This is a genomic window from Aminobacter sp. J41, from assembly GCF_000526635.1.
Lineage (GTDB): Bacteria > Pseudomonadota > Alphaproteobacteria > Rhizobiales > Rhizobiaceae > Aerobium.
Map to the genome: position 1 here is coordinate 1 of NZ_JAGL01000028.1, position 42,177 is coordinate 42,177.

38 protein-coding genes are annotated in these 42,177 nt (G+C 63.3%); 25 read left to right on the forward strand and 13 right to left on the reverse strand.

What is annotated here, in order from left to right:
* The 3 genes from L630_RS22535 to L630_RS0116015 form a co-directional block, all read left to right on the forward strand.
* On the forward strand, positions 1 to 557 hold a 557-nt coding region (locus tag L630_RS22535), incomplete at its 5' end, for a putative peptidoglycan-binding domain-containing protein (protein ID WP_024849249.1).
* Positions 558 to 731: 174 nt separating this feature from the next.
* Positions 732 to 989 (forward strand): hypothetical protein, encoded by a 258-nt coding sequence (locus tag L630_RS0116010; RefSeq protein ID WP_024849250.1) that lies wholly within the window; start codon positions 732 to 734, stop codon positions 987 to 989.
* Complete coding sequence (locus L630_RS0116015; RefSeq protein ID WP_034330593.1) at positions 986 to 1,327, forward strand: hypothetical protein; 342 nt, start codon at positions 986 to 988, stop codon at positions 1,325 to 1,327. Before L630_RS0116010 ends, L630_RS0116015 begins: the two co-directional genes overlap by 4 nt.
* 599 nt (positions 1,328 to 1,926) lie before the next feature.
* Here the strand turns inward: L630_RS0116015 and L630_RS0116025 are convergent.
* Complete coding sequence (locus L630_RS0116025; RefSeq protein WP_024849252.1) at positions 1,927 to 2,109, reverse strand: hypothetical protein; 183 nt, start codon at positions 2,107 to 2,109, stop codon at positions 1,927 to 1,929.
* 11 nt (positions 2,110 to 2,120) lie between these two features.
* Positions 2,121 to 2,633, reverse strand: a complete 513-nt coding sequence (locus L630_RS0116030; RefSeq protein ID WP_144708765.1) for a hypothetical protein — start codon at positions 2,631 to 2,633, stop codon at positions 2,121 to 2,123.
* 151 nt (positions 2,634 to 2,784) lie between these two features.
* Here L630_RS0116030 and L630_RS0116035 point away from each other — a divergent pair, with 151 nt between their 5' ends.
* Positions 2,785 to 3,180, forward strand: coding sequence for a hypothetical protein (locus L630_RS0116035; RefSeq protein WP_144708764.1), 396 nt, complete (start codon positions 2,785 to 2,787; stop codon positions 3,178 to 3,180).
* 102 nt (positions 3,181 to 3,282) lie between these two features.
* Here L630_RS0116035 and L630_RS0116040 read toward each other — a convergent pair whose 3' ends face one another.
* From L630_RS0116040 to L630_RS0116060, 5 genes are all read right to left on the reverse strand, one after another.
* Positions 3,283 to 3,795: a hypothetical protein gene (locus tag L630_RS0116040; protein ID WP_144708763.1), complete on the reverse strand. Its 513-nt coding sequence runs from the start codon at positions 3,793 to 3,795 to the stop codon at positions 3,283 to 3,285.
* Between the two features lie 506 nt (positions 3,796 to 4,301).
* Entirely contained in the window at positions 4,302 to 5,363 is a 1,062-nt protein-coding gene (locus L630_RS21625; protein ID WP_024849256.1) for a porin, read from the reverse strand.
* Positions 5,364 to 6,088: 725 nt separating this feature from the next.
* A complete protein-coding gene (locus L630_RS0116050; protein ID WP_024849257.1) occupies positions 6,089 to 7,129 on the reverse strand; it encodes a histidine kinase dimerization/phosphoacceptor domain -containing protein in 1,041 nt (346 codons plus the stop codon).
* A 1-nt stretch (position 7,130) separates the two neighbouring features.
* Positions 7,131 to 7,574, reverse strand: a complete 444-nt coding sequence (locus L630_RS0116055; protein WP_024849258.1) for a response regulator — start codon at positions 7,572 to 7,574, stop codon at positions 7,131 to 7,133.
* On the reverse strand, positions 7,571 to 9,061 hold the full coding sequence (locus L630_RS0116060) for a CHASE3 domain-containing protein (RefSeq protein ID WP_024849259.1): 1,491 nt from the start codon (positions 9,059 to 9,061) through the stop codon (positions 7,571 to 7,573). Before L630_RS0116060 ends, L630_RS0116055 begins: the two co-directional genes overlap by 4 nt.
* Before the next feature lie 179 nt (positions 9,062 to 9,240).
* On the opposite strand from L630_RS0116060, the gene L630_RS0116065 reads away from it, so the two are divergent.
* Positions 9,241 to 10,881 carry an acyl-CoA synthetase gene (locus L630_RS0116065; RefSeq protein ID WP_024849260.1) on the forward strand — a complete coding sequence of 547 codons (1,641 nt, stop codon included), beginning with the start codon at positions 9,241 to 9,243 and terminating at the stop codon, positions 10,879 to 10,881.
* Here the strand turns inward: L630_RS0116065 and L630_RS0116070 are convergent.
* The 3 genes from L630_RS0116070 to secA form a co-directional block, all read right to left on the reverse strand.
* Positions 10,878 to 12,158 carry a GNAT family N-acetyltransferase gene (locus tag L630_RS0116070; protein ID WP_024849261.1) on the reverse strand — a complete coding sequence of 427 codons (1,281 nt, stop codon included), beginning with the start codon at positions 12,156 to 12,158 and terminating at the stop codon, positions 10,878 to 10,880. The two genes, L630_RS0116065 and L630_RS0116070, sit on opposite strands and share 4 nt — an antisense overlap.
* Positions 12,158 to 13,570 (reverse strand): lipopolysaccharide biosynthesis protein, encoded by a 1,413-nt coding sequence (locus tag L630_RS0116075; RefSeq protein ID WP_024849262.1) that lies wholly within the window; start codon positions 13,568 to 13,570, stop codon positions 12,158 to 12,160. Before L630_RS0116075 ends, L630_RS0116070 begins: the two co-directional genes overlap by 1 nt.
* A gap of 172 nt (positions 13,571 to 13,742) precedes the next feature.
* On the reverse strand, positions 13,743 to 16,469 hold the full coding sequence (secA, locus tag L630_RS0116080; RefSeq protein ID WP_024849263.1) for a preprotein translocase subunit SecA: 2,727 nt from the start codon (positions 16,467 to 16,469) through the stop codon (positions 13,743 to 13,745).
* A gap of 252 nt (positions 16,470 to 16,721) precedes the next feature.
* Between secA and L630_RS0116085 the strand changes: the two genes are divergently transcribed.
* The 6 genes from L630_RS0116085 (at position 16,722) to L630_RS22540 (ending at position 20,831) form a co-directional block, all read left to right on the forward strand.
* Positions 16,722 to 17,624: a peptidylprolyl isomerase gene (locus L630_RS0116085; protein WP_024849264.1), complete on the forward strand. Its 903-nt coding sequence runs from the start codon at positions 16,722 to 16,724 to the stop codon at positions 17,622 to 17,624.
* A 29-nt stretch (positions 17,625 to 17,653) separates the two neighbouring features.
* On the forward strand, positions 17,654 to 18,895 hold the full coding sequence (argJ, locus tag L630_RS0116090; RefSeq protein WP_024849265.1) for a bifunctional glutamate N-acetyltransferase/amino-acid acetyltransferase ArgJ: 1,242 nt from the start codon (positions 17,654 to 17,656) through the stop codon (positions 18,893 to 18,895).
* Positions 18,896 to 18,913: 18 nt separating this feature from the next.
* Positions 18,914 to 19,693, forward strand: a complete 780-nt coding sequence (locus L630_RS0116095) for a GNAT family N-acetyltransferase (RefSeq protein WP_024849266.1) — start codon at positions 18,914 to 18,916, stop codon at positions 19,691 to 19,693.
* Between the two features lie 5 nt (positions 19,694 to 19,698).
* Positions 19,699 to 20,112, forward strand: a complete 414-nt coding sequence (locus L630_RS0116100; RefSeq protein ID WP_024849267.1) for a (deoxy)nucleoside triphosphate pyrophosphohydrolase — start codon at positions 19,699 to 19,701, stop codon at positions 20,110 to 20,112.
* 75 nt (positions 20,113 to 20,187) lie between these two features.
* Positions 20,188 to 20,517, forward strand: a complete 330-nt coding sequence (locus L630_RS0116105) for a hypothetical protein (RefSeq protein ID WP_024849268.1) — start codon at positions 20,188 to 20,190, stop codon at positions 20,515 to 20,517.
* Positions 20,518 to 20,657: 140 nt separating this feature from the next.
* Positions 20,658 to 20,831 (forward strand): Flp family type IVb pilin, encoded by a 174-nt coding sequence (locus L630_RS22540; protein ID WP_084466122.1) that lies wholly within the window; start codon positions 20,658 to 20,660, stop codon positions 20,829 to 20,831.
* Between the two features lie 18 nt (positions 20,832 to 20,849).
* On the opposite strand, the gene L630_RS0116115 is transcribed toward L630_RS22540, so the two are convergent.
* Positions 20,850 to 21,722, reverse strand: a complete 873-nt coding sequence (locus L630_RS0116115; RefSeq protein WP_024849269.1) for a methyltransferase domain-containing protein — start codon at positions 21,720 to 21,722, stop codon at positions 20,850 to 20,852.
* Positions 21,723 to 21,773: 51 nt separating this feature from the next.
* On the opposite strand from L630_RS0116115, the gene L630_RS0116120 reads away from it, so the two are divergent.
* Genes L630_RS0116120 through L630_RS0116140 form a run of 5 tightly spaced genes read left to right on the forward strand, consistent with a single transcriptional unit; the run spans position 21,774 to position 25,030 of the window.
* Positions 21,774 to 22,559 (forward strand): ComF family protein, encoded by a 786-nt coding sequence (locus L630_RS0116120; protein WP_024849270.1) that lies wholly within the window; start codon positions 21,774 to 21,776, stop codon positions 22,557 to 22,559.
* A 24-nt stretch (positions 22,560 to 22,583) separates the two neighbouring features.
* The gene (gene grxC / locus L630_RS0116125) at positions 22,584 to 22,847 is read left to right on the forward strand and encodes a glutaredoxin 3 (protein WP_024849271.1); all 264 of its coding nucleotides are present in this window, start codon (positions 22,584 to 22,586) and stop codon (positions 22,845 to 22,847) included.
* 9 nt (positions 22,848 to 22,856) lie between these two features.
* Positions 22,857 to 23,693, forward strand: coding sequence for a carbon-nitrogen hydrolase family protein (locus L630_RS21630; RefSeq protein WP_034330596.1), 837 nt, complete (start codon positions 22,857 to 22,859; stop codon positions 23,691 to 23,693).
* A gap of 17 nt (positions 23,694 to 23,710) precedes the next feature.
* On the forward strand, positions 23,711 to 24,136 hold the full coding sequence (locus L630_RS0116135; RefSeq protein WP_024849272.1) for a DUF1178 family protein: 426 nt from the start codon (positions 23,711 to 23,713) through the stop codon (positions 24,134 to 24,136).
* Positions 24,137 to 24,142: 6 nt separating this feature from the next.
* A complete protein-coding gene (locus L630_RS0116140; protein ID WP_024849273.1) occupies positions 24,143 to 25,030 on the forward strand; it encodes a DMT family transporter in 888 nt (295 codons plus the stop codon).
* A 282-nt stretch (positions 25,031 to 25,312) separates the two neighbouring features.
* Here the strand turns inward: L630_RS0116140 and ubiG are convergent, their stop codons facing one another.
* Positions 25,313 to 26,062: a bifunctional 2-polyprenyl-6-hydroxyphenol methylase/3-demethylubiquinol 3-O-methyltransferase UbiG gene (ubiG, locus tag L630_RS0116145; protein ID WP_024849274.1), complete on the reverse strand. Its 750-nt coding sequence runs from the start codon at positions 26,060 to 26,062 to the stop codon at positions 25,313 to 25,315.
* A gap of 193 nt (positions 26,063 to 26,255) precedes the next feature.
* On the opposite strand from ubiG, the gene L630_RS0116150 reads away from it, so the two are divergent.
* From L630_RS0116150 to L630_RS0116190, 9 genes are all read left to right on the forward strand, one after another.
* Positions 26,256 to 27,530, forward strand: coding sequence for an aspartate kinase (locus tag L630_RS0116150; protein WP_024849275.1), 1,275 nt, complete (start codon positions 26,256 to 26,258; stop codon positions 27,528 to 27,530).
* Between the two features lie 81 nt (positions 27,531 to 27,611).
* Positions 27,612 to 29,882, forward strand: coding sequence for a phosphoenolpyruvate--protein phosphotransferase (gene ptsP, locus L630_RS0116155; RefSeq protein ID WP_024849276.1), 2,271 nt, complete (start codon positions 27,612 to 27,614; stop codon positions 29,880 to 29,882).
* Positions 29,883 to 29,911: 29 nt separating this feature from the next.
* Complete coding sequence (prfA, locus tag L630_RS0116160) at positions 29,912 to 30,991, forward strand: peptide chain release factor 1 (RefSeq protein WP_024849277.1); 1,080 nt, start codon at positions 29,912 to 29,914, stop codon at positions 30,989 to 30,991.
* A 4-nt stretch (positions 30,992 to 30,995) separates the two neighbouring features.
* Positions 30,996 to 31,862 (forward strand): peptide chain release factor N(5)-glutamine methyltransferase, encoded by an 867-nt coding sequence (gene prmC, locus L630_RS0116165; protein WP_024849278.1) that lies wholly within the window; start codon positions 30,996 to 30,998, stop codon positions 31,860 to 31,862.
* A 309-nt stretch (positions 31,863 to 32,171) separates the two neighbouring features.
* A complete protein-coding gene (locus tag L630_RS0116170) occupies positions 32,172 to 32,975 on the forward strand; it encodes a DUF4167 domain-containing protein (RefSeq protein WP_024849279.1) in 804 nt (267 codons plus the stop codon).
* Positions 32,976 to 33,274: 299 nt separating this feature from the next.
* Positions 33,275 to 35,884 (forward strand): ATP-dependent chaperone ClpB, encoded by a 2,610-nt coding sequence (clpB, locus tag L630_RS0116175; RefSeq protein WP_024849280.1) that lies wholly within the window; start codon positions 33,275 to 33,277, stop codon positions 35,882 to 35,884.
* A 67-nt stretch (positions 35,885 to 35,951) separates the two neighbouring features.
* Entirely contained in the window at positions 35,952 to 36,518 is a 567-nt protein-coding gene (locus tag L630_RS0116180) for a putative glycolipid-binding domain-containing protein (protein WP_024849281.1), read from the forward strand.
* 164 nt (positions 36,519 to 36,682) lie between these two features.
* Positions 36,683 to 37,972: a flavin-dependent oxidoreductase gene (locus tag L630_RS0116185; protein WP_024849282.1), complete on the forward strand. Its 1,290-nt coding sequence runs from the start codon at positions 36,683 to 36,685 to the stop codon at positions 37,970 to 37,972.
* An 89-nt stretch (positions 37,973 to 38,061) separates the two neighbouring features.
* Positions 38,062 to 39,477, forward strand: a complete 1,416-nt coding sequence (locus L630_RS0116190; protein ID WP_024849283.1) for a L,D-transpeptidase — start codon at positions 38,062 to 38,064, stop codon at positions 39,475 to 39,477.
* Positions 39,478 to 39,547: 70 nt separating this feature from the next.
* On the opposite strand, the gene L630_RS0116195 is transcribed toward L630_RS0116190, so the two are convergent.
* Positions 39,548 to 41,515 (reverse strand): M23 family metallopeptidase, encoded by a 1,968-nt coding sequence (locus L630_RS0116195; protein WP_024849284.1) that lies wholly within the window; start codon positions 41,513 to 41,515, stop codon positions 39,548 to 39,550.
* Between the last annotated feature and the right edge of the window lie 662 nt (positions 41,516 to 42,177).

Genomic DNA, 42,177 nt, shown 5'->3' on the forward strand with positions numbered 1-42,177 from the left:
TCTTTGACTTTGCGGTGAACAGCGGACCGGCTCGCGCGGCCAAATATCTGCAGGCGGTGCTCGGTGTAGCGCAGGACGGCCGGGTCGGGCCTCAGACGATTGCAGCGGCCGAGAAGGCGAATGCGCGTGATGTGATCGATGCGCTTTGTGACAACCGGCTGGCCTTCCTCAAGCGCATCAAAAACAACGGCAAGCTGATGTGGGAGACCTTCGGCAAGGGCTGGTCGCGCCGAGTTGAGGATGTGCGCAAGACCGCTCAGCTGATGGTGGGCCATCCAGCCGACGTCAAAGAGGTGGTGCGGGAAGTTTCGGTTCCGGTCGACAAGCCCACGGTCCCGATGTCGGTCGAGAACGAGGTCAAGCAGAAGACCGGGCTGTGGTCCTGGATCACTGGTCTCTTCTCGTCCGGCGCCCTTGGCCTTGGCTGGCTCGCTGGCATGGACTGGCAGGCGATTGTCGCGATCGGTGGGGTCGTCCTCGTCTTTCTTGCCGTCATCTTACTGATGCGCCGGCAGATCATCGCCGGGGTGAAGGAGATCCGCGAGGGGCTGGTCTGATGCTTTTCTTGCTCGACGATGCGCTGAAAGTTGGTGCCGGAGCGCTTGTCGGCGCTGCGCTTACCCTTTTCTGGGCCGTGTTCTCCTACGGCCCCGACCAGTACCACGCGGGCGGAATATCCAAAGCAGCAGAACTCGATGCAGCCACCAACATAGCCATACAGGAGCTTGCCAATGAAGCCGATCGTGCTCGCGTTCTTCGTCGCCAGTGCCTTGAGCGTGACGGGGTGTACTCCTTCGCAGCAGGTCGCTGCGTCGAGTGAGCGGCTGACGCGCACAACACGCAGCATTGTCGGCACGTCGCTAATCGGGGCACGCGGCGCAACCGCCGCCGACCAGGACAAGATCGATGACACGATTGCGGGCCTATGCGGTGCCCGCGCCTGGACGCAGAGCGAGTGCGCCCGCCATCAGGCCGAGGTGGCGAAATGAGCCTGCATGAGATCCTGTCTTCGATCGGCATTGACCCAGCGGTGCTATATGCCGGCGCCGGCGGCGGGCTGCTGCGTGCCATCTCGAGACGGCGGCTACGGATCCGCGAGGTTGTGCTGTCGCCGGTCTGCGGCGCACTGGCCTCCGCCTACCTGACGCTGCCGGTTGTCCAGTACGTCACGCTGATCGGGGCGCCGGTGCCGGACGATCCGGCGAAGGTAGTGCTCGCCATGGCCTTCCTGATCGGCACTTCGGCCATGTGGCTCAGTGACCTCTTCCTATCGGCGCTGGCGCGGAAGCTGGGTCTCTCACCCCGCGATGTCACCACGACACCATGAATTGCGGCGGGCGGCGTGATCCGCGCCAGGCGGACGCCGGTTTCTCCGTCGTTACTCTCCAGCGGTGTGCTGATCAGGACTTGCCGTCACCAAGCGGTGGCGGGCTTTTATGTTCCGGCGCCTAGTTCATCGAACTGCCTGGGGATTCGCTGGTTTCTATTTGACACCAGCCCGAACGGCGATATTCCGCTGCGAAGCCATTGCAACGACCTCGCCTGGGCTTTCACCTGCTTCAAGTTCGTACTTGATGTCGTTGAGGAGAGACTGCACGCCCCTCGAGTCCGGGGGGAGCCGTGCATTGGCGTGACTTTCTGTTGCGCGCCGGCATCTGCCTCGTCAACCTTCGTCGGCTGGGCCTTCGGCGTCTACACATGGCTGACCGGGCGGCCGCCGCCCTGATGACGAATTGCGACCTGGTCGCGATCCGTGCCGGCCGGTTGCCGGCGGGCCTCGTTGTTCTTCCTTCCGGCGAGGCTCTTCTCCAAGGCTGTCGACTTGCCCGCCATCTCGCGATGGCGGGCTTTTTTGTTTTCGTTTCCGGGCGGCCTAAAAAAAGCGCCCCGCACATTGGGCGGGGCGCGGAAGTCAGTGCGGAGTTATCAAGCGGCCTTCTTGACGGTCTCGGATGCGCGTTGGTTACTGAGGAAAAGCGAAGTCTGCTTGAACCTATCCAACCCGAACGTTTCGATGGCCTCAACGATCACGTCCTTGATGGCAGCCCTAAGTTGCGGTTCCATCGTAAACCCTTCCACAAACATTCCTCCCACAATCTGCAGAACCATCTAAGGTTCCGTTACTTTCGCGAGATGTATAACCACATTCCCCGAGTGTGGATAGACGCAAAGATGTCGCGTTCGCGAAAGCCTTGCTCGATGGTCGTGAAGAAAGCAATGTCCTGAGGACTGCGGAGGTGGAATTTGATGTGCCGCGACGCCAACTCAGGGTCCAGATAAGCCAGTCCCAGTACTTCTGTAAACACCCCGGTGAGTACACTACCATACTCCAGCGGCGACTTATCGGTGAGATCGTACTCCGGCGAAAGCGTTATGAACCTTGTGCGAAGGACGGGACCCACGAACTTTGGAAGGTCCGCCTTGTTCACCTGGCACATGGCGGCGAAGGTGTTGTCCTCGGCCTGAAGGCCGAAGACGCCCGCCCTTTTGTCTTCGGACGCCACCAGATCGGACACGACGGCAAAGGTTGATCCTGCGTATGCCTCAAAGTCTTCGCCAAGTTCAGCGCACTGCCTGCGCCAGTCGTCTTCAAAAGCATCCCACGTTCCGTCGCTGGCGAGCAGGCGGATCAAGTTGAAATCTCGCAAATTGCTTCCCCCTATCATCGTAACCCCGGATAATCGTCTTGCGGAGAGACGCCAAAATGTCAACGGTCATCGCAAAACTTCTCTGAAGCTCGTCGGGGGGCGCCATTTGACTGTCAGCCGTTGGCGGCGGGCATGCATGGGTCTGCTCGCTGCTGTTGATGGGCGCCGCAGGTTGGCGGGGAACCGCAAGTTCTCGTTGACCAGAAGTGGAATTTGTTCCTATTCCGTTCTTATGTCGAACAAGCGCAAGGGCGTGCCGCCCGTCATGCTGTCGGAAGCCGTACGGGCCGGTGCACTTCTGCGGATTCGCTGCATCTGCTCCCGAGTGTGCTGGTATCACCCGGCCGACATGATCAGGCTTTACGGAGATATCCCGGCGCTCAATCTCGAGCGCCGGATGCGGTGCGAAGCCTGCCGCGCCAATCCTTACGTCGAGATCTCGAACCCAACGGCTGAAGAGATGCAGACGATCAAGCTCCGACGCCTTGACCGCGTGTGGTGGGAGCGGCGGGTCACCTGGCGAGAGGGCTAAGATCTGGCCGAAGTCCTATCGGGGGTAAAGCCATGGTGCACCCGAGCAGTATCATTTGTGGCAAAAGAAAACGAGGCTGAAACTGAGGAAATCCGGTTCTTGTTAAGCAAGGACAGGAGCCCCTTCTACATAGGGCGCGATGCCATCTGGGCGATATTGAACCATTCGCTCCATGTGTTTCCTGACGTTTTCATCGTCGGCATGCTTGGCGTACCACTTGCGAACATCCGCCATAAAATTCCGGCAGAAGTCACTTACGCTGTAGAAATACGCGTCATTGAACAAGCAGTTCACGAAGACGCCTGTGCCTGGAAGCGAAAAGATCACTCGACCGACGTTATGGTCCAAACCACCGAACCGCCCACTGTGGCTTGCTCCGCACCGCAGACTCCATAAATCGTTGCCGGTCACATATGCAAAGTTGTCCCCGAGGTTCTTGTCGCACCACTTTGCGTATCTTTCCCCACGCTTTTTCCGTCGGTCTCCATCAACCAAGGATACGCAAATGTCAGGGAGGGTGAGTGTTGCGGCCACCGCCAAGTAGTAGAACCCACTGTCTAATGCGCGATCAATTTCATCTATAATCGTCTCAAGAGGAGAGTTCGCCTTTTCCATGTCCAGCAACGCCCCCAAACGCCGAAGACTTAAGATCAAGAGAGTTCATAATGATCGCCGTTAAGCTATTGTCAAGCTTCGCTGCTGACTCAACGTCCGCATAGACAGTCTCTGTTACCAGCCCGCCTGTATCGCGGTATCGATAAACATGCGAAGGGGCAGGTCGAGCGCCTCGAGGTCGAGCTGATAATCGGGGTGATCGGGTTGCCAACGAGCGGGGCAATCGGCATGGGTTCCGCCACCTCAAAAAGGTGCGGGGCGGGGAAGAAAAACCTCAATCAAAACAATGGGTCAGGTGCGGGGTGAGCTTGGACAAAATCCGTTGATTTCATTGAGAAATTACACAACGGCCAGGGGCACCAATCCGAATTCTTTTTCCCGAGAATTAGTTGGTCAAATTGGTGCACGGCTGCGCGCGTCAAGGTGTGGAACGCGGTGTTAGCGGCCAGAAAAAGGAAAACCCGGCGGTTGCCCGCCGGGTCCCTCAGATCAACTCAGAGAGCTGATTAGAAGTTGCGCTGGAAGCGCAGGGTTGCACCCCAGTTGTCGTCGACGTCGCGGTTGTTCACGTAGGTGATTTCCGGACGAATCTGCAGGCTGTTGTTGCCGAACGGCTGCCAGTTCAGGCCGACCGAAGCTTCCCACTCGCGCTGAACGAGGCCGCTCGGGCCGTCGTCGTACCATGCGCCAACGAGGTTAACAGCAACGGTGTCGGTAGCCTTGATGTCAACAGCGGCGAGGACCGACCACTCCGAACCGCCGAGAGCGGCGCGGTAGTAGCCCGGCTCGTCGTTCACGTACTGGACTGCGACGCGGCCGGTAGCGATGCTGCCGAGAGCGACGTCGACGCCACCGCGAACCATGAACGAACCCTCGTCGGTGTCATAGCCAACGGCCAGGCGGGCGAAGTTGGTCGACGGACGCGGGCCCCAACCGTAGCCGATACCGGCTTCGATCGACGGATGGAAGTCACGGCCGTCGGACTCGATCACCGACACGAAGCCGCTGAAGCCGATGCCGCCGCCAATGCCGGCGCCGTTGGTGGCGTTGAAGGCATAGGTGATCTGGCCGAGGTTGTAGACACCAGCCGAGAGCTGCTGGTCGTTGATGTTGTTGCCGGTCGGTACCCACGAACGGAGCGGGTTCCAGGCCTTACCGATACGCAGGAAGTTCTGGTCACCGATGTCGATGAAGGCGTGACGCAGGGTCATGCCGTTTTCGTAGCCGGTGCGCGTGCTGTTGAGGGTCCAGTTGAACTCGACCTCAGCGTACGAACGGAGCGTGCCCCACTCGGTGCTGTTGCGAGCGTCGAAAGACGGAGCAAAGCGGGCCAGCTTCCAGACGTCGTCGTCGGAGTCACGGTAGTCGATCTGGTAACGGAGGTAGCCGCCGATCTTCAGGCAGGTCTCGGTGCCCGGAATGTAGAAGAAGCCCGTGCCGTAGGTGTCGCAGATGCGGACATATTCCATGGGCTCCGGCTCGGCGACGACGATCGCGTCGGCAGCCTGAGCACCGGTGGCTGCAACCATGGCAGCCGCGGAGCCGAGAAGCAGGCTCTTAATGTTCATTTTTCCCTCCAAACGAGAACTGTAGTTGGTTGGCCTGTCGGCCGACTGGTGAAAAGAATCCGGTCCTAGCCCCTCTTTTCATCGACATTCATTGTTCATGGCGGCGAGTCATTCAAGCTTGTTGTGCGCATAAGTGCCGCCTGCACAAATATTGGGCCAGAAGATGTGGCGTTATCGGCACACTACCAAATGGTAGCAGCGGTACAATTTGGACGGAAACCGGTCAACGTATGGACAATTAAGCGAAACCGTGGTTATTTTTACTTCTCGATCTCCAGTCGAGGTTACTATTTCCCCTCAAATGCCTGCATTCGTGCCGCATTTTTGAGGGGATTTTTTTGCCTATACGAAACAGTAGGCTATAAGCGTGGCCGAATAACGTATAAGTGCGGGTAGTGAGCAGCCGTCGACGAAGAAGATAAGCAGGTAACCCGCGTGGGTGTGGTGGGAAGATTTGCTTGGTGACGGCGTATTGCGGTCCTTGGGCGCGCCGGGAAAGCTACTTCTGATCTTACGTAACGTGATGAGGTCTGCTTCACACCCTGCAGATCTCGCGGCTTGGACCGCCAATACAGATAATATGTGAAGCAGTGTGTGTGCCCGTGCCGACATGTGGCTCGGGAACGTGCGGGGACTTCTGCGGACCCTGCTGCGAAATTCGCGCGTGCATGTTCCCGCCGCGATGACTCGGCGGGGGATGACGAGAAGGCTTTATTTGGAGGCTGTCAGCCGAGCTGGATTTCGATCACGCTGCGCGTGCCGCGAGAGCCGTCGCTATAGCAGATCGTCGTGCCCAGCTGATTCGCCATCGTCGAGATAAGGCGGGTGCCGAGGCCGGACCCTTTCGGGGTGCCGGTACCGTTCCAGCCGACACCATCGTCCTCAACGACCAGACGCGCCCGGTTGCCCTCCGTTCGCTGCAGCATGACCCGGACCTCACCGGCGTCACCGCCGGGATAGGCATATTTGTAGGCGTTGGTCAGCAGCTCGGTGACGATGACGCCGATCGAGACAGCCTTGTCCGTCGGCAGCTGCACGCTTTCGAGCTGGGTACGGATCTGCGCCGTGTGGCCGTCGGCGCGAAGCGTAGTGTCGAGTTCGTCGATCAGCGCCTGCAGATAGGCATCGAGCGAGACGGACCTCACATCCTCTGAGGTGTAGAGCCGCCGGTGGAGGCCTGCAATTGCCGAGATGCGCGCCTGCGTCTCGTTGAGGGCATTCCTGGCATGCTGGTCAGTGATTGCCGAAGCCTGCAGGCGGACGAGAGCCGCGACCAATGCGAGGCTGTTGGCGACGCGGTGGTTGACCTCATGCAGCAGGATCTCGGCACGGTCACGCGCGGCGCGCACTTCGCGCTCGGCTTCGAGCCGCTGGCGTTGCAGCCGCGCCTTCTCGATCGCCTGCTCGATCGCGCTGATGAGCAGGACGAGAAATTCGTCGCCGACGGTCTTGATAACGTAATCTGCCGCACCCGATTTTAACGCCTCGACGGCTACGCGCGGCTCCTGCGAGCCGGTGACATAGACGACTGGTGGCGCCGAGGGCTGCTCCTTCAGCTTCTCGAGCAGGCCGAGGCCGATGCCGCCTTCCAGGAAATGGTCGAGGACGACGACGTCGATGTCGCCGCCGGCGATGCGCTCGAGGCCGCTGTCAGCATCCGGAGCGTGTTCATAAGCATATCCGAGCCGGGTCAGGGCCTTTTGGACGAGCCGCGCAAGCGCGGGGTCGTCGTCGATCTGCAGGACCCGGTATGTACGGTTCGGCAATTTATTCGGTCTCCGGAACTTGCATCACCGAGAAGAAGAGGCCGAGCTGGCGGATGGCATTGGCGAAACCGTCATAGTCCACCGGCTTGGTGATGTACACGTTGGCGCCGAGGTCATAGCAACGCCGGATCTCGCGTTCGTCGTCGGTGGTCGTCAGAACCACGACGGGCGAGCGGCGGGTGTGCTGATTGTTCTTCACCTTCTCCAGGATGGAGACGCCCGTCATGTCTGGCAGGTTGAGGTCGAGCAGGATGAGGAGATGCCGGCCGGCGCTTTCCTGACCCGAGCCGTCAGGGCCTAGCAGATAGGCCAGCGCCTCGGTCCCGTTGGTGAACGGAATGATCTCATTGTTCACGCCGGCGCGGCGGATGTTCTTCTCGATGAGGCGCGCGTGCCCCTCATCGTCCTCGATCATGATGATGGTCACCGGGGTCGCGCGGTTCATGCGTCGCTCCTTGTAATGGTCCTGACGTCCTGCGGCAGGACGATGGTGAAAGTGGTTCCCTCGCCGAAGGTCGAGGACATGCTGATCTCGCCGCCAAGGCTACGCACCAGGGTACGAACATGGGCAAGACCAATGCCTTCGCCCGGCTGGTCCTGCTGGCCCGAACGGCGGAAGAGGTCGAAGACGCGCTGGTGGTCTTCGGCGGCAATGCCGCGACCGTTGTCGGACACGGAAATCCGCACCTGCCGGGCGGGGGCGTGCTCCGCGCTGATCCGGATGTTCAGCGGCCGGTTCTTGTCGCGGTACTTTACGGCATTGTCGAGAAGGTTGCCGACGATCTGTTCGAGCGAAATCCGGTCAGACACGATCCGCGGAACGCTCACCGCAAGCGACGTCTCGCCGTCCGCTTCAGTCACCTGATGCTGGATCGTGTCGAGGTTCGCCTGAAGGAGCGCCTCCAGGTCGATGTCCTCAGGCTTGAGCGGCCGCTTGCCGTCGCGCGAGATCTTCAGGATCGCGTTGATCAGTGCATCCATCTTCCGGGTCGAGGAGCGGATGAAGCTGATCGCTTCCGGAAGGTCCTCCTCCGCCGCCTGGCGCGCGTTGCGAATATCCTGTTCGCCTACCTCGCCATCCGCCAGCACATAGGCCTGGATCGCCTTCATCGTCTCGTCCAGCTCACTGGTGAACCCCATGATGTTGACGAGGGGCGCGCGCAAGTCATGCGTCACGATGTAGGCGAAGCGCTGGACCTCCTCGTTGGCGTTGATGAGATCCTGCGTACGTTCCTTCACGCGCTGTTCCAGGCCTGCATTCAGCGCCTCGACTTCCGCGCGGGCCGCGAGAAGATCGCGGGTGTAGCTGAGAGCGGTGATCACCGAGCCGCCGACAACGATGAGGATAACAAGGCCACCGGCGATGGCGACGACGCGCAAGGTATTTGCGCTGCTTTTCTGGTCGCGAATGATCGTCTCGAGGCTGGTGTCGGCATCATCGACAATTTCTGTGAGCAGATCGCGCGCGTCATCCATGATCTGGCGGCCACGATCGGTCCGCACCACGGCGACCGCATCCGCCATCCGATCGTCGCGGACGAGGGCGATCGTTTCATCAAGCTCATCGAGTTTCTGCTGGAGCGCGGGGCCGAGGGCTTCGACGCGGTCGCGGTATTTCGGCTTGCCGGCAACGTCCTCACGAAGTTCTTCGTAAAGGGGCATGACGCGGTCGCGTGCCGCGTTAAAGGGGGCAAGGTAAGCTTCGTCCTGCGTGATGATGAAGCCGCGCTGGGAGGATTCCACCTGTTGCAGGGCGACGCGCAGGTTGACCGTGTTCACGCGCAACGTGCGCGCGTCGAGAACGTCGTCGAAGAAATACTGGGCGCGGTCGATGAGCCAAACGGTGGTGCCCACCACCGCCACGAGCGCGATGAAGCCGACTATAAGAAGCAACGCGCTATTGCGCACGAATGCAGTCTGGGTGATCGGCATGTATGTCCCCGCCTGTTCGAGCGAACACTCGCCCGGCAACCTTTAGATGTTATTAATTCAGCATATCTCGAAATGAAAATCCGGCCGATCCGATGTTGTCCTCTGATTGACGAGCGAAATGATTTGGCTAAGGCTCTCCTCCCGCCGCTGATCCTGCCGGTACCCACGGAGCGTCCGGAATGCTGGAAAGACGCGATACTTATGCAGCGCTCTACAGGGACTTCCGCTGGCAGATGCCGGAGCGCTTCAATATCGGCCGCGCGGGGTGCGACGTCTGGGCCGAACGCCAGCCGGAACGGATAGCGCTCTTCGATTATCGCAGCGATGGCGCTGCCGAAACGCTGACCTATGGCGAGCTGCGCCGCCGCTCGGATGCGCTCGCCGCGGCACTGCGGGCGAAGGGTGTTGCGCGCGGGGACCGTATCGCGCTGCTGCTGCCGCAATGCTTCGAAACCGCCATCGCCCACATTGCCATCTACAAACTCGGCGCGATTGCGGTGCCGCTGGCATTGCTATTCGGCGTCGAGGCGCTTGAGTATCGACTGCACACGGCCGGTGTGCGCGTCATCATCACCAATGAGGCTGGCCGCGCGAAGATCGCGCAGATCCGGCCGCGCCTGCCGATGCTGGAACAGGTGGTGTCGATCGACGGACCCGGCTTTGGCGCGCTCGATTTTCACAAGCTCCTCCATGATCATCCGGGACCCTTTGAACTCGAAGACACCGGGCCGGACGATCCGGCGCTGATCATCTTCACCTCAGGCACGACCGGCCCGCCGAAGGGGGCGTTGCACGGCCATCGCGTGCTGCTGGGCCATCTTCCGGGCGTCCAGATGCCGCACGAGTTCCTGCCGCAGCCCGGCGACCTGATGTGGACGCCGGCCGACTGGGCCTGGGCGGGCGGGCTGCTCAATGTTCTTCTGCCGGCGCTCTATTTCGGCGTACCGGTGGTGGCGGCAAGGTTCGAGCGGTTCGATCCGGAAGCAGCGCTCGGCTTGATGGAGAAGATGAAGGTGCGCAACGCTTTCATCCCGCCGACGGCGCTCAGGATGCTGAAGTCGGCGACGGGTGTGACGAAGCGCTTCAACCTGTCGATCCGCAGTATAGGCTCGGGCGGAGAGTCGCTTGGTAGTGAGACCTATGACTGGGCGAGGAACGAGCTCGGCATCACGATCAATGAGTTCTACGGCCAGACCGAATGCAATTTGGTGCTGGCCTCATGTGCCGCGATCGGCGTCAGCAGAGGCGGGGCGATTGGCAAGGCGGTGCCGGGGCACACGGTTGCGGTGATCGACGAGGAGGGGCGGCGCGTGCCGAAGGGGGAGGCCGGTCAGATCGCGGTGCTGAGGCCCGATCCGGTCATGTTCCTGGAGTACTGGGAGAACCCGGAAGCGACCGCGAGGAAATTCATTGGCGACTGGATGGTCACCGGCGACCAGGGGATCGAGGACGAGGACGGCTACTTCCACTTCTTCGGGCGCGACGACGACGTCATCACCTCAGCCGGCTACCGCATCGGTCCAGGCGAGATCGAGGATTGCTTAACCGGTCACCCCGACATCGCGCTGGCAGCAGTGGTCGGCAAACCCGACCCGCTCCGCACCGAGATCGTCAAGGCATATGTCGTGCTGCGCGAGGGTGCCGAGCGGCGCGAAGGGCTGGAGGCCGAGATCAGTCGCTGGGTGCGCGAGCGGCTGTCGGCGCATGAATACCCACGTGAGGTCGAATTCGTGGACTCGATGCCGCTGACGACGACCGGCAAGGTCATCCGACGCATCTTTCGCGATCGTGCCCGCGCCGAGGCGCAGGAGCGCCGCTAGGTGCGCTTCAGGAGACGTTTGGCCTTGTCACGCAGGCCGCGCGCGAAGGAGCGCACCTGCTCCGTCCGCTGCAGCTCGTGGGCGGTCTGGCGGGTCTGGCGCGCCGCGTCGGGGGTAAGGCCGATGACGAGTATGCCGAGCTGGCGGCGCTCGCTCCACAGCCGGTTCATGATCTGGTTGTCCGGCACGGCGCAGGAGTCGGTCACGGTGACGTTCGGGTCCTCGAGGTGCGAGCGGGTGACCTCGATCATCAGCAGCGTCCCCGGTGAATAGGCGGCGTATTCCTCGTCATAGGCCGTCTTCCAGGTGTAGGCGACGCCGTGCTCGATGAAGACGATGATCACCGCGATCGGCAGTCCTTCGAGGGTGAGGGTGTGGACGCGGCACATGTCCTTTTCGGCGAGCCTCTGCACCGCCTCGCGGGCGAAGGCGGCCTGGAAGCGATCGATCGCCATCGCGGTTCGGGCGCGGCCTTTCCAGCCGCTTGCCTCCAGCGCAAGGAACGCTTCGACGGCGAAGCGGACCTCGTCCGGCTGGCGCGCAACGGTGTGTTCGACCGCGCCCTTTTCCTCAAGCTTCCGCTTCAGGCGCCGGAACTCACGGAGGTGATGCGAGCGCAGCGAGTTGCGAAGATATGCATCGCCATCGAGGTCGCTCTCGATGAAGGCCCGTTCGGCAGCATTGGCCGTCTCGACCGGCAGATTGCGGCTGTCGGCGAGGCTGCGCACCATCGAGGCAAAGGGCCCGTCGAGCCTCACCTCTGGCATAACGAACACCTTCGGCAGCTTGAGGTGCGGGCGGGCCAGCATCTCGAAGAAGTCCTCGATGACGCGGGCCGGATCGTCGCGGTCGACGAGCGGCGTGCCGAGCGGCGCGAACGGGTTCGCCCAGGTGCGCAGGTGAGGCGTGGCAAACGGAACCGATGGCTTCTCGACGGTGAAAGGCACGAGCAGGCGCAGGCGGCTGCGTACCTCATCGCCATCGCGGATGACGGCGAGCCGCACGTCACGATCCTCGAGGCGCGGCATGGCCGGAGCGAGGAAGCGCGGATTGAAAAAGATGTTGGGCTCAATTGAGCGCGCGGCGAGGAAGTCCAGCTCCTCGACCAGCTCGAAGCCGGCGGTTGCCGGATAGATCGACAGCCGTCGCTCGCGCCGCGACATCACCTGTTCGACCAGCGATGGCGGCATCGGCGCATCCGCCATATTGGCGAAGCCGCCGATCATGCGCCCGGAGGCGCTGCCGCTCAGCTCTTCGAGAATAGGAACAGCAGCCATCACGCTTCTCCCATGACGGGTTGTCGCCGCACCGGCACGACCATGGCGATGCCGAGCTTCTGCCAGACGACCAGTGCCAGCACGACGGCCTCAAAGGCCATTGCCGTGACCATGCCAGCCGCGGCACCCCACAGGCCCAGCCGTGGAATGAGGATCATGTTGATGCCGACATTGACGACGAGGGCCGCGCCATAGATCGCGGCGCAGACATTCTGGTGGCCAGTCATGGTCAGCAGGCTTTCCGCAGGACCGACCGCGGCGCGGGCGATCACGCCCAGCACCAGCACGAACAGCAACGGATAGCCGGTGTCGAAGTCGGGGCCGAACAGCATCAGCATCGGTTTGCCGATGATGAGCACGCCCACCGCCATCGCCACTGACGGCCATAGCGTCCAGGCAACCGTTGCGCGGGCAAAGGAGGCAAGGCGCTGGTGATCGTTGGCCTGATAGTACTCGGCATAGCGCTGGGCGGAGCCTGCCTTCACCGAGAAATAGACGAAGTGGACGAGCGCCAGGATCTTCACGCTCGCGAAGTAAATCGCGACGTCGTGCGGGTCCATGAACCAGCCGACCATCAGCACGTCGGCATTGGTGAGGATGAAGACGAAGCCCTCGATCAGGAAGATCGGGAAGGAAACGGCCATCCATTCGCGCAGGTGCCAGACCGGGCGGGCGTGGCGTGTCTCCGTCGCCGCGCGAGGGATGATCGTCGCTGCCTGCCAGAGCGTCGTGATCAGCGTCGCCAGGATCGCGCACACCATCGCCGTCTGTCCGGTGTGCGGGTAGTCGAACACCATGGCGAGCGCCATCAGCACGAGGATCAGGATCGGGCGCAGGATATAGATCGGGCCGAGCGCCAGCACGGCCCACGAATTCGCGCGCGCTGTGCCCTCGATCGTGTCCGACATGGCCAGCATCGGCAGGCAGACCATGCCGAGATAGAACGGGATGATGTAGTAGTTCTCGAAATGATCGCTGAACAGCCAGATGCCGGCGATGCCGAGGGCGGCGATCAGTGTCGAGACGCCTGCCACGATGACGCGCGAGGCCTGCATGACGCCGCGCAGCTCGCCCATCGCGCCCTGCACGCGGTATTGCGGGATGTAGCGGACGATCGAGGTGTGGAAGCCGAGGCAGGACAGGTTCCCGGCAATCAGCATCGTCGTCCAGACGAGCACGTAGATGCCGTATTCGTGGCCGCCCATCCAGCGGGCCATCAGCACCTGGCTGAACAGGGCGATCAGCGCGCTGGCGACGCGGATGATGAAGGCGGTCAGCGAGGTTCGGCCGGCATTGTTCTTGTTCTCGGCCGAGAAAATCGTCGCGTCGATCCGATCGAGCAGCGGCTTCAGGCGCACTGCCAGCGGTTCCGGCAAAAGCCGGTCAGCCGTCGCAACAGCAGAAAATCGCACCCGTCTACTCCGAACACTTCCCGGGAACTTGCTCCGGCAGTGTTAGGACGGACTCTTTAAGAAACGGTGAGATGTGCCGCAGCGGCAGTCCGGGTGGCAGCTCGGGGTGTGGACAAAGAAAATCGCGCACCGGTTGCCCGATGCGCGATCTGATCTTTCCGGCAGCTGGCGCCTAGAACGCGCCGTGGCAGTGCTTGAACTTCTTGCCCGAGCCACAGGGGCAGGCCTCGTTGCGACCGACATGCCCCCAGGTCGACGGATCGTTCGGGTTGCGCTGGTCAGCCGGCACGAGGCGCGACGAAGCCGCAGCGACTGCGAGCGAGCCGTCGCCGAAGGAGTCGTCGCCGGTCGAGGCGTCGACGTGTTCGCCGCGCACGTTGCTCGGCGCCTGCGGGGCGGGGGCGTCGGCCGCCTCGCGCACCAGCTCGACGCGCATCAGCTGCGCCGTCACGGCCTGGCGCAGGTTGCCAAGCATCGCCTGGAAGAGCTCGAACGCCTCGGACTTGTACTCCTGAAGCGGGTCGCGCTGGGCGTAGCCGCGGAAGCCGACGACCGAGCGCAGGTGGTCGAGGTTGACCAGGTGCTCGCGCCACAGATGGTCGAGCGTCTGCAGCATGATCGACTTCTCGACATAGGCCATGATGTCCGGACCGAAACGCTCCGCGCGGTCCTGAGCGGCCGCGTCGGCAGCAGCCTGGATGCGCTCGCGGATTTGCTCCTCGTCGATGCCTTCTTCCTTGGCCCACTCGTCGACCGGCAGGTCGAGGTTGAGATAGGCCAGCACGGCCTCCTTGAGGCCGGCGGTGTCCCACTGCTCCGCATAGGCGTTCTCTGGGATGTGCTTGGCTACGAGGTCCTCGACGACGTCCTGTCGCATCTCGGCGACGGTCTCGCTGAGGTTCTCGCCGTCCATCAGCTCGAGACGCTGCTCGAAGACGACCTTGCGCTGGTCGTTCATCACGTCGTCGAACTTGAGAAGGTTCTTGCGGATGTCGAAGTTGCGGGCCTCGACCTTCTTCTGGGCCTTCTCCAGCGCCTTGTTGATCCAAGGGTGGATGATGGCCTCGTCTTCCTTCAGACCCAGCTTCTGCAGCATGGAGTCCATGCGATCGGAGCCGAAGATGCGCATCAGGTCGTCCTGAAGCGACAGGAAGAACTTCGAGCGGCCAGGATCGCCTTGGCGGCCGGAGCGGCCACGCAGCTGGTTGTCGATGCGGCGCGATTCATGGCGCTCGGTAGCGAGCACGTAGAGGCCGCCGGCTTCGAGCGCCTTCTGCTTCAGCCGCTCGACGTCCTCACGGATCGCCTTTTCCTTGGCTTCGCGCTCGGGGCCTGCAGGCATGTCGCCGAGTTCCTGCGCGATGCGCATGTCGGCATTGCCGCCAAGCTGGATGTCGGTACCGCGGCCAGCCATGTTGGTTGCGATGGTGATCGCGCCCGGACGGCCGGCCTGCGCAACGATCTGCGCTTCCTGCTCGTGGTGACGGGCGTTCAGCACCTGGAAGTCGGTGAAGCCTTCTTTGCGCAGGCGATCTGCGAGGTATTCCGACTTCTCGATCGAGGTGGTGCCGACCAGCGTCGGCTGGCCCTTGGCGTGCGCCTCGCGGATTTCGCGGATGATGGCGCGGTACTTCTCCTCGGCCGTGCGATAGACCTCGTCGTCCTCGTCGATACGCTTGACCGGCAGGTTGGTCGGGATCTCGGTGACTTCGAGGCCGTAGATGTTGGCGAATTCTTCCGCTTCGGTCGCAGCCGTACCGGTCATGCCGGAGAGCTTGGTGTACATCCGGAAATAGTTCTGGAAGGTGATCGAGGCCAGCGTCTGGTTCTCGGGGTGTATCTGCACCTTCTCCTTGGCTTCGAGAGCCTGGTGCAGGCCTTCCGAGAAGCGGCGGCCCGGCATCATGCGGCCGGTGAACTCGTCGATGATGACGACTTCGCCGTTGCGGACGATGTAGTCCTTGTCGCGCTGGAACAGGCGGTGGGCCTTCAGCGCATTGTTCACGTGATGGACGATGGCGACGTTCTCGACGTCATAGAGGGAAGCGCCCTTCAGCAGGCCCGCCTCGCGCAGCATGTTCTCGAGCTTCTCGGTGCCGCCTTCGGTGAAGGTGGCGGTGCGCTGCTTCTCGTCGACCTCGAAGTCTTCTTCCGACAGGCGCGGAATGAAGGCGTCGATGGTGATGTAGAGATCCGAGCGGTCTTCGAGCGGGCCGGAGATGATCAGCGGCGTGCGCGCCTCGTCGATCAGGATCGAGTCCACTTCGTCGACGATGGCGTAGTGGTGGCCGCGCTGCACCATCTGCGCGCGGTCATACTTCATGTTGTCGCGCAGGTAGTCGAAGCCGAGCTCGTTGTTGGTGGCGTAGGTGATGTCGCAGGCATAGGCCGCTTTGCGCTCGTCGTCCGACATGCCGTGGACGATGACGCCGGTCGTGAGGCCGAGGAAGCCGTAGACGCGGCTCATCCACTCGGCGTCGCGCTTGGCGAGGTAGTCGTTGACGGTAACGACGTGGACGCCCTTGCCGGGCAGCGCGTTGAGGTAGGTCGGCAGGGTTGCAACCAGCGTCTTACCTTCACCGGTGCGCATCTCGGCGATGCCGCCGCCGTGCAGGACCATGCCGCCGATCAGCTGCACGTCAAACGGCCGCAGGCCAAGCGCGCGCTTCGCCGCTTCGCGCACTACGGCAAAGGCCGGAACGAGAAGATCATCGATGGAGCGACCCTCGGCGAGCTGGGCACGGAACTCGTCCGTCTTTGCTCGCAGTGCTTCATCGGAGAGCGCGGAAATCTCGCCCTCGAGGGCGTTGATCGCTTCGACGCGCGGGCGGTAACCCTTGACGCGTCGATCATTTGAAGAGCCGAAAATCTTGCGGGCAAGAGCGCCAAAGCTGACCATCAATGGTCCTTTCAGTACGGAACGCCACGGGGTGACGCGGCCAAGCCCACTGTCGATGTGCCTGGCGGGCCGTGAAACGGGGATAGCGCCCGTGAAAACCCTTCTGGACGCCAAGTGGAAGGACAGATAAGAGGGGCCACAAGCGATGTCAACGCTACGCGACCCAAGGCCTGCAAGCGGAAAATCGCCACATTTCGGCTGGTTTGAAGGATCCACGTCCGTACCGGCCGATCCCATACTGGAGACACCCGAATGATTCACTCCTTCCGCCGCCTGCCGATCATCAGCATCGGTGTTGCAGCCACCATGTTCGCTTTCGCTGGAGCGGCGGGAGCGCAGGCTGACAAGCCGGCCGACGCGCCGACCAATGCAGTCGTGGCAACCATCAATGGTAAGCCGATCACCGAGACCGACCTGCAGGTCGCGATGGCTGACCTCGAGCAGCAGTTCGCTCAGCTTCCGGCCGAGCAGCGCCGCGCTGCCGCTCTCTCGGCGATCATCGAGATCCGCCTGATGGCCGATAAGGCCGAGGGCGCCGGCCTCGCCGAGACCGACGAGTTCAAGAGCCGCATGTCTATGCTGCGCGACCGCGCGCTGCACAGCGCCTACATCGAGAAGAACATCGCCCAGTCTGTGTCCGACGACGCGATCCGCGCCCGCTACGACGAAGAGATCAAGGAGCTGCCGGCGGCAGAGGAGATCCGCGCGCGCCACATCATCGTCAACACCGAGGAAGAGGCCAAGGCGATCATCGCCGAGCTCGACGCTGGTGGCGACTTCGAGGCGATCGCCAAGGAGAAGTCGCAGGACGGCGCTGCTGCCCAGGGCGGCGACCTCGGCTACTTCGGCAAGGGCCGCATGGTTCCGGAATTCGAGCAGGCTGCCTTTGCCCTCGAAGTCGGCTCCTACTCCAAGGAGCCGGTGAAGACCCAGTTCGGCTGGCACGTCGTCAAGGTCGAGGACAAGCGCAACGCCGAGCCGCCGGCATTCGAGCAGGTTCAGCACCAGTTCCGTTCGCTGCTGCTGCGCGAAGCTTATTTCGATGCAGTCAGCAAGCTCCGCGATGAAGCCAAGGTCGAGATCACCGATTCGGCGCTGAAGGATGCCCTCGAGGCTGCCGAAGCCGGCGACGAAGAAACCCCGGCCAACGAGTAATACAAGCACGTCCGCGAAAGCTGTCCAAAATGTCGGATACCATCTCTCCGCTCGCTCCGAAAAAGCAGCCCCGCATGCCGGCCATCGAGGGTCTGCGCATCGCCACCGCCGAGGCCGGCATCAAGTACAAGGGCCGTACGGACCTGCTGACGATGGTGTTCGACGAGGGGACGACTGTCGCGGGCGTCTTCACCCGTTCTAAGTGCCCGTCGGCGCCGGTCGACTTCTGCCGGCAGAACCTGCCGGGCGGGTCGGCCCGCGTGCTGGTGGTTAACTCCGGCAACGCCAATGCCTTCACCGGCAAGAAGGGCCGCGAGACGACGGAAATGACCGCCGAGGCTGCGGCCAAGGCGGTCGGCTGCTCGACCGGCGAGATCTTCCTCGCCTCGACCGGCGTGATCGGCGAGCCGCTTCCGGCCGGGAAGTTCACGCATTTGCTGGCCGAGATGGCGCAGCGCGCCGAGCCTGGCTTGTGGGCAGAGGCCGGCAAGGCCATCATGACCACCGACACCTATCCGAAGTACGCCACCGCCAAGGTGGACTTCGGCGGCGTAGAAGTCACAATCAACGGCATCGCCAAGGGCGCGGGCATGATCGCGCCTGACATGGCGACGATGCTTTCGTTCATTGCCACCGACGCGCCGATCGAGGCGCCGGTACTGCAGAACCTTCTGTCGGCCGGCGTCGGCAAGACCTTCAATGCGGTGACCGTCGACAGCGACACGTCGACAAGCGACACGCTGCTCCTGTTCGCGACCGGTGCAGCAGCCAAGCGCGGCGCGGCGCGCGTCAACGATGCCAAGGATCCGCGCCTGGTGCCGTTCCGCCGGGCGCTCAACAAGATGCTCAAGAACCTCGCGCTGCAGGTCGTGCGTGACGGTGAAGGCGCGCGCAAGCAGGTTGAAGTCACCGTGACCGGCGCCAAGTCGGCGCGCTCGGCCAAGCGTATCGCGCTGTCGATCGCCAACTCGCCGCTCGTGAAGACGGCGGTTGCCGGCGAAGACGCGAACTGGGGCCGCGTCGTCATGGCTGTCGGCAAGGCCGGCGAGCCGGCAGATCGCGATCTGCTGGCAATCTGGTTCGGCGACATCCGCGTTGCCGTAAACGGCGAGCGCGACGCGGACTACTCGGAAGAGGCGACCTCAGCCTACATGAAGCGCGACGAGATCGTCATCCGCGTTGACATCGGCCTTGGCCGCGGAAAGGCGACCGTCTGGACCTGCGACCTTACCAAGGAATACGTTGCCATTAACGGTGACTACCGGTCGTAAGGCCGCCAGGAAGGTCCGATGCAAGGCAGCGACCCGCAACGCCAGAACCTTTTGCCGGCGGTCCGCCGGCTGGAGGCTGCGGGATTCCGTGCCTGGCCCGCAAGTTCGGTGCAATATGACGGCCTGTGGGCGATCCGCTTGACGGGTGGCCATCCGGCAAAGCGCCTCAACTCGATAAATCCGCTCGACCCGGCCGACCATGGCAACATGGCCGAGCGGATCGAGCGCGCCGCCGGCAAGTTCGAGGAGTGCGGCCGGCCGCTGACCTTCCGCATGTCGCCTCTCGCTTCTGAAAAGCTGACCGAGCATCTCGACAGCGAGGGCTGGCAGCGGTTCGGGGAGTCGCTGGTGATGCAGTCGGATCTCAGCAAAGAGGTACTGGACGGTGCTTTGCCTCAGGAGCCGCTGCAGGACGCTGACCAGTACGTCAGCGCTGCGATCGAGATCGGCAACGTCGCCGCGTCGCTCAGGCCGGGACTTTCCGAGGTAATTGCCGGGATCAAGCCGGAAGCCGGCATGTTCGTGCTGGAAGAGGGCGGGGTGCCTGTCTCCACCACGATCTGCGTTCGCGACGGCGACCTTGCCGGCATTTTCGAGGTGGCGACCAGCAAGGAACAGCGTGGCCGCGGCCATGCCCGGCGGCTACTGCTCTCTGCGCTGAAGTGGGCGCAGCACCGAGGAGCCAAACGCGCCTGGCTGCAGGTCGAGGCTACCAACGGGCCCGCATTGCAACTCTACCGGTCGATGGGGTTCGGCGAGGTCTATCGCTACCACTACCGGCAGCCAGCAAGGGGATGAATCAAGTGAGCGAGACGCCGAAGAAACTTGTTCTGGTTGCCGCCTGTGCGCTGGTGGACGCGGACGGGCGCGTGCTGATCGGCCAGCGCCCCGAAGGAAAGCAGCTTGCGGGGTTGTGGGAATTTCCCGGAGGCAAGGTCGAGCCTGGCGAGACACCGGAGGAGACGCTGGTGCGCGAGCTGGCTGAGGAACTCGGGATCGAGACGAAGGTCGCGTGCCTGGCCCCGCTCACCTTCGCCAGCCACTCCTACGACACCTTCAATCTCCTGATGCCGCTTTATGTCTGCCGCCGCTACTGGGGAATTCCGCAGGCGAAGGAGCATCAGGCGCTCAAGTGGGTGCGCCCGAAGAACCTGCGCGACTACCCGATGCCGCCAGCCGACGCGCCGCTGATACCCTTTCTGATCGACCTCCTCTAGGGTCAGCAGAACTTTAACAAAACGTTCAGCGAGTTGTGAAAGGTTTACCCATCATGTGCGTGATGGGAACCTTGCATGAGCAGCAATGAATGGGGCCGCTCCCGCGCGGGGCGCAGGACCGGCCTGGTCAATGCGGGCATGGGTGCGCTGAGGCTGTCGCTGCTGTTCGGTTCGGCAGCCATTGCGCTGGCGATGATCCTGACCCCGATCGTGGCCAAGCAGACCGAGAGGCTCGCGCAGTCCGACCGCTCGTTTGCGGGCGTGGACATGATGTCGACCGGCTCGATCAGCCCCGGCAATCAGCGCTCCGGCTCCACCTACATTGTCCGTCGTAGCGTGCTGCAAGCCGACCCGAATGCCGTCTGCGTCATCCGCCAGAACGGAACGCGTTCCGGCGCCTGCTGAGGCGAGTTGTGGGCCGGACGAGGCCCGTTTGCACTTTATTCACCTCAAACCAATCAGGCCGTTCGCGTTAACCTTTTTTACCGGGACCGTCCTTACCCTTTGGTCAAACGCGCAGGTGCGCCCCGACAAGGGATAAGGATATGCTCAGGAAGTTCTTCAGCGATGAAAGCGGTGCGACGGCAATCGAGTACAGCCTCATCGCCACTCTTGTATCGCTGGCGATCATGGGCGGCGTCGGCCTGGTAGCGGACAACGTCGCGGCCATGTTCCAGAAGACGTCCGAAGGCTACAGCAACGCCACCAGCGTGCGCTGATCGCAGCCGATCAGGCGATCAAGGCGTCTCAGAGCCCTTGCCCAATACCTTTGCGAGCGAGACCTGGCCGCTGCCCGGCTTGAGCGGCTTTTGCTGCGACGCATGCGGCGCCCAGCCCGACAGCCAGATGGTGGCGAATGTTGCCCGTACTCTCCCGTCAGGGTCGGAGAAGCGCTCCGCATAGATTTCTGCCGCCCGCAGGAACAGCGCCTTCGATGCAGGTTTGCGGCCGCGCTGGACCAGCACGTTGGTCGCGCCCATAGCGCGCAGGTCGCGGATCAGCCCAAACATCGAGTCATAGCGAACCGTTACCGTCTCGAGGTCCGCGACGGGAAGCGCCAACCCCGCCCGCTGCAGCAGGCCGCCGGCGTCGCGCACGTCCGTAAACGGGAAGACGCGGGGGCTCGCGCCGCCATAAAGCTCCGTTTCCGCGGCCAGCAGCGCTTCGCGCAGTTCGGCAAGCGTGCCGTTGCCGGCCATGCAGCCGAGGAACAGGCCGTCGGGGCGCAATGCCCGGCGGATCTGCACCAGCATGCCTGGCACGTCGTTCATCTCGTGCAGCGCATAGAGCGAGACGGCGAGATCGATGCTCTCTGGCTCGAACGGTACGGTCTCGGGGACAGCGGTAATGCCGTCGAAGCCTGTCTGGCCGGCATCGACCTCCACCCGCGCGACGCTGGCGACCTTGCCTGACTGCGCCATCACACGCGCGGCGGCATCCGTAGTCGAAAACAGGGCAGCACCCTTCTCGAAGCGGCGCTCGACGGCGCTCAGCCGATCGGCCAGGTCTTCCGCCGCCCGTTCCATCAGAAAGGCAGCGCCCTCATCGGCGATACGTGCCGCGCGGCGCTTGCGTGCAAGCAGGCTCTCAATGTCGAAAACGGGTTCCATCGGGACTCCTTTGTCCGTCCGGTATATGGTGACGGCAGGGTGGGATGTCTCGTGGCTGAAACGTCGGTTCAGTTCAAGAGCCTGATCGCCGCTGCGGCGCAGTGGGCCGGGCGGATGCTGTTTCCGCCTGTCTGCGCGGGGTGCCAGAGGCTGGTGGCCGAGACCGGCGCGCTATGCGGTGAATGCTGGCCGAAGCTTCGCTTTCTCGAACAACCTTGGTGCGATGTGCTTGGCACGCCCTTCTCCTACGAGGTAGGCGAGGGGATGCTGTCGGCGGATGCGATCGCGAACCCACCGCCGTTCCGGCGGGCCAGGGCAGCGGTTTCCTACAATGGTGTCGCGCGGCAGATGGTGCTGAACCTGAAATTCGGCGACCGCACCGAGCTCGCGCCATCAATGGCGCGCTGGATGCTGCGGGTCGCGCCGGATCTCGTTGCCGATGCCGATCTCATCGTCCCGGTGCCCTTGCACCGCACCCGCTATTTCAACCGGCGCTTCAACCAGTCTGCCGAGCTTGCCCGCGCCCTGTGTGCGCTCACCGGTAAGCGACTCGCGCCGGAGGTAGTGATTCGCGCTCGCGCGACCCGGCAGCAGGTCGGCCTGACCGCCCGCGCGCGTGAGGAAAACGTCCGCGGCGCGTTCCGTGTGCCAAAGCACATGGTGCCTCAGGCACGTGACAAGCACATCCTCGTGATCGACGACGTCTATACGACGGGCAACACCGTTACCTCGCTGACGAAGACCCTCAAGCGGGCAGGCGCGACCGAAGTCGACGTGCTTACATTCGCGCGCGTGCTGCCGGGGGACTTCCAGCCGGAAGAAGCCGGCTCTATATGAGAGACAACAACGGTGGATAGAAAAATGCCCGAAGTGACCATCTACACGCGGATGATGTGCGGTTACTGCGCAGCCGCGAAACGTCTTCTCGACCAGAAAGGCGTTGCCTATGTCGAGCACGACGCCAGCTTTTCTCCGGAGCTGCGGCAGGAGATGATCCAGCGCTCGGGCCGTAACACCTTTCCCCAAATATTTATCGGCGACATTCACGTCGGCGGCTCGGACGATCTTCACGAACTGGAAGCAGCAGGGAAGCTCGACGCATTGCTGGCCGGCGAAAATTCATAGGTAGGACAGATGAGCATTGTGAAGGTCGCAGCGGTCCAGATGCGTTCCGGAACCAGTCCGGAGCGGAACGCTGCGGATTTTGAGAAGCTGGTGCGCGAGGCAGCGTCGAAGGGCGCGCAGTATGTGCAGACGCCGGAAATGACCGGCGCGCTGGTGCGCGGCAAGGACGAGTTGAAGGCGATCCTCAAGCCTGAGGCTGAGGATCTGATCGCGCGCAAGGGAGCAGAGCTCGCAAAGGAGCTCGGCATCTACCTGCATGTCGGCTCGACCGCGATCGCGCGCGACGACGGCAAGGTCGCGAACCGCGGCTTCATCTTCGCGCCTTCGGGCGAAAAGATCGCCAGCTACGACAAGATCCACATGTTCGACGTCGACCTCGACAATGGTGAGAGCTGGCGCGAATCCGCGACCTATGAGCCGGGTACCTGCGCGTCGGTCGTCGACCTGCCGTTCGCCCGCCTCGGCATGGCCGTGTGCTACGACATCCGCTTTCCGCAGTTGTTCCGCGCGCAGGCGATGGATGGTGCGCAAATTCTGACTGCACCTGCCGCCTTCACCCGCCAGACCGGCGAGGCGCACTGGCATGTCCTGCAGCGCGCCCGGGCGATCGAGAACGGCGCCTGGGTCATCACCGCCGCACAGGGCGGCAAGCACGAGGACGGCCGCGAGACCTACGGCCACTCGCTGATCATCGACCCGTGGGGTCGCGTCGTCGCCGAGGCCGATCATGACGAGCCGGGCGTGGTCGTCGCGGCAATCGATCCCGCCGCGTCCGCCGAGGCCCGCAAGAAGATACCGAACCTGAAGAACGGGCGTCCGTTCGAGGTGGCGAACTTCTGGGCATAAGGGAGCAGCGCGCCGCCATGATCCGCTTTACGCTCTGCTGCGAAAAGAAGCACGAGTTCGACGGCTGGTTCCGCAGCAATGCTGATTTCGACACCCAGAAGGAGCGGGGGCTGGTGACCTGCCCGATCTGCCACTCGCCCAAGGTCGAGAAGACGCTGATGGCGCCCAACATCTCGACCGGACGGCAGCAGGAAAAGATCGCGCTTGCCATGGGCGAGGAGCAGCGCATGGCCCTCGAGAAGCTCAAGGAGTTCGCCCGCAAGGCCCGCGAGAGCGCCGACTATGTCGGCGAGCGCTTTGCCGAGGAGGCCCGCAAGATCCACTTCGGCGAAGTGGAGCCGCGCGGCATCTATGGCGAGGCAACGCCGGAGGAAGCGCGCCAGCTCATCGACGACGGCGTCGACTTCATGCCGCTGCCCGTATTTCCAGATGACCAGAACTGAGGCCGCATGAGGGGCCTCTGGAATTCCGCCATTGGTCTCCTCATCGTGACCGGCACGCTGCTCGGGCTGATGCTGCCATTCGGCAAGGTGGCGGGCGAGGCAGGCGTGCCGCCAGTGGTCTGGGCGATGCTGGTCTCGGCTGGGGCCGCAGCGGTGCTGCTTATCACCATGCGTGCCCGCAACGAACGGCTTGGCCTCGATGCCCGGCGGCTGCGCTTCTACGGCATCTCGGCTGCCGTCTCCTACGCCATCCCCAATTTGGTCGTGTTCTCAGCCATGCCGCACCTTGGCGCGGGCTACATGGGCATCATGTACACGCTCTCGCCGATGTTCACGCTGATCCTGTCGGTTATCTTTCGGGTGCGGAAGCCTAACCTTCTGGGCATGCTCGGCATCGTCATCGGCTTCGTCGGCGCCGTGCTCGTTGCGACGACGCGAGGGGAAGCGGGTGCGCCGGCCTCGATAACCTGGGTTGGCATTGGGCTGACGCTTCCGGTGCTGCTTGCCTGCGGCAACGTTTACCGGACCTGGGACTGGCCGGAAGGTGCCGGTCCGACCGAGCTTGCCGTCGGCAGCCATCTCGCTTCCGGGCTGATGCTGCTCGGGCTCGCAGCCGTGACCGGGCAGCTCGCTGGCATTGCCCTGTTGGGTGATCTGCCGGGACTATCGCTGGCGCAGGTCGCATCGGCCGCCGGCATGTTCGTCTGCTACTTCCGCCTGCAGGCGGTGAGCGGGCCGGTTTATCTCAGCCAGATCAGCTACGTCGCCGCCGCGATCGCGATTATCGCCGGCACGCTGCTGCTTGGCGAAACCTATGCGTTTCTGACCTGGATCGGCACGGCGATCATCTTCGTCGGCGTCGTGATGACAACGAAGGCACAGGCAGCGGGGTAGGAGCTTCTGGGCTGTCTGCCGTCCCACAGGGGAGACATTCCGGCATGGATCCGCGGGTCAAGCCCGCGGATGACGAAGGGAAGGATGCTTCGCCCTTGTCGGCTCCGCGGCGCTTTCCAGTTACGTTTGTTACTGGAGGCGTGGCGAGCGGAATGGTGAAAACGGCCACCGACGCCGCTCGCGATTGTCATGCCACGGCTCAACCTGGCATTCATGCCTTCCGCTGAAGATCTGCTCGCAGGCTGAAGAAACAAAACAAGGCCGCAGGAGCTGCGGCCCAGGTTACTGCGCCGTCTTCTCCGCCAGGACCATGTAGTTGACGTCCATGTCCTTGGAGCGGCCCCAGCGGTCCGCGAGCGGATTGTAGGTAACGCCGGTGCGGTCGATGACCGTCATGTTGGCATTGTTGAGCGCGCGTTCGAGCTCTTCCGGGCGCACCAGCTTCCCGTACTGGTGGGTGCCGCGCTTGAGCCAGCGCAGGACATATTCGGCGCCGATGATGGCGAGCGCGTAGGCCTTCAGCGTGCGGTTGATGGTGGCGACGAACATGATGCCGCCGGGACGCACCATCTGCGCCGACTTGGAAATGAACAGCTCGACGTCGGCGACGTGCTCGACGACTTCCATCGCCAGCACGACGTCAAAGGTCTCGCCGGCGTCGGCGAGGTCTTCCGCCGTGGTTGCCCGGTAGTCGATCGATACGCCGGCTTCCTGGGCGTGCAGCTTGGCGACCTCGATGTTGGTCTCGGACGCATCCGCACCAACTACTTCCGCGCCAAGGCGAGCCAGTGGCTCGCACAGCAGGCCGCCGCCGCAGCCGATGTCGAGAATCCGCAGCCCCTCGAACGGCTTTGCCGCTCGCGGGTCACGACCGAAACGCGCCGCAACCTGGTCGCGGATGTAGGCGAGGCGGACCGGATTGAACTTGTGCAGCGGACGGAATTTCCCGTTCGGATTCCACCACTCAGCCGCAAGCGCGGAGAAACGCTCCACTTCGCCCGCGTCGATGGTCGTTCGTCGGGGTTGGGTCATAGTCTGTGTCTCCTTCAGCGCAATGAAGTCGGGGAGGGCGCCCAGAATGTCAACCCGCAACCTAGCCATTCGCTTGCGAAGCTGCGCGGATTTGGCTATGGAACCCGCGCATTCGCGCCGCCGCCCGGCAGGCGCTTCAATTTGAAGTTCTCCGGAGTTTTTGCTCCGGCCGTATCGAGGACATATCGCTTCCATGGCGCGCATCGTGATGAAATTCGGCGGAACCTCCGTCGCCGACATCGCCCGCATCCGCAACGTGGCGCGGCATGTGAAACGCGAGGTCGATGCCGGCCACGAGGTTGCCGTTGTCGTGTCGGCGATGGCCGGCAAGACAAACGAACTGGTCGGCTGGGTTCAGGAAGCTTCGAAGGCCGAAGGCGCCAACCTGAACATTTACGACGCACGCGAATACGACGCCGTCGTCGCTTCGGGTGAACAGGTAACGTCGGGTCTTCTTGCCCTCGTCCTGCAGTCGATGGGCATCAACGCTCGGTCCTGGCAGGGTTGGCAGATCCCGGTCAAGACCAACAATGCCCACGGTGCCGCGCGCATCGAGGACATCGACGGTTCGTTCCTGATCGAGCGTTTCAAGGAAGGCCAGGTCGCGGTCATCGCCGGTTTCCAAGGCATTGCTCCGGACAACCGCATTTCGACGCTTGGCCGCGGCGGCTCTGACACCAGCGCGGTGGCGATCGCGGCTGCGGTGAAGGCCGATCGCTGCGACATCTACACCGACGTGGACGGCGTCTACACGACCGATCCGCGCATCGAGCCCAAGGCACGCCGCCTTGCCAAGATTTCCTTCGAGGAAATGCTGGAAATGGCGTCGCTTGGCGCGAAAGTGCTTCAGGTCCGTTCGGTCGAGCTTGCGATGGTGCACAAGGTGCGCACCTTCGTTCGTTCCTCGTTCGTCGAGCCCGACGCCCCTGGAATGGGCGATCTTCTCAACCCGCCCGGAACCCTCATTTGCGACGAGGATGAAATCGTGGAACAGCAAGTCGTCACCGGCATCGCCTACGCCAAGGACGAGGCGCAGATTTCCCTGCGCCGCGTTTCGGACCGTCCGGGCGTTGCTGCAGGCATCTTCGGCCCTCTGGCCGAGGCCGGCATCAATGTGGACATGATCGTCCAGAACATTTCCGAGGACGGATCCTACACCGACATGACCTTCACCGTCCCGGCAGGCGACCTGCCGAAGGCGCTGCTGACGCTCGAGAAGGTCAAGGAAACCGTCGGGTTCGACGCTGTCCAGCACGAGGACGGCATGTCGAAGGTCTCGATCATCGGCATCGGCATGCGCAGCCATACGGGCGTGGCGGCCACCGCCTTCCGCGCCCTGGCGGAAAAGGGTATCAATATCCGTGCGATCACGACCTCGGAGATCAAGATCTCCATCCTGATCGACGGCCCCTACACCGAACTGGCAGTCCGGACTTTACATTCAGTCTACGGCCTCGATAAGCAGTAGGCAGTACGCACCGGAACTCTGGAGAGGACGGGGACCGCGCGAGTGGTCTAGCCGTCCTTCCGGCATTGGAGGGAAGCGCTCATGCGTGACACGGCCGCTGGCCCACGCCTATTGCTGAGACGGCTTCGTGAGCTGATGGCCGAACCGCTCGAGCCGCAGGAGCGGCTCGACCAGATCGTGTACCATATCGCCCAGAATATGGTCGCGGAGGTCTGCTCCCTCTATGTGCTGCGCGCTGATTCGGTCCTCGAGCTCTACGCGACCGAGGGCCTCAACCGGAACGCGGTCCACAATGCGCAGCTGCGCCTCGGCGAGGGCCTCGTCGGCACCATCGCCGCGAGCGCGCGGGCGCTGAACCTTTCCGACGCGCAAAAGCACCCCGCCTTCGCCTACCTGCCGGAGACCGGCGAAGAGATCTATCACTCGTTCCTTGGTGTGCCGGTACTGCGCGCCGGCCGCACGCTCGGCGTCCTTGTCGTGCAGAACCGCACGCAGCGCGTCTATCGCGAGGACGAGGTTGAAGCGCTGGAAACGACGGCGATGGTGATCGCCGAGATGATCGCGACGGGCGACCTTGCGCGCCTTGCGCGGCCCGGCATCGAGCTCGACCTTTCCCGCCCCGTGACGCTCAAGGGTGCTCCATTCAGCGACGGCGTCGGCCTCGGCCATGTGCGGCTGCACGAGCCGCGCATCGTTGTCACCAACCTCTTCAACGAGGACAGCGAGGCAGAACTCCAGCGCCTCGAAAAGGCGTTGAGCTCGCTGCGCCTGTCGATCGACGACATGCTGTCGCGCCGCGAGATCGCCTTCGAGGGGGAGCACCGCGAGGTGCTCGAGGCCTACCGCATGTTCGCGAACGACCGCGGCTGGGTCCGACGTCTCGAGGAGGCGATTCGCAACGGCCTGACGGCGGAAGCGGCGGTCGAGAAGGTGCAGAGCGACATGCGCGCGCGCATGCTGCACATGACCGACCCCTATCTGCGCGAGCGGATGAGCGACTTCGACGATCTGGCCAACCGCCTGTTGCGGATGCTCTTGGGCGGTGGCCCGGAGATGCTTGCAAGCTCGCTGCCGCGCGACGCGATCATCGTTGCCCGCTCGATGGGGGCGGCCGAACTCCTTGACTATCCGCGCGAGAAGCTGCGCGGCCTCGTGCTGGAAGAGGGCGCGATCACCAGCCACGTCGTCATCGTGGCGCGCGCGATGGGCATTCCCGTCGCGGGCCAGATGAAAGGCGCCGTCTCCATGTCGGAGAACGGCGACGCAATCATCGTCGACGGCGACGAGGGCGTCGTCCACCTGCGCCCGCAGGCCGACGTCGAGAAGGCCTATGCGGAAAAGGTCCGGTTCCGCGCGCGCAAGCAGAAGCTCTATCGCGAGCTGCGCGACAAGCCGAGCGAGACGAAGGACGGCGTCAAGGTCGACCTGCTTATGAACGCTGGCCTGGCGGTTGACCTGCCGCAGCTTGAGCAGTCGGGTGCGGCGGGCATCGGCCTGTTCCGCACTGAGCTGCAGTTCATGGTGGCGTCTACCTTCCCGCGTGCCGAGGCGCAGGAGCGTCTCTATCGCGAAGTGCTGGATGCCGCCGGTAACCGACCGGTCACCTTCCGCACCATCGACATCGGCGGCGACAAGGTGCTGCCCTATTTCAAGGGCGTTGGCCACGAGGAGAACCCGGCGCTCGGCTGGCGCGCGGTGCGCCTGACGCTGGATCGTCCCGGCCTCTTGCGCACGCAGATCCGTGCGCTGCTGAAGGCTGCCGGCGGGCGCGAGCTGCGCGTCATGCTGCCGATGGTCACCACGCTGACCGAGATCCGCCAGGCCCGCGAGATCATCGACAAGGAGGTCCGGCACCTGTCGCGCTTCGCGCATCACCTTCCGAACACGCTGAAGCTCGGCGCCATGGTCGAGGTGCCGGCGCTGCTGTGGCAGCTGGAAGAGGTGATGAACGCCGTCGACTTCATTTCCGTCGGCTCGAACGACCTGTTCCAGTTCATCACGGCGACCGACCGTGGCAACAACCAGGTCGCGGACCGTTACGATCCGATCTCCGTGCCGTTCCTCCGCGTCCTGCGCCAGATCGCCGACATGGGCCAGGAGACGGGTACCTCCGTCACGCTCTGCGGCGAGATGGCCGGCCGGCCGATTTCTGCGATGGCGCTGCTCGCCGTCGGCTACCGCGCGATTTCCATGTCCCCGGCCGCCATCGGCCCGGTCAAGGCGATGCTGGTGGAACTGCCGCTTGGCAAGCTGACCGAAATCATGGATGACCTCTTGAACGGCCAGAGCTGCGAGCGCGACGTGCGCGCATTGCTCAAGGCATTCGCCGAAGAGCACAACATTCCGCTCTGATCCTTTTTGACGCCCATTACGGACAACACATGATCGATTTGCCGCGCGACCGGATGGACCAGGTCCTGAAACGCTTCGAACTGCTCGAAGTGCAGATGGCGGCTGGTCCGGAGCCAGACGTCTACGTCAAGCTCGCGTCGGAATATTCCGAGCTTCAGGAAATGGCAGGCAAGATCCGTGAGCTGCGTGCGGCCGAGGATGAACTTGCCGACCTTGAGGCGATGCTCGAAGACAAGTCGCTCGATGCGGAGATGCGCGAGCTCGCCGAAGCCGAGCTGCCGGGCGTCGAGGAAAAGCTCGAAGAGCTGAAGAAGGAGATCCAGATCCTTCTGCTGCCGAAGGACGCTGCCGACGAGAAGAACGCGATCCTCGAAATCCGCGCAGGCACCGGCGGCGACGAGGCCGCGCTGTTCGCCGGCGACCTGTTTCGCATGTACGAGCGCTATGCTGCTTCCAAGGGCTGGCGTGTCGAGGTCGTCTCGGCGAGCGAGGGCGAAGTCGGCGGCTACAAGGAAATCATCGCCTCGGTGTCGGGCAAAGGCGTTTTCGCGCACCTGAAGTTCGAATCGGGCGTCCACCGCGTCCAGCGCGTGCCAGAGACGGAGGCGGGCGGTCGCATCCATACGTCCGCAGCAACAGTCGCGGTGCTTCCGGAAGCGGAAGAGGTCGACATCGAGATCAAAGCCGAAGACATCCGCATCGACACGATGCGTGCGTCCGGTGCTGGCGGCCAGCACGTCAACACCACCGACTCGGCCGTGCGCATCACCCACCTGCCGACCGGCATCATGGTGGTGTCGGCGGAAAAGTCGCAGCACCAGAACCGGGCCCGCGCCATGCAGATCCTGCGCGCCCGTCTCTACGACATGGAGCGCGAGAAGGCCGCGAGCGAGCGTTCGGAAGCTCGGCGCCTGCAGGTCGGCTCTGGCGACCGCTCGGAGCGCATCCGCACCTACAACTTCCCGCAGGGGCGCCTGACCGATCACCGCATCAACCTGACGCTCTACAAGCTCGACCGGGTGATGATGGGTGAGCTCGACGAGGTCATCCAGGCGCTGATCGCCGACCACCAGTCGAAGCTGCTGCTGGAAGCCGGTCAGGACGGCTGACGAGATGCAGCAGCCGCGCCCGGCGCTGGGACCTCTCATCCGGCATGTGCGTTCCGTACTGGAGCAGGCCGGCAAGCAGAGCGCGGCGCTCGATGCGCGCCTGCTCGTCGAACACTTTACCGGCACCAGCCGCACCGATGCGGTGCTTGATCCCGAACGTGTGATCCCGCAGGAGCGGGTAGAGGCGGTGCTTGCTGCACTCGATCGCAGGCTTAACGGTGAGCCTGTCCACCGCATCATCGGCTACCGGGAATTCTACGGCCTGCAGCTAAAGATTTCCGCTGAAACTCTGGAGCCCCGGCCCGATACGGAATCGCTGGTGGAGCTCGCGCTGCCCTATGTCCGTCGCATCGCGGAGGAAAAGGGCAGCTGTTCGATCCTCGACATGGGCACCGGAACGGGCGCGATAGCGCTCGCGCTCATCCATGAGGAACCCCGCGCGCGGGCGCTGGCGACAGATATTTCGCCCGATGCCCTTGCAACGGCGAAGAGCAATGCCGATATCAATCGTGTCGCGGATCGTTTCGAGACCCTAAGGTCCAGCTGGTACGACAATATTGACCGGCGATTTGACGTAATCGTCTCGAACCCGCCCTACATACCGACAGACGTGATTGCTTCACTTGAGCGCGAAGTCCGGGATTTCGATCCCCTCGCAGCGCTCGATGGCGGGCCGGATGGGCTGGATGCCTATCGGGCTATCGCGGCCGGTGCTCCGGAACATTTGCTGGAAGCTGGCGTTGTAGTTGTTGAAGTCGGATACGATCAGCCTGATGCGGTCGAGGCGATCTTCAGGGCCCGCGGCTTCGTTCTCGTAGAAGGCGCAGATGACCTTGGTGGACACCGCAGATCCCTTGCCTTTAAGCTCTAGCTGCTTGGGTGAGTCGAAGAAAAAAGCGCTTGGCAAAGGCAGTTATTGCCGCTAGTTTCCCGGCACCGGATGTGACGAGGCAGGCAGTGCCGTTATCGATTCGGTTCCCTGTGAACAGCGTGAACAGACTGCCTTCTTGCATAAGCCATAGCGCTTGAGCTTCGTGCGGGGAACGTCCGGAAAGTACATGAACGGGACAGGAATTACGTGGCGATAGCCCGTTTCCAGCGGCTGACCGCCATCAAAGGACGCTACGCGGACGGCGACTCCGTCTGAGCGGACATTGGCATCCTCAAAAGAGAGACCAGAATGAGGCCACAGCAGAACAGGCGCATGCGCGGGCGCGGCGGCGGCAATAACAACGGCAATAACCAGAACCGTAAAGGCCCGAATCCGCTAACCCGTACGTACGAGAGTAACGGCCCGGACGTAAAGATCCGCGGCTCCGCTCAGCAGATCGCCGAAAAGTACACCGCACTCGCACGGGACGCCCAGAGCGCCGGCGATCGTGTCATGGCCGAGAACTACCTGCAGCACGCAGAGCACTATAACCGCATCATCATGGCGGCGATGGCGCAGATGCCGCAGCAGCCGGTTCGCGACATTCGCGACGACGAGGATGCCGACGACGAGATGGACGACGGTTTCACGCCGGTCCAGCCGCAGCAGCAGGCAGCGCCTGCCGAGCAGCAGCAGAATAACAATCAGCATCAGCAGCGCCACGAGCGTCGTCGTCACCGCGATGGCGATGGTGCCGAGCAGCCGCGTGACGGCAGCGAGCCGCAGCCGGTCATCGAGGGCACGCCTGCTGAGGTTGCCCTGACCGACGCGGCGGAAGTCGAGGCTCCCGCCCAGCCGAAGCAGGAAGGTGGTCGCCGTTCGCGCGCTGCCGCTGCAGCCGAGGCTCCGGCCGAGGCGCCGCAGGCTGAAGCCGCCGAGGAGGCAGCACCCGCTGCCGCAGCCAATGGCGAAGCTTCGCCGACGGATGGTGAACAGGAAGATGCTCCTGCCCGTCGTCCGCGCCGCACCCGCCGCCCACGCCTGAAGTCCGGCGAAGAGGCGAGCGAAGCAGGAACGTCCGGCGACGAGCCGATCACCGAAGCGGCACAGTAAGCTTTAGATACAGCAGTTCAGGACGGCGGGCTCAGGCCCGCCGTTTTCGTTTGTGTCGCCGGAAAATGCGTTATCGTGTCCATGCGGCGGCGGTGAAAAGGCTCTTCGCGAGACCCTGCAAAAAAGTTCTTCTTGTCGCCTTCACAAGCTCTTGAGCCGATCGGCTGACATGCCCATATCCGCGTCAACGGGGCCTGCCGCGAAGACGTTTTGACTACGGTCATGGCGTTGATGGGGGTCCGTCACATTGAATCTGATCCGGTGCTGCCTGGCGGGCCGGTCAGGGAATGGAGACACAGATGAACATTGAGAAGTATTCCGAGCGCGTGCGGGGTTTCATCCAGTCTGCCCAGACGATGGCGCTTTCCCGCAATCATCAGCAGTTCACGCCCGAGCATATCCTGAAGGTCCTGATCGATGACGAGGAGGGCTTTGCATCCTCGCTGATCGAGCGTGCCGGCGGACGCTCAAAGGACGTGCGCCTCGGCGTCGAGGCAGCCCTTGATGCACTGCCGCGGGTCGAAGGCGGCAACGGGCAGCTCTACCTGTCGCAGCCGCTGGCCAAGGTTTTCGCGACCGCCGAGGAACTGGCGAAGAAGGCCGGCGATTCCTTCGTCACTGTCGAGCGCCTCCTGACCGCACTTGCCGTCGAGAAGTCGGCAAAAACCGCCGACATCCTGGCGAAGTCGGGCGTGACGGCGACCGCGCTCAACCGCGTGATCGAGGACATCCGCAAGGGCCGCACCGCCGATTCGGCATCTGCCGAGCAGGGCTATGACGCGCTGAAGAAGTATGCGCGCGACCTGACGGCTGACGCGCGTGCCGGCCGACTTGATCCGGTGATCGGACGCGACGACGAAATTCGCCGCACCATCCAGGTGCTGTCGCGTCGCACGAAGAACAACCCGGTGCTGATTGGCGAACCGGGCGTGGGCAAGACCGCGATCGCGGAAGGCTTGGCGCTGCGCATCGTCAATGGCGACGTGCCGGAGTCCCTCAAGGACAAGCAGCTGATGGCGCTCGACATGGGCTCGCTGATCGCCGGCGCGAAGTATCGCGGCGAGTTCGAGGAGCGTCTGAAGGCAGTGCTGTCCGAGGTGACGGCAGCCGAAGGCGGCATCATCCTGTTCATCGACGAGATGCACACGCTGGTCGGCGCCGGCAAGTCCGAGGGGGCGATGGATGCATCGAACCTTCTGAAGCCGGCGCTGGCACGCGGCGAGCTGCACTGCGTTGGCGCGACCACGCTCGACGAGTACCGCAAGTACATCGAGAAGGATGCCGCACTTGCCCGCCGCTTCCAGCCGGTCTTCGTTGAAGAGCCGACGGTCGAGGACACGATCTCGATCCTGCGCGGCATCAAGGAAAAGTACGAGCAGCACCACAAGGTGCGCATCTCCGACTCGGCGCTGGTCTCGGCGGCAATGCTGTCGAACCGCTACATCACCGACCGCTTCCTGCCGGACAAGGCGATCGACCTTGTCGACGAATCGGCTTCGCGCCTGCGCATGCAGGTCGATTCGAAGCCCGAAGAGCTCGACGAACTCGACCGCCGCATCATGCAGCTGAAGATCGAGCGGGAGGCGCTGAAGGTCGAGACCGACGAGGCGTCGAAGGATCGCCTGGTCAGGCTGGAGAAGGAACTCGCCGAAGTTGAGGAAAAGTCAGCGACGCTGACGGCGAAGTGGCAGGCCGAGAAGCAGAAGCTGGGCCTCGCCGCGGAACTGAAGAAGCAGCTCGACGAGGCGCGCAATGAACTGGCGATCGCACAGCGCAAGGGCGAGTTCGCCAAGGCGGGTGAGCTCGCCTATGGCCGCATCCCCGAGCTCGAAAAGAAGCTCGCTGAAGCTGAAGCCCATGACAGCGCGGGCTCGATGGTCGAAGAGACCGTGACCCCGCAGCACATTGCGCATGTTGTGTCGCGTTGGACCGGCATTCCGGTCGACAAAATGCTCGAAGGCGAGCGCGAGAAGCTGCTGCGTATGGAAGACGAGCTTGGCAAGCGCGTTGTGGGGCAGGGTGAGGCAATCCAGGCCGTCTCCAAGGCGGTGCGCCGCGCGCGTGCCGGCCTGCAGGACCCGAACCGGCCGATAGGCTCGTTCATGTTCCTTGGCCCGACGGGCGTCGGCAAGACGGAGCTGACCAAGGCGCTGGCTGCATTCCTGTTCGACGACGACACCGCGATAGTCCGCATCGACATGTCGGAATTCATGGAGAAGCACTCCGTGGCCCGTCTGATCGGCGCCCCTCCCGGTTATGTCGGCTATGAGGAAGGCGGCGTTCTTACCGAGGCGGTTCGGCGCCGACCGTATCAGGTGATCCTGTTCGATGAGATCGAAAAGGCGCACCCGGACGTCTTCAACGTGCTCCTGCAGGTGCTCGATGATGGCCGCCTGACCGATGGACAGGGCCGGACCGTCGACTTCCGCAACACGCTGATCATCATGACGTCCAACCTCGGCGCCGATTATCTCGTCTCGCTCGGCGAGAATGAGGACGTCGACAAGGTCCGCGACGACGTGATGGCGGTGGTGAAGGCGTCCTTCCGTCCGGAGTTCCTGAACCGTGTCGACGAGATCATCCTGTTCCACCGCCTGCGGCGTAAGGACATGGGCCAGATCGTCCAGATCCAGCTGGCTCGTCTCGAGAAGCTGCTCGAGGATCGCAAGATCGTCCTCGACCTCGACGATGAGGCGGTCGAATGGCTGGCGGAAAAGGGTTATGATCCTGCCTATGGAGCGCGTCCGCTGAAGCGCGTGATCCAGAAGGAACTGCAGGATCCGCTCGCTGAGAAGATCCTGATGGGCGAAATCTTCGATGGCTCTTCCGTCAAGATTACGTCCGGTTCGGACCGGCTGATCTTCCGCCCGAAGCAGCGCGCGGCGGAAACCGAGGCGGCAGCGGCCTGACGACCACAACAACAGGCACCCTTCCCCCATGGGGGAGGGTGCACAACCATGACGGGGACAAAATGCCATGCAGGGCAAGATGATCCTCTTCTGGCGGCGGCTCGACCTAACGGCGCTCGAACGTCTGGAACTCGAGGCCGGGGTGGGCGGCATTCGCGCCAGCTCAACCATAGTCAGCATCGAGCATTCGGGCTTCCAGCTCGACTACGAATGGCTGCTCGATCACGAGTGGCGAACTACATCCCTCGAAATGCACAAATATGGCCCGTCCGGCCGGCAGGACGTTCGGATGGAACGCGTGGGCGGCGGCTGGTCGGTCAACGGCGAGGTGCGCAGCGACCTTAACGGTGCCGACGAGCCGGACCTGTCGGCGACGCCGTTCTGCAACACGCTGCCGATCCGCCGGCTCGGGGCGGAGGTTGGGGCGGAGCTCACCCTCGATACCGTATACGTCGACGCGGCCGATCTTTCTGTTGTCCGCTCGCGCCAGCGCTATCTGCGCCAGAGCCGTGACATCATCCGCTACATCGACCTGGGCACCGCCGCTGGCTTTGAGGCCGAACTGGTCGTCGATGCGGACGGCCTTGTGCAGGAGTATCGCAATCTGTTCGAGCGGGTTCATGTAACCGAGTGAGACCACAGGCCTCACTAGAATTGTTCGCGTGCCGGTTTCACTCAGACGCAAAATCATCTACAGCATCCCGCGAAAGTGGAGGAACTGGCCGGGCTTGTCCCGTGCCTTGGCAGAGCATGACCTTTCCCGGACTGCTCTGAATACTACAGCCCAGGGGAGGGGCCGTGACTGCAGAACCCGTGATTATTGCTGGCGGTGGCATCGCCGGCCTTTCGCTTGCGCTGACGCTGCACCAGATCGGTGCGCCGGTCCTCGTCCTTGAATCGGTGCGCGACCTGCGGCCGCTCGGCGTCGGCATCAACCTGCAGCCGAACGCAGTGCGCGAACTTTTCGACCTTGGGATCAGTGAAGCCGATCTCGATGCGATCGGCATGCAGACCCGCGAATGGGCGCTGGTCGGGCTCAACGGCAACGACATCTATTCCGAACCGCGGGGGCTGCTGGCCGGTTACAAATGGCCGCAATATTCGGTCCACCGTGGCGAGCTGCAGATGATGCTCTATCGCAAGCTGGTTGAGCGGGCAGGGCCGGAGGTCATCCGATTCGGCGCGCGCGTCACCGGCTACCGGAACAATGCGGACGGAACCGTCACCGCCATTGTCGAGACGGCTGATGGCGAAAAGTTCGAAGAGAATGGCTGCCTTCTCATCGGCGCGGACGGTCTGCATTCCGCGGTGCGGGCGCAGATGCACCCCGATCAGCCGCCGATCCACTGGGGCGGCGCGATCATGTGGCGCGGCACCAGCCCTGGGGTCCCGATCCGCACCGGCGCTTCGTTCGTCGGCCTCGGCACCCACCGGCACCGCTTCGTCTTCTACCCGATCTCCGCTCCCGATGCCGAAACCGGCCTTGCGACCATCAACTGGATCGCCGAGGTGACGGTCGATCCGTCCGAAGGCTGGAAGAACCGCGGCTGGTTCAAGCCGGTCGAGATCGACGACTTCGCGCACCACTTCGACGGCTGGACCTATGAATGGCTGGACATTCCGGCGCTGCTGCGTGGTGCCCAGATCGCCTACGAGAACCCGATGATCGACCGCGATCCGGTTCCGACCTGGCATGACGGCCGGGTTCTCTTGATCGGCGACGCCGCACACCCGATGTACCCGACCGGCTCGAATGGCGCGAGCCAGGGGATCATGGATGCGCGTCTCCTCGGCGCTCTTTTCCTCTGGCATGGCCTTACACCGGATGCGCTGGCGGCGTTCGACACAGAGTATTGCGGCCCCGTCTCTCAGATCGTGTTGCGCAACCGCGGTGCGGGACCGTTCGGGCTGCTCAACCTCGTTGACGAGCGCTGCGGCGGCACGTTCGACAATATCGACGATGTGATCCCGCCCGAGGAACGCACCGAGTTCATGGCGGGCTACAAGGCGGCCGCGGGCTTCGCCGTCGAGAAGCTGAACGCATCACCGCCGACGATAGCGCCGGGCGCAACGCTCACTCGCACGTGACGTTGCGTTCTGCCATTTTCATGTCCCGTTCATGTCGCATGCGATAGCGTGGTCAACGAAATCGGCCACTTTGCAATCGGGACAACGGAATGACGGCGAGACTGATTCCCCTGACTTTGGCTCTCGTGGCGGGCCTTTCGCTGGAGGCGGCTGCACAGAGCCGCCAGGTCGAGGTCTTCTATGACCAGTATGGCCGGGAAGTGCTTCTTGACGTCTATACCGGCGAAGTCGTGGCGATCCGTGAGCCGCGCGGCCGCGCGCGCGGGGAGATCCGCCGCGAGGAGCTTGGCCGCGGCGGCTACGATGACCGCTACCGCGACTATGGCCGCCGCTACCCGGCGGAGCCAGTGTACCCGGACGACGAGTACATTCTCGAGGACAATGGGGACGACTATGTCTATCCCGACGATGGCTATGCGCGCGAGGAACTCCCACCCTATGAGGAGGCGCCTGCTCCCTATCCGGACCTGGTGACGCCGGGGCCGGTCGAGCGCAAACCGCTGGAGCAGCCTTCGGTCATCGCCGTTCCCGGCGAGCAACAGCAGCCCGTCACCGGCGAGAGCCAAACGGCGACGGTTTCGCCTGACACGCCGACGATCCTTGAGGAACAGCCGCGCGCGATTCCCGACGTCAGCCAGGCGCCGACGATTTCGCGTACCGGCGCCACCGAGGAAATCGCCAAGATTCAGATCCTGCTCGACCGCGTCGGCGCTTCGCCCGGAGTTATCGACGGGCGCATCGGCGACAACGTCAACAAGGCGATCGATGCCTATCGCGAGCTCACCGGCGAGACGCTGCGCACCTACGACGCCGCCTATATCGACGAAAAACTCGCGGCGACCGGCGGCGATCCGTTCATCACCTACGAGATCAAGCCGGAAGACGTGGCTGGCCCATTCGTCGCCGCGATCCCGAGCGACTATGGCGAGAAGGCAAAGATGGAGCGCCTCGGCTACACCTCGGTAGTCGAGATGCTCGGCGAGCGCTTCCATGTCGACCAGAAGTACCTGGTCGCGCTCAATCCCGGCATCGACTTCAACAAGCCGGGCTCCATCGTCAAGGTGCCGAATGTCGGCAAGCCGCTCACCGGCAAGGTCTCGCGCATCATTGCCGACAAGGGCCGCAAGCAGCTGCGCGTCTATGATGACGCGGGTAAGCTCCTCGCGATCTATCCGTCGACCATCGGCTCGACCGCAACCCCGTCGCCGACCGGCACCCACACGATCGAGCGGATCGCGATGAACCCGGTCTACACCTATAATCCGAAGATCAACTTCCAGCAGGGCAACAACACCAGCATCCTGACCATCCCTCCGGGGCCAAACGGTCCGGTCGGCACAGTCTGGATTGCGCTGTCGAAGCCGACCTACGGCATCCACGGTACGCCCGACCCGGAAAAGATCGGCAAGACCAACTCCAACGGCTGCATTCGCCTGACGAACTGGGACGCGGAGGAGCTGGCAAAGATGGTTTCGCCGGGCGTCACCGTCGAGTTCATCGAATAGGCGACTCACACGAAAAAGAAAAAGCCGGCGGTCGCTGACCAGCCGGCTTTTTTCTTGTCCATTCTTTCTTCTACCGGACGCTCGCCATCTTGAGCCGCGGCTCGTCCCCATCGCGCAGCAGCTGGTCGATGCGTTCGCGTTCCTTCTTGAAGGCTTCGAGCTGTTCGCCCTTCAGCGCCTTCTCGTTCGGCAGGCGCACGCGCATCGGGTCGACCTTGGTGCCGTTGACGATGACTTCGTAGTGGAGGTGATTGCCCGTCGAAAGACCGGTCGAGCCGACATAGCCGATCACCTGGCCCTGGCGAACTTTCGCGCCTTCGGTGACACCTTCTGCAATCGCGCTCTGGTGGTTGTACGAGGTCTTGTAGCCATTGGCGTGGCGGATGATGGTCTGTCGACCATAGCCGCCCGCCCAGCCTGCCTTCTCGATGACGCCGTCGCCGGAGGCGATGATCGGCGTGCCGCGGGGAGCGGAGTAGTCGACGCCGGTGTGCATGCGGGTATAGCCGAGGATCGGGTGTTTGCGGCCGCCAAAGCCGGAGCGGAAGGTGCCGTTCGGCACCGGATTGCGCAGCAGGAACTGGCGCGAGCTGCGGCCTTCCTCGTCAAAATACTCGACCGAGCCGTCTTCCATCTGGAAGCGATAGAAGGTGCGGGTCGTGCCGCTGAAGGTTGCCTGGACGTAGAGCAGCTCGGAATTTTCCGTCGCGGCATTGTCCTCGTCGGGCTGGGAGAAGAAGGCTTCGATCCGGTCGGACGGGGTGAGGCGCGACTGGAAGTCGACATCGGATGCCAGCAGCCGGATCAGCTGCCGGGTCATCGGGCGCGACATGCCGTAGGAATAGGCGGCACGGTGGATGCCGTCATAGACGGTCGGCAGGTCGCCGCGGCCGCGCACCGCCGGCTGGTTCGTGTCGAAGGCGGTCATGATCGCCGGATTCGGCTCCGGCTCGCTGCCCTGCACATACTGATTGCGGTCGTCGAGCGCGATGGTGATGACGTGGCTGCGGCCCTTGTAGATGCTGGCGCGCACGATGCGCCCCATCTCGCCCCTGGTCTCGATGCCCAGACGAATCACGTGGCCGGCCTTCAGCGCTTCGGTGCGCATCAGCTTTGAGATCGCCCGCACCATGCCTTCCGAATCGGCGCCGGCATAACCAGCCTCCTCAAGCGCCTCCGCGACGTTGCGCTCGACGGGGAAGGGGATGATGTCCTCGGCATAACCTTCGGCATCGGTGCCTTCGGTATCGCGCGGTGCGTAGGAGACGTTCTCCTGCACAATGCGGATGCCGAACGAGCTGCCGAGCGTCAGGCTGGAGAGCGCAGCTTCAGCGCCGCCGAATCGCTGCGGATCAACATAATGAAGCGACGCAACCTGGACGTCGCCGTCGGTGAGGATCGCGCCGGTATTGCGCACGACCTGCTCGACCTCGTCGGCGGAAAGGGCGCTGCGCTCGTCGAACTGGGCGACGTCGAGGGGGAAATCCGTGGTGCGAAGGCTGACCTCGCTGTCAACCTTGGCGCCGTAGATCACGCCGGTGCTGGCGAAAAGATCGTTGCGGGGCCGCGCCGCGCTCTCGTCTTCCGCGAATACCTGCAGCGGATCGAAGGGCGGATAGGAGCGGGTGGTGGTGTGACCTGCGGCGAGCGCCATCTTCACATGCACGAACGGCATGGTGCGAACGACGTCGCGGTCGCCGGCACGGACCATGGTCGACACTTCCATGCGCCGCCGGTCGGTGGCGCGGGAAAGCGTGCGCGGCGGCACCAGCCTGGTGGTTTTGGCGGCATCGCCCGCGGCCGTGGTGCTGATCGAGGCTGGGTTGAGAATCTCCGGGGGGGTCGCGAGCTTTTCGCGTCCGTCGAGAGCCGTGAAGAGGGCCGCCCCCATCAGCACGCTGGAGGTAATGCCGGTCATGAATGTGCCCGAGAGCCAGCGTGCCGACACCTCGCGGCGGTCCGGCGGACCCGCGCGCCCGTCGCCGACGAGCGGCGGCTCGTTGCCGAGCCCGGCTATGGTGTCATCGAACTGCTGCATCGCGGTCGGCGGTCTTTCCCCTCGGGCGGACTGCATTCGAATTGTCGAGCGCGATGACAATTGCCTGTCACACGCCCCCAAGTCAACGAAAGCTCCAAAATCCGGAGCCCACTCTCTCTGTATAAAGGATGACGCTTGTGCGGAGACTGCGGTGCAATCGCGCCCGCGTCATGGGAGGAACGGACTATGGGCCGAATGGGGCTCCAATATGACCTTGGCCCGTTGTCCACCGCCCGCCGATTTTTCGACCATAGCCTTGATTTTGCGCAAGGTTTGGGCAGGCGGGAAAAAGTTCATTGGGGCGAAAAAATCTCGCAGAATGTCGTTGACAGGGTTGGGGAGTGGGGCCTATATACGCCTCACCAACGACGGCGGCGGCGCTGCTGGCGGCGAAGAGCTTCGCTCTTGTGATCCGCGAGTTGGACGACATTCAAGCGAGCCGCGTGAGCGAACCTCGTCGGGCTGAAGCCGATGGTGATGGAGCCCGGGACACTGTTTTGTGTCTGATCTTTGACAACTGAATAGCGAAGAAAGAGAAACGTGGGCGGCAGAGGCTCGCGGGACTTGAGAAGGATCTTCGGATCTGGATGGGTTCCAAACGAGACTTTGGCGGATCACGTTTCGAGAGACAGTTACATTCGCTTAAGGTGTTCGCAAGGATG

Coding starts and splice junctions, on each gene's coding strand:
- L630_RS0116010 (WP_024849250.1), top strand. CDS start 732: ATGAAGCCGATCGTGCTCGCGTTCTTCGTCGCCAGTGCCTTGAGCGTG.
- prfA (WP_024849277.1), top strand. CDS start 29,912: ATGATCGATTTGCCGCGCGACCGGATGGACCAGGTCCTGAAACGCTTC.
- L630_RS0116115 (WP_024849269.1), bottom strand. CDS start 21,722: ATGGAACCCGTTTTCGACATTGAGAGCCTGCTTGCACGCAAGCGCCGC.
- L630_RS21625 (WP_024849256.1), bottom strand. CDS start 5,363: ATGAACATTAAGAGCCTGCTTCTCGGCTCCGCGGCTGCCATGGTTGCA.
- L630_RS0116180 (WP_024849281.1), top strand. CDS start 35,952: ATGCAGGGCAAGATGATCCTCTTCTGGCGGCGGCTCGACCTAACGGCG.
- L630_RS0116140 (WP_024849273.1), top strand. CDS start 24,143: ATGAGGGGCCTCTGGAATTCCGCCATTGGTCTCCTCATCGTGACCGGC.
- L630_RS0116060 (WP_024849259.1), bottom strand. CDS start 9,061: ATGCCGATCACCCAGACTGCATTCGTGCGCAATAGCGCGTTGCTTCTT.
- ptsP (WP_024849276.1), top strand. CDS start 27,612: ATGCGTGACACGGCCGCTGGCCCACGCCTATTGCTGAGACGGCTTCGT.
- L630_RS0116190 (WP_024849283.1), top strand. CDS start 38,062: ATGACGGCGAGACTGATTCCCCTGACTTTGGCTCTCGTGGCGGGCCTT.
- secA (WP_024849263.1), bottom strand. CDS start 16,469: ATGGTCAGCTTTGGCGCTCTTGCCCGCAAGATTTTCGGCTCTTCAAAT.
- L630_RS21630 (WP_034330596.1), top strand. CDS start 22,857: ATGAGCATTGTGAAGGTCGCAGCGGTCCAGATGCGTTCCGGAACCAGT.
- grxC (WP_024849271.1), top strand. CDS start 22,584: ATGCCCGAAGTGACCATCTACACGCGGATGATGTGCGGTTACTGCGCA.
- L630_RS0116135 (WP_024849272.1), top strand. CDS start 23,711: ATGATCCGCTTTACGCTCTGCTGCGAAAAGAAGCACGAGTTCGACGGC.
- L630_RS0116095 (WP_024849266.1), top strand. CDS start 18,914: ATGCAAGGCAGCGACCCGCAACGCCAGAACCTTTTGCCGGCGGTCCGC.
- prmC (WP_024849278.1), top strand. CDS start 30,996: ATGCAGCAGCCGCGCCCGGCGCTGGGACCTCTCATCCGGCATGTGCGT.
- L630_RS0116035 (WP_144708764.1), top strand. CDS start 2,785: ATGGGTCTGCTCGCTGCTGTTGATGGGCGCCGCAGGTTGGCGGGGAAC.
- L630_RS0116025 (WP_024849252.1), bottom strand. CDS start 2,109: ATGGTTCTGCAGATTGTGGGAGGAATGTTTGTGGAAGGGTTTACGATG.
- L630_RS0116070 (WP_024849261.1), bottom strand. CDS start 12,158: ATGGCTGCTGTTCCTATTCTCGAAGAGCTGAGCGGCAGCGCCTCCGGG.
- L630_RS0116055 (WP_024849258.1), bottom strand. CDS start 7,574: ATGAACCGCGCGACCCCGGTGACCATCATCATGATCGAGGACGATGAG.
- clpB (WP_024849280.1), top strand. CDS start 33,275: ATGAACATTGAGAAGTATTCCGAGCGCGTGCGGGGTTTCATCCAGTCT.
- ubiG (WP_024849274.1), bottom strand. CDS start 26,062: ATGACCCAACCCCGACGAACGACCATCGACGCGGGCGAAGTGGAGCGT.
- L630_RS0116150 (WP_024849275.1), top strand. CDS start 26,256: ATGGCGCGCATCGTGATGAAATTCGGCGGAACCTCCGTCGCCGACATC.
- L630_RS0116170 (WP_024849279.1), top strand. CDS start 32,172: ATGAGGCCACAGCAGAACAGGCGCATGCGCGGGCGCGGCGGCGGCAAT.
- argJ (WP_024849265.1), top strand. CDS start 17,654: ATGTCGGATACCATCTCTCCGCTCGCTCCGAAAAAGCAGCCCCGCATG.
- L630_RS22540 (WP_084466122.1), top strand. CDS start 20,658: ATGCTCAGGAAGTTCTTCAGCGATGAAAGCGGTGCGACGGCAATCGAG.
- L630_RS0116065 (WP_024849260.1), top strand. CDS start 9,241: ATGCTGGAAAGACGCGATACTTATGCAGCGCTCTACAGGGACTTCCGC.
- L630_RS0116015 (WP_034330593.1), top strand. CDS start 986: ATGAGCCTGCATGAGATCCTGTCTTCGATCGGCATTGACCCAGCGGTG.
- L630_RS0116105 (WP_024849268.1), top strand. CDS start 20,188: ATGAGCAGCAATGAATGGGGCCGCTCCCGCGCGGGGCGCAGGACCGGC.
- L630_RS0116085 (WP_024849264.1), top strand. CDS start 16,722: ATGATTCACTCCTTCCGCCGCCTGCCGATCATCAGCATCGGTGTTGCA.
- L630_RS0116040 (WP_144708763.1), bottom strand. CDS start 3,795: ATGGAAAAGGCGAACTCTCCTCTTGAGACGATTATAGATGAAATTGAT.
- L630_RS0116195 (WP_024849284.1), bottom strand. CDS start 41,515: ATGCAGCAGTTCGATGACACCATAGCCGGGCTCGGCAACGAGCCGCCG.